The organism is Streptomyces sp. NPDC004788, assembly GCF_053601115.1.
In genome coordinates, this window is record NZ_JBSGBF010000065.1 from 1 (window position 1) to 45,028 (window position 45,028).

The 45,028-nt window shown below is 72.6% G+C and carries 40 protein-coding genes and 1 pseudogene; 12 read left to right on the top strand and 29 right to left on the bottom strand.

Annotated elements, in window-relative coordinates; genetic code table 11:
* Positions 1-38 precede the first annotated feature (38 nt).
* Both ACWEJX_RS25260 and ACWEJX_RS25265 read right to left on the bottom strand, forming a co-directional pair.
* Positions 39-410: a glyoxalase gene (locus ACWEJX_RS25260; protein ID WP_451609686.1), complete on the bottom strand. Its 372-nt coding sequence runs from the start codon at positions 408-410 to the stop codon at positions 39-41.
* Entirely contained in the window at positions 410-1,243 is an 834-nt protein-coding gene (locus tag ACWEJX_RS25265) for a trans-aconitate 2-methyltransferase (protein ID WP_451609687.1), read from the bottom strand. Before ACWEJX_RS25265 ends, ACWEJX_RS25260 begins: the two co-directional genes overlap by 1 nt.
* Before the next feature lie 163 nt (positions 1,244-1,406).
* Between ACWEJX_RS25265 and ACWEJX_RS25270 the strand changes: the two genes are divergently transcribed.
* On the top strand, positions 1,407-1,904 hold the full coding sequence (locus ACWEJX_RS25270; RefSeq protein WP_451609688.1) for a MarR family winged helix-turn-helix transcriptional regulator: 498 nt from the start codon (positions 1,407-1,409) through the stop codon (positions 1,902-1,904).
* Here ACWEJX_RS25270 and ACWEJX_RS25275 read toward each other — a convergent pair.
* The 9 genes and pseudogenes from ACWEJX_RS25275 to ACWEJX_RS25315 form a co-directional block, all read right to left on the bottom strand.
* Positions 1,863-2,585, bottom strand: coding sequence for a LuxR C-terminal-related transcriptional regulator (locus ACWEJX_RS25275; protein WP_451609689.1), 723 nt, complete (start codon positions 2,583-2,585; stop codon positions 1,863-1,865). The genes ACWEJX_RS25270 and ACWEJX_RS25275 overlap by 42 nt on opposite strands.
* A 371-nt stretch (positions 2,586-2,956) precedes the next feature.
* The gene (gene galK / locus ACWEJX_RS25280; RefSeq protein WP_451609690.1) at positions 2,957-4,105 is read right to left on the bottom strand and encodes a galactokinase; all 1,149 of its coding nucleotides are present in this window, start codon (positions 4,103-4,105) and stop codon (positions 2,957-2,959) included.
* Positions 4,102-5,076 carry a UDP-glucose 4-epimerase GalE gene (galE, locus tag ACWEJX_RS25285; RefSeq protein WP_451609691.1) on the bottom strand — a complete coding sequence of 325 codons (975 nt, stop codon included), beginning with the start codon at positions 5,074-5,076 and terminating at the stop codon, positions 4,102-4,104. The genes galK and galE overlap by 4 nt, the downstream gene beginning before the upstream one ends.
* Entirely contained in the window at positions 5,073-6,110 is a 1,038-nt protein-coding gene (gene galT, locus ACWEJX_RS25290; protein ID WP_451609723.1) for a galactose-1-phosphate uridylyltransferase, read from the bottom strand. The genes galE and galT overlap by 4 nt, the downstream gene beginning before the upstream one ends.
* 115 nt (positions 6,111-6,225) lie before the next feature.
* Positions 6,226-6,900: a LuxR C-terminal-related transcriptional regulator gene (locus ACWEJX_RS25295; protein WP_451609692.1), complete on the bottom strand. Its 675-nt coding sequence runs from the start codon at positions 6,898-6,900 to the stop codon at positions 6,226-6,228.
* A gap of 182 nt (positions 6,901-7,082) precedes the next feature.
* The gene (locus ACWEJX_RS25300) at positions 7,083-8,843 is read right to left on the bottom strand and encodes an outer membrane protein assembly factor BamB family protein (protein WP_451609693.1); all 1,761 of its coding nucleotides are present in this window, start codon (positions 8,841-8,843) and stop codon (positions 7,083-7,085) included.
* 46 nt (positions 8,844-8,889) lie between these two features.
* The gene (locus ACWEJX_RS25305; RefSeq protein ID WP_451609694.1) at positions 8,890-10,773 is read right to left on the bottom strand and encodes an outer membrane protein assembly factor BamB family protein; all 1,884 of its coding nucleotides are present in this window, start codon (positions 10,771-10,773) and stop codon (positions 8,890-8,892) included.
* 135 nt (positions 10,774-10,908) lie between these two features.
* The gene (locus ACWEJX_RS25310; protein ID WP_403800555.1) at positions 10,909-12,711 is read right to left on the bottom strand and encodes an ABC-F family ATP-binding cassette domain-containing protein; all 1,803 of its coding nucleotides are present in this window, start codon (positions 12,709-12,711) and stop codon (positions 10,909-10,911) included.
* A gap of 174 nt (positions 12,712-12,885) precedes the next feature.
* A pseudogene (locus tag ACWEJX_RS25315) lies at positions 12,886-13,079 on the bottom strand (acyltransferase family protein); the annotation flags it as partial.
* Between the two features lie 125 nt (positions 13,080-13,204).
* Between ACWEJX_RS25315 and ACWEJX_RS25320 the strand changes: the two are divergent.
* Complete coding sequence (locus tag ACWEJX_RS25320; protein ID WP_451609695.1) at positions 13,205-14,194, top strand: hypothetical protein; 990 nt, start codon at positions 13,205-13,207, stop codon at positions 14,192-14,194.
* 84 nt (positions 14,195-14,278) lie between these two features.
* Here ACWEJX_RS25320 and ACWEJX_RS25325 read toward each other — a convergent pair whose 3' ends face one another.
* The 6 genes from ACWEJX_RS25325 to rsmI form a co-directional block, all read right to left on the bottom strand.
* Positions 14,279-15,181: a 4-(cytidine 5'-diphospho)-2-C-methyl-D-erythritol kinase gene (locus ACWEJX_RS25325; RefSeq protein WP_451609696.1), complete on the bottom strand. Its 903-nt coding sequence runs from the start codon at positions 15,179-15,181 to the stop codon at positions 14,279-14,281.
* Positions 15,178-16,068, bottom strand: a complete 891-nt coding sequence (gene rsmA, locus ACWEJX_RS25330) for a 16S rRNA (adenine(1518)-N(6)/adenine(1519)-N(6))-dimethyltransferase RsmA (RefSeq protein WP_451609697.1) — start codon at positions 16,066-16,068, stop codon at positions 15,178-15,180. The genes ACWEJX_RS25325 and rsmA overlap by 4 nt, the downstream gene beginning before the upstream one ends.
* 57 nt (positions 16,069-16,125) lie before the next feature.
* Positions 16,126-17,280, bottom strand: a complete 1,155-nt coding sequence (locus tag ACWEJX_RS25335; RefSeq protein WP_451609698.1) for a ubiquitin-like domain-containing protein — start codon at positions 17,278-17,280, stop codon at positions 16,126-16,128.
* Between the two features lie 111 nt (positions 17,281-17,391).
* Complete coding sequence (locus ACWEJX_RS25340; protein ID WP_451609699.1) at positions 17,392-18,261, bottom strand: TatD family hydrolase; 870 nt, start codon at positions 18,259-18,261, stop codon at positions 17,392-17,394.
* A 54-nt stretch (positions 18,262-18,315) separates the two neighbouring features.
* Positions 18,316-18,768 (bottom strand): hypothetical protein, encoded by a 453-nt coding sequence (locus tag ACWEJX_RS25345; protein ID WP_451609700.1) that lies wholly within the window; start codon positions 18,766-18,768, stop codon positions 18,316-18,318.
* 139 nt (positions 18,769-18,907) lie between these two features.
* Complete coding sequence (rsmI, locus tag ACWEJX_RS25350; RefSeq protein WP_451609701.1) at positions 18,908-19,795, bottom strand: 16S rRNA (cytidine(1402)-2'-O)-methyltransferase; 888 nt, start codon at positions 19,793-19,795, stop codon at positions 18,908-18,910.
* A gap of 110 nt (positions 19,796-19,905) precedes the next feature.
* Between rsmI and ACWEJX_RS25355 the strand changes: the two genes are divergently transcribed.
* From ACWEJX_RS25355 to ACWEJX_RS25380, 6 genes are all read left to right on the top strand, one after another.
* A complete protein-coding gene (locus ACWEJX_RS25355) occupies positions 19,906-21,660 on the top strand; it encodes a dolichyl-phosphate-mannose--protein mannosyltransferase (protein ID WP_451609702.1) in 1,755 nt (584 codons plus the stop codon).
* 115 nt (positions 21,661-21,775) lie between these two features.
* A complete protein-coding gene (locus tag ACWEJX_RS25360; RefSeq protein ID WP_451609703.1) occupies positions 21,776-23,422 on the top strand; it encodes a penicillin-binding transpeptidase domain-containing protein in 1,647 nt (548 codons plus the stop codon).
* Between the two features lie 54 nt (positions 23,423-23,476).
* Positions 23,477-23,965, top strand: coding sequence for a YbaK/EbsC family protein (locus ACWEJX_RS25365; protein ID WP_451609704.1), 489 nt, complete (start codon positions 23,477-23,479; stop codon positions 23,963-23,965).
* Positions 23,962-24,813: an EamA family transporter gene (locus tag ACWEJX_RS25370; RefSeq protein ID WP_451609705.1), complete on the top strand. Its 852-nt coding sequence runs from the start codon at positions 23,962-23,964 to the stop codon at positions 24,811-24,813. Before ACWEJX_RS25365 ends, ACWEJX_RS25370 begins: the two co-directional genes overlap by 4 nt.
* 226 nt (positions 24,814-25,039) lie before the next feature.
* Entirely contained in the window at positions 25,040-26,458 is a 1,419-nt protein-coding gene (locus ACWEJX_RS25375; RefSeq protein ID WP_451609706.1) for an eCIS core domain-containing protein, read from the top strand.
* A 129-nt stretch (positions 26,459-26,587) separates the two neighbouring features.
* The gene (locus tag ACWEJX_RS25380; protein ID WP_451609707.1) at positions 26,588-27,103 is read left to right on the top strand and encodes an RICIN domain-containing protein; all 516 of its coding nucleotides are present in this window, start codon (positions 26,588-26,590) and stop codon (positions 27,101-27,103) included.
* A gap of 16 nt (positions 27,104-27,119) precedes the next feature.
* Here ACWEJX_RS25380 and ACWEJX_RS25385 read toward each other — a convergent pair whose 3' ends face one another.
* Genes ACWEJX_RS25385 through ACWEJX_RS25400 form a run of 4 tightly spaced genes read right to left on the bottom strand, consistent with a single transcriptional unit; the run spans position 27,120 to position 30,932 of the window.
* Positions 27,120-28,334, bottom strand: a complete 1,215-nt coding sequence (locus tag ACWEJX_RS25385; protein ID WP_451609708.1) for a serine hydrolase domain-containing protein — start codon at positions 28,332-28,334, stop codon at positions 27,120-27,122.
* A 39-nt stretch (positions 28,335-28,373) separates the two neighbouring features.
* Positions 28,374-29,129, bottom strand: coding sequence for an energy-coupling factor ABC transporter ATP-binding protein (locus tag ACWEJX_RS25390; protein ID WP_451609709.1), 756 nt, complete (start codon positions 29,127-29,129; stop codon positions 28,374-28,376).
* The gene (gene cbiQ / locus ACWEJX_RS25395) at positions 29,117-29,878 is read right to left on the bottom strand and encodes a cobalt ECF transporter T component CbiQ (protein WP_451609710.1); all 762 of its coding nucleotides are present in this window, start codon (positions 29,876-29,878) and stop codon (positions 29,117-29,119) included. The genes ACWEJX_RS25390 and cbiQ overlap by 13 nt, the downstream gene beginning before the upstream one ends.
* Position 29,879: 1 nt before the next feature.
* Positions 29,880-30,932 (bottom strand): energy-coupling factor ABC transporter permease, encoded by a 1,053-nt coding sequence (locus ACWEJX_RS25400; protein WP_451609711.1) that lies wholly within the window; start codon positions 30,930-30,932, stop codon positions 29,880-29,882.
* A gap of 150 nt (positions 30,933-31,082) precedes the next feature.
* On the opposite strand from ACWEJX_RS25400, the gene ACWEJX_RS25405 reads away from it, so the two are divergent.
* Complete coding sequence (locus ACWEJX_RS25405; protein ID WP_451609712.1) at positions 31,083-31,478, top strand: SsgA family sporulation/cell division regulator; 396 nt, start codon at positions 31,083-31,085, stop codon at positions 31,476-31,478.
* Positions 31,479-31,574: 96 nt separating this feature from the next.
* Here ACWEJX_RS25405 and ACWEJX_RS25410 read toward each other — a convergent pair whose 3' ends face one another.
* Positions 31,575-33,797, bottom strand: coding sequence for an MMPL family transporter (locus ACWEJX_RS25410; RefSeq protein WP_451609713.1), 2,223 nt, complete (start codon positions 33,795-33,797; stop codon positions 31,575-31,577).
* A 132-nt stretch (positions 33,798-33,929) separates the two neighbouring features.
* Positions 33,930-34,502 (bottom strand): TetR/AcrR family transcriptional regulator, encoded by a 573-nt coding sequence (locus tag ACWEJX_RS25415; RefSeq protein ID WP_451609714.1) that lies wholly within the window; start codon positions 34,500-34,502, stop codon positions 33,930-33,932.
* Between the two features lie 160 nt (positions 34,503-34,662).
* Here ACWEJX_RS25415 and ACWEJX_RS25420 point away from each other — a divergent pair, with 160 nt between their 5' ends.
* On the top strand, positions 34,663-38,190 hold the full coding sequence (locus ACWEJX_RS25420) for a S41 family peptidase (RefSeq protein WP_451609715.1): 3,528 nt from the start codon (positions 34,663-34,665) through the stop codon (positions 38,188-38,190).
* Here ACWEJX_RS25420 and ACWEJX_RS25425 read toward each other — a convergent pair.
* From ACWEJX_RS25425 to ACWEJX_RS25445, 5 genes are all read right to left on the bottom strand, one after another.
* Entirely contained in the window at positions 38,133-38,696 is a 564-nt protein-coding gene (locus tag ACWEJX_RS25425) for a GNAT family N-acetyltransferase (RefSeq protein WP_451609716.1), read from the bottom strand. The genes ACWEJX_RS25420 and ACWEJX_RS25425 overlap by 58 nt on opposite strands.
* Before the next feature lie 196 nt (positions 38,697-38,892).
* Positions 38,893-39,141 carry a hypothetical protein gene (locus tag ACWEJX_RS25430; RefSeq protein ID WP_451609717.1) on the bottom strand — a complete coding sequence of 83 codons (249 nt, stop codon included), beginning with the start codon at positions 39,139-39,141 and terminating at the stop codon, positions 38,893-38,895.
* Positions 39,142-39,253: 112 nt separating this feature from the next.
* The gene (locus ACWEJX_RS25435; protein WP_451609718.1) at positions 39,254-40,135 is read right to left on the bottom strand and encodes an SDR family oxidoreductase; all 882 of its coding nucleotides are present in this window, start codon (positions 40,133-40,135) and stop codon (positions 39,254-39,256) included.
* A complete protein-coding gene (locus tag ACWEJX_RS25440; RefSeq protein WP_451609719.1) occupies positions 40,132-41,040 on the bottom strand; it encodes an alpha/beta fold hydrolase in 909 nt (302 codons plus the stop codon). The genes ACWEJX_RS25435 and ACWEJX_RS25440 overlap by 4 nt, the downstream gene beginning before the upstream one ends.
* On the bottom strand, positions 41,037-42,563 hold the full coding sequence (locus tag ACWEJX_RS25445; protein WP_451609720.1) for a flavin-containing monooxygenase: 1,527 nt from the start codon (positions 42,561-42,563) through the stop codon (positions 41,037-41,039). The genes ACWEJX_RS25440 and ACWEJX_RS25445 overlap by 4 nt, the downstream gene beginning before the upstream one ends.
* Positions 42,564-42,834: 271 nt before the next feature.
* Between ACWEJX_RS25445 and ACWEJX_RS25450 the strand changes: the two genes are divergently transcribed.
* Complete coding sequence (locus ACWEJX_RS25450; protein ID WP_403800610.1) at positions 42,835-43,455, top strand: MerR family transcriptional regulator; 621 nt, start codon at positions 42,835-42,837, stop codon at positions 43,453-43,455.
* A gap of 80 nt (positions 43,456-43,535) precedes the next feature.
* Here the strand turns inward: ACWEJX_RS25450 and ACWEJX_RS25455 are convergent, their stop codons facing one another.
* On the bottom strand, positions 43,536-44,339 hold the full coding sequence (locus tag ACWEJX_RS25455) for an exodeoxyribonuclease III (RefSeq protein ID WP_451609721.1): 804 nt from the start codon (positions 44,337-44,339) through the stop codon (positions 43,536-43,538).
* A 68-nt stretch (positions 44,340-44,407) separates the two neighbouring features.
* On the opposite strand from ACWEJX_RS25455, the gene ACWEJX_RS25460 reads away from it, so the two are divergent.
* Positions 44,408-44,899: a GNAT family N-acetyltransferase gene (locus ACWEJX_RS25460; RefSeq protein WP_451609722.1), complete on the top strand. Its 492-nt coding sequence runs from the start codon at positions 44,408-44,410 to the stop codon at positions 44,897-44,899.
* The last annotated feature ends 129 nt before the right edge of the window (positions 44,900-45,028 follow it).

A 45,028-nucleotide genomic window follows, 5' to 3' on the forward strand; every position in this document is an offset into this window, starting at 1 on the left:
CGGGGGGGGGGGGCTGGTGGGGGCGCCCCGCCCCCGTGTCACTCCAGGGACTCCAGCGGCTCCAGGAACTCCAGGCGGTTGCCGACGGGATCCTCCGAATAGAAGCGCCGGTGCCCCGGCAGGTTGTCGTCCCAGACGACCGCGCCCCCGGCCCGCGCCACACGGTCGGCGAACGCCTCGATCCCGCGCACCCGCAGCCCGGGATGGGCCTTCCTGGCAGGGCGGAAGTCCGCTTCCACCCCCACGTGGAGCTGTACGGCTCCGGCGGCGAACCAGCAGCCGCCTCTGGCGGCGAGCACGGGCGGCTTCGGTATCTCGGTCATGCCCAGGACACCGCCGTAGTAGGAGCGCAGCAGGGGTTCGCTGCCGACGGGCGCGGCGAGCTGGACGTGGTCGACGGCTACTAACATCAGGCGGCCTTCCTGGCGACGGCGAAGATGCGGCGGAACGGGAACACGGTGCCGTGCGGGCCCTCGGGGTAGTACTCGCGCAGCCGCTCGCGGTACTGGGCGAGGAACGCCTCGGTGGCGGCCCGGTCGTCCCTGAGCGCGGTGAGCACGGGCCGCAGGGCGGTGCCCTTCACCCAGTCGAGGACCGGGTCCTCGCCCTGGAGCAGCTGGTGGTACGTGGTCTCCCAGACGTCCGTCTCGCAGCCGAGGTCGGTGAGCCGCTGGAGGTACTCGGCGGGGTCGAGGATGTGGACGAAGCGCCGGCCCTGGTCACCGATGCGGTCGCGCCACTCGGCCGAGGCGCACAGCTCGCCGAGCAGGGCGTGGCTGGGCGAGGTGAAGTTGCCGGGGACCTGGAAGGCGAACGTGCCTCCGGGCCTGAGTCCGCCGATCCAGGAGGCGAAGGACTCGGGGTGGTTGGGCACCCACTGGAGGGCGGCGTTGGAGACGATCAGGTCATAGGCGTCGTCGGGCGTCCAGTGGGCGGCGTCGGCCGGCCGGAAGTCGAGCCAGCCGCCGCCCTTGGTGGTCCCGGCCCAGTCCTTCTCGGCCCGCTCCAGCATCTCGGGCGAGAGGTCGAATCCGGTGATGTGGGCGTCGGGCCAGCGGTCGGCGAGCAGGACGGTGACATTGCCGGGACCGCAGCCGAGGTCGGCGATGCGGGCGGGCCGGTCCTGGGTCGGAAGCTGCGGTATTCGCGCGAGCAGATCGAGGAACGGCCGGGTGCGGTGTTCCGAGTGTCGCAAGTACTGCTGTGGGTCCCACGTGGGTGCGGCGGAGTCCACGGAATGCATGTTCGAAGCCCCCTTGCTGGAACGAGTTGCCGAAGCGGAACGGAGTTCCGGCCCGGTCCCTTCCCCATAGTCAAGAAGACTATATCTTGACATCAAGATTCTTGACAACGAACTTCTTCATACCAAGAGACTTTACGTCAACAGACCCTCTACACTGATCGTCATGGAGGACGAGGTCGACCGACTGGTCGCTGCATGGCGCCGCGAGCGCCCGGACCTCGACGTGGAACCGCTCGAGGTGCTCAGCCGTGTCTCACGCCTGGCCCGGCACCTCGACCGCGCCCGTCGGCTCGCCTTCTCCGAGCACCAGCTGGAGCCGTGGGAGTTCGACGTCCTGACGTCCCTGCGCCGGGCCGGCGCGCCCTACCAGCTCTCCCCCGGCCAGCTGCTCACGCAGACCCTGGTCACCTCGGGCACGATGACCAACCGGATCGACCGGCTCACCAAGAAGGGCCTGGTCGAGCGGCTGCCCGACCCCAGCGACCGGCGCGGCGTGCTCGTCCGGCTCACCCCCGAGGGCCGCGACCGCGCCGACCAGGCGCTGGCCGGCCTCCTGGCGCAGGAGCGGGCCATCCTGTCCCGGCTCTCCCGCACCCAGCGCGGCGAACTGGCCGATCTGCTACGCCAGTTGACCGCCCCGTTCGACAACATCCCCGGCTAGGGCCGGCCCGGGGGCGTCCACCGGCCCCACCCCGGCCCGCCGCGCCAACGCGACGGCGGCCAGGGTCGAATGGACCCCGAGCTTCCCCAGCACGTTCTGCATATGAGTCCGCACGGTGTGCGGGGAGAGGAACAACCTCTCGGCGACGGCCTTCCTGCCCAGCCCCGCCACCATGCAGCGCAGCACCTCGCGCTCCCTGGGCGTCAGCGACTCGACGAGGGCCTCGCTCTCCGTACGGTGCCGCCGCGCCTCCGTGAGCTCCCGCAGCACACCCGTGAGGAGCGCCGGCGGCAGATGCGTCTCGTCCCGCAGCACCCCTCGTACGACCGCGAGGAGCCGCTGCAGCGAGCAGTCCTTGGCGACCCAGCCCCAGGCCCCGGCCTGAAGGGCCAGCGCGGCCCGGTGGGCGTCGTCCTTCTCGGCGACCACCACGACACGCAGCTGCGGCCGCCCCTCCCGCAGCCGGGCCACCAGAGGAACGCCGTCGCCGTCCAGATCACCGTCGAGCAGCACGACGTCGAACCTCCGCCCCTCACCGGCGGCCCGGTCCAGGCAGCGCAGGGCGGCGGGCCCGCTCCCCGCCGCCGCGACCTCGACATCGGGCTCAGCGGCCAGAGCGGCGGCCAGCGACTCGGCGAAGACACGATGGTCGTCCACCACCAGAACCCGGATACGGGCCACGGACACCCCCAACTGGTCGAGGAACGGCCCGGCGCGGGCACGACGCCGGGGACAGGAACCGCCGGTCGCACGGCCGCCGCCGTGGATGACAGTTACCCCGCCCCGGGCGCCGTACCCGGCGGGTCTCGATACCCCTGAGATCAGCACCGGCCCCCACCGGTGCTGCGACCAAAGTACAAGCAGCCCACCACTGCCGAAGGGAAAACGCGGAAAGGCGTGAACCGAACGGGAGCGGGGGCCGTGCAGGGGACCGCGTTCGGGACGTAAAGCGTGATGTGTGGCGCGGAAACAAGGGGCTTCACTTCTCGACGAACGAGCTCCGCGCCGTAAATCATGCAGTCCCGAACGCGGTCACCGGAGCGGCTCCCGCGTCACACCAGCCGCCGCGCCCCCGCCGACGGCACGGCGGCGAAGACGCCGGGCTCGCCGTAGCCGGCCCCACGGAACGCACCCCGCACCGCATCGGCAACGGAATCGGCGGCACCGGCCGGGACCAGCACCACCGCGGACCCCCCGAACCCGCCCCCCGTCATCCGCGCCCCCAGCGCCCCCGCCCCCACCGCCGCCGAGACCGCGAGGTCCAGCTCCGGGCAGGAGACCCGCAGATCGTCGCGCAGGGACGCGTGCCCCTCGACGAGCAGCGCGCCGACCGCCCGCATGTCGCCCCCGGCGTCGAGCAGTGCGATGGTCCGCTCCACCCGGTCGTTGTCCGAAACGACGTGCCGGACATAGCGACGAACCGTTTCGTCGCTCAAACGCCCGAGCGCGTCAGGCAGGTGCGCGGCACTCACCTCGCGCAGCGCGCGCACGCCGAGCGCCCGCGCACCCGCTTCGCACCCGGCGCGCCGCTCCGCGTACGCGCCGTCCCCGAGCGCGTGCTTCACGCGGGTGTCGACGACGAGCAGCCGCAGTCCGGCGGCGGCCAGGTCGAAGGGCACCTGACGGTACGACAGGTCACGGGTGTCGAGGAACAGGGCGTGCCCCTCCTCGGCGCACGCGGAGGCCATCTGGTCCATGACGCCGCACGGCACGCCGACGAAGGCGTTCTCGGCGCGCTGGGCGAGCTGGGCCAGCCGCGGCCGGTCGAGGCCGAGCCCGTACAGGTCGTTCAGGGCGAGCGCCGTGACCACCTCCAGGGCGGCCGACGAGGAGAGCCCGGCGCCCGCCGGCACGGTGGACGCCAGGTGCACGTCGGCGCCGCCCACCGGGTGCCCGGCGTCGCGCAGCGCCCAGACCACGCCGGCGGGGTACGCGGCCCAGCCCTCGACGCCGCCGGGCTTCAGGGCGTCCACGGCGAGCTCGACCACGCCGCCCTCGACGTCGCGGGAGTGCAGCCGCAGGACCCCGTCGTCGCGACGGGACACCGCGGCCACGGCGGTGTGCGGCAGAGCCAGCGGGAGCACGAAGCCCTCGTTGAAGTCGGTGTACTCGCCGATCAGGTTGACCCGCCCGGGAGCGGCCCAGACCCCGTCGGGAGCGTGCCCGTACAGCTCACCGAACTCCGCCGCGACACCACTCATCCTCGCTGGTTCTCCTCTTCCTTCTTCCGGGCGAAGGCCCAGGCGTCCGAGACGATGTCGGCCAGGTCGGGCCGGGACGGCGTCCAGCCGAGCCGCTCGCGGGCGGCGTCGGCGGAGGCGACGAGGACGGCGGGGTCGCCGGCGCGGCGCTCCGCCATGACCTCGGGGACGGGGTGGCCGGTGACCTTGCGGACGGTCTCGACGACCTCGCGGACGGAGAAGCCGTTGCCGTTGCCGAGGTTGCAGATGAGGTGCTCGCCCGGGGTCATGGCGTCGAGGGCGCGCAGGTGGGCCTCGGCGAGGTCGGCGACGTGGATGTAGTCGCGGACGCAGGTGCCGTCGGGGGTCGGGTAGTCGTCGCCGTAGACGTTGATCGCGTCGCGCTTACCGAGGGCCACCTGGAGCACCAGCGGGATGAGGTGGGACTCGGGGTCGTGGCGCTCGCCGCACTCCTTGTAGGCGCCGGCGACGTTGAAGTAGCGCAGCGAGACGGCGGCGAGGCCGTGGGCGGCGCACTCGCCCGTGATCATGTGGTCGACGGCGAGCTTGGTGGCGCCGTAGGGGTTGGTCGGCGCGGTGGGCGCGGACTCGGTGATCGGGACGGTCTCGGGCTCGCCGTAGGTGGCGGCGGTGGACGAGAACACGAGACGGCGGACGCCGGCCTCGCGCATGGCGGCGATGAGCGCCATCGTGCCGGCGACGTTGTTGTCCCAGTACTTCTCGGGCTTGGCGACGGACTCGCCGACCTGGGAGAAGGCGGCGAAGTGGAGGACGCCGTCGTAGGAGGAGTCCAGCCACTTGGCGGCGTCCTGGATGCGGCCCTCGATGAAGGCGGCACCGGCGGGGACGCCCGCGCGGAAACCGGTGGAGAGGTCGTCGAGGACGGTGACCTCGTGCCCCGCCTCCAGGAGGTGGGCGGCGACCGTGCTGCCCACATAGCCGGCCCCGCCCGTCACCAGGTACTTACTCAACTGCTTGCCACCTCTCGGAGTCTGTCGGCCGCGGACTCCGGCGAGACGTCGTTCATGAACGCGCCCATGCCGGATTCGGTGCCCGCGAGGTACTTCAGCTTGCCAGAGGCCCGGCGGACGGTGAAAAGCTCCAGGTGCAGCGCGAACTCGTCGCGGTCCTCGGTGGCCGGCGCCTGGTGCCAGGCGGCGATGTACGGGGTGGGCGGGGCGTCGGTGCCGAAGAGGCGGTCGAAGCGCCGCAGCAGCTCCAGGTAGAGCCGGGGGAGCTCGGCGCGGGCGGCGTCGTCGAGCGCGGTGAGGTCGGCCGCCCGCCGGTGCGGGTAGAGGTGGACCTCGTACGGCCAGCGGGCGGCGTAGGGCACGAAGGCGGTCCAGTGCTCGCCGGCGAGCACGACCCGCTCGTCGTTCCGTTCGCGTTCGACGAGGTCGTCGAAGAGGTTGCGCCGGGTGTGGGCGCGGTGCGCGACGGCGTTGCGGAGCATGGTGGCGGTGCGGGGCGCGGTGAACGGGAAGGCGTAGATCTGCCCGTGGGGGTGGGCGAGGGTGACGCCGATCTCGGCGCCGCGGTTCTCGAAGCAGTAGACCTGTTCGACGCCCGGCCGGGCGGAGAGCTCTGCGGTGCGGTCGGTCCAGGCGGCGAGGACGAGGGCGGCGCGCTCCTCGGTCAGGTCGGCGAAGGACGCGGTGTGGTCGGAGGTGAAGCAGACGACCTCGCAGCGCCCGTGTTCGCCCGACAGCGAGGGGAACCGGTTCTCGAAGACGGCGACCTCGTACTCCGCGGCCGGGATCTCGCTCTGCCACTGCCCGGTGGAGGGGCAGAGCGGGCAGCTGTCGGCCGGTGGGTGGTAGATGCGGCCCTGCCGGTGGGAGGCGATGGCGACGAACTCGTCGAGCAGCGGGTCGTAGCGGATCCCGGACGCGGAGACGACGGGTTCGAGGGGCCGGCGGTCGACGGCCTCGCGGCCGCCGCTGTCGTGTGCGTCGAAGTAGATGAGCTCGCGCCCGTCGGCGAGCCGGGTGACGGTCTTCTTCACGTGCACGGTGGACGGCTCCCTCGGCCTCCAGTGAACAGAACCTCCCATAAAAAACCACAACCAAACATCAGTACGCAACAGGCAGCCACGATCGACCACCCATAGGCAGTACGCGCTACCCGCGCTGCGCCGGCACCCGGTCGAGCAGCCCCGTCCGCGCCGCCAGCGCCGCCGCCTCCAGGCGCGAGCCCACACCCAGCTTCATCAGGACCCGCTGCACATGCGTCCGGGCGGTGCTGGGCGCGATCGCCATGCCCGCCGCGATCACCCGGGTGTCCTCGCCCTCCGCGACCCGGACCAGGACCTCGGCCTCCCGCGGGGTGAGCAGCCGGAGCAGCCGGAGCCCCTCGTCGTCGGGCTGCGCGGCCGGGTCGAGCAGCTCGGCGAAGGCGCTCTGGATGAGCTGCGGCGCCACGGCCGCCTCGCCGGCCCGGGCCTTCACCAGGGCGCGCTCGACGCCCTCGATGCGTTCGTCGTGCCGCACGTAGCCGGACGCCCCGGCGGCGAAGGCGGCGGCGATGCCGCGCGGCGAGGGGACCGGGCCGAGCACGACGACGGCGATCTGCGGGCGCTCGCGCTTGATCCGTACGACGGGGTCGAAGACGCCCGGCTCGGCGGGCGCCGACGTCCCGAGGAGGCAGACCTCCGGTGCCCGGCTCACCACCAGCTCCGCGGCCCCGGCCACCGGCGCGGCCGCGGCGAGCACCCGGTGCCCGCGCAGCTTCAGCGCCGAGGCCAGCGCCTCCGCGTGCAGTCGGTGGTCGTCGACCACCATGAGCCGAACCCCCATCGTCGTCCCCCTCCCGGGCCAGGCCGTCCCCCGGCCTCCGCCCTGCCCCGGCAAGCTACACACTCCCCCGCCCCGCTTTGCCCCAATCGCGCGAAAACACCGAGGGCCCCTCCGTCCCGGAGGGGCCCTCGGTGCGGTCGTGTTGACGACCGGTCGGCGATCGGCAGGTGATCGACAGGCGATCAGCCCGCGGTGGCGAAGCCGAGCGCCAGGTACTGCTTGCCGTACGCGGACGTGGTCTTGCTGACCAGTGTGTCGGCGATGAAGAAGTGGCCGCCGCCGTAGAGGTACTCGGCACCGGTCGAGCTGAAGCTCGTCTCCGCGTCGCGGGTCGTCTTGTCGGCCGGGTTCTCCATCAGGAGCGTCGACTTCATCGTGCCGCCGTTGATGGAGACGATCTGGCCGCCCTTGTCGTACGGCGGGACCTTGTACGCGATGAGGTCGCCGCCGTCCATGCGCAGCGGGATCAGCGTGTACTTGTCGCCGGCGTCGGCCTTCGCGGGCAGCGTCTGGCCGGTGTTCAGGTCGAAGGCGACGATCTCGTTGGTCTCGTCGCCGTACTCGCCGGTGCTGCCCTCGTGCTCCTCGGTGGGCACGTACAGGCGGTTGTTGCCGACCGCCAGCATCGTGCAGCCCTCGACGTGGGTCGAGCGGCAACGGCCCGCGTAGTGGTCCGAGTCCGCCGTGATCTTGGCCTTGAGCTTGCCGGTCTTCTCGTCGATGGAGAAGAAGTCCGAGATGCCGCTGCCGTCACCGGCCGCGTCGTTGACGTCGGCCGCGACGACCAGCGGCTTGGTGGACACGATCGCCGCGTAGTCGACGCCCGTGGGCATCTTGAACTGCGAGATCGGCGCGCCGGTCAACGGGTTGAGGTTCTGGACGGTGACCGTCGGGTCGTCGTACGAGCCGCACTTGCGCACCGCGACGAGGCCCTCGCCGCCGCCGTAACCAAGGTCCTCACACTCCTCCGCGTTGGCCTGCGGCTTCCAGCGCGGGTTGCCGTTGGCCAGGTTGAAGGCGGCGCCGCCGTCGAGGCCGCCGGCCGCGACGGTCTGGCCGGACAGGGTGACCTCGGAGAAGGAGGCCTTCTTGCTGCCGAGGGGGAGCGAGGCGGTCCACACCAGCTTGCCGGTGGTGAGGTCGACCAGGCCGACCTCGGTGCACGGCTGGTAGTAGCGCGGCGCGACCCGCTTGGTGGCCTCGAAGAGGATCGGCACCTTGAAGTCGGTCGTCATGTGGCGCGAGGCGCCGCAGACCTGGCCGGTCAGCGGCAGCGTCCACAGGACCGTGCCCTTGTCGAGGTCGTAGCCGACGACCGAGTTGACGCCCGTCTTCACGTACGCCTTGTCGGTGATCCAGGAGCCGGAGACGTCGGTGACGTCTCCGACCGCGGGCACCGCGACCTGGAGGGTGAGCTTGGACTTCGGGTCGGCCGGGGCCTTCTCCTTGCCGTCCCCGCCGACACCGCCGCCGTCCTTACCGCCGTCCTGACCGCCGTCCTTGCCGCCGCTCGCGGCACCCGACGTGCCCTTGGCGTCGTCGCCCTTCTCACCGCCGCCGGAGTTGGCGTACCAGAGGCCGCCGCCGATCAGCAGCACGACCGCGACGACCGCCGCGATGACGATCTGCATCTGCGCCGACAGCTTCTTCCCGCCGCCGGAGCCACCGGGCACGGGCGGGGGCGGAGCCTGCGGGTACGGCTGCTGGTAGCCGTACTGCGGCGCCTGGGGCTGCGGAACGGTCGGCGGCTGCGGGTACTGCGGCTGCTGGTACGGAGGCTGCGGCGGCTGCTGCGGATAGCCGTACGGCGACTGCTGCGGAGGCTGCGGCGGCTGCTGCGGCATCGGCGCGCCGAACCCGCCCGGCGGGGGGTCCTGCGGCGCACCGAAGCCGCCCGGGGGCGGCCCCGGGGGCTGGTTCGGCGGGGGTGGCGGCTGCGTCATGGCATTCGTACCTCAGGGAGAAGGAAGGAGGGAAGGGCGCGGTGCGTCACTTGCCGTAGGCCATCATCGTCTTCGTCTCCTTCTCCTCCTGGTCGTTGGCGGCGGAGACCCGGCCGGCCGCGATCACGAAGGTGCCGTTGGAGTAGGCGTACCCGGCGTCGTAGAAGGAGCTCTCGATCTCGGCCGTGGCGACCTGGTGCTGGAGCACCACCTTCGGCGCGCCGCCCGTCGGGGCGAGGGTCGCGACCGCGCCGCCCTTGTCGAACTTCGGCTGGACGTAGAGCAGCACGTCCGAGCCCTCCATGCGCAGCGGCGTCATCTGCTGCTCGGCAGGGGCCTTGGAACGCCACTTCTGCTTGCCGGTGTTGAGGTCGAAGGCGACGACCTCGTTGGACGTGCCGTAGGAGGCGTCGGTGGCCATGTAGAAGGTGTTCGCGTCGGCGGCGACACCGGTGCAGCCCTGGAGGTTCTTGCCGAAGATGACGAAGGTGCCGCCGCAGCGCGGGGCGAACTTGTCGTTGGCGCCGCCCTGGATCTGGGAGCGCAGCGAGCCGTTGGCGTTGAGCGCGAAGACGCTCCACTTCTTCTCGTCGCGCTGGGTGGCCGAGATGACCAGCGGGTTGACCGAGTAGACCCGGTCGACCTCCCAGGTCTCCTTCAGCTTGAAGGTCCACTTGGCCTTGCCGGTGACCGGGTCGATTTCGCTGACCGCCTGCTGTTCCTTGTTCACGTCGCCCGAGGGGCACTTCATGGCGGCGATCAGCTTGACGCCACCGGCGAACGCGATGGGCTTGCACTGGTCGGAGGAGCCGGCGGCGTAGCCGAAGAGCTGCTTGCCGTCGGCGAGGGAGAAGCCGTAGGCGCTGCTGGTGCCGGCCGCGGTCACCGTGTTCCCGCTGATGGCGAGGGTGTTGTCGGAGAAGGAGAAGAAGCCGGTGCCCTTGGGGACGGACTTCTTCCAGCCGGCCTTACCGGTGGTGAGGTCCACCTGCTGCAGCTCGGTGCACTTGGCACCGTCCTTGGCGTTCTCCTCGTAGCCGAAGACCATGGCACCGTTCGCGCCCGGCTCCGGCGGCGCGGCGCACAGCTTGAACGGCAGGTCGAGGTGCCACTTGGGGGAGCCGTCGGCCAGGCTGTAGCCGTCGACGCCCTTGAACATGCCCTTGACGACGGTGTCGCCGACGATCCACGGGCCGAAGACGTCGGCGCCGTTGCGCGGCAGGTCGACGTTGTTCTTCAGCAGCCAGTTGACCTTCGCCTCGCCGGGCTTGCGGCCGGCGTTGAGGTCGTCCTCGCCGCCATCGCCGCCGTCGCCCTTGCCGTCGCCCTTGTCGACGGACTCGGTCGGCTTGGGCGTGGCGGTGGTGGAGTTGGTGGGCTTGGCGACCGGGTCCTCGTTGCCGCCGCCGCTGAACGCGAACCAGGCGCCGCCGCCGATGACGAGCAGCGCGGCGGCGGCCGCGGCGATGATGACGCCGGGCTTGCCCTGGAAGGGGTTCTTGCCGCCACCGCCGCCGGGCGCGGGCGCGCCGGGCATCGGGGCGGTCGGGTAACCGCCGTAAGGATTCGGCTGCTGGCCGTAGGGGCCGGGCTGCTGGCCGTACGGGCCCGGCTGCTGCGGATAGCCGTACGGGCCGGACTGCGGCTGCTGCGGGGGCTGCTGCGGGTAGCCGTACGAGCCGGACTGCGGCTGCTGCGGCTGCTGCGGGTAGCCGTACGGTCCGGGCTGGGCCTGCGGGGTCTGGGGCACGGTCGGCGGCATGGGCGGCGCGGCCGGGGCCTGCGGCGGCATCGGCGGCGCGGCCGGCGCCTGCGGCGGCATCGGCGGCGTGGCCGGGGCCTGCGGCGGCACGCCCTGTCCGAGGCGCGGGTCCGGGTCGGGTGCGCCGAATCCCTGCGGCGGCGGCTGGTTGCTCGGCGGCTGGGTCATCAGCGCTTCCCCCTTGAAAGTGAGCGGGTTTTCTTTCTACCACTCACCTGATGGCGCAAAAGAGACCGGTCCGTCCCTTGTACCCAAGGGAGGACCGGCCCGTGATGCCCTCGTTACGCGTCCTCTACGACTTCTCTACGCGTCCTCGGCGAGTTCCAGCCACCGCATCTCCAACTCTTCCCGCTCCCCCGCGAGTTCCCGGAGCTCGGCGTCCAGCTTGGCCACCTTCTCGAAGTCCGTGGCGTTCTCGGCGATTTGGGCGTGCAGTTTGGTCTCCTTCTCGGAGACCTTGTCGAGCTGCCGCTCGACCTTCTGCAGCTCCTTCTTCGCGGCGCGCGCGTCGGCGGCGGACACTCCGGCCTTCGGCGCCGCGGCGGGCGCCGGGGCCGGGGTGGCGGCCTCGATCATCCGCTGGCGCCGCTCCAGGTACTCGTCGATGCCGCGCGGCAGCATCCGCAGCGTCTTGTCGCCGAGCAGCGCGAGGACGCGGTCGGTGGTGCGCTCGATGAAGAAGCGGTCGTGGGAGATGACGATCATCGAGCCGGGCCAGCCGTCGAGGAGGTCCTCCAGCTGGGTGAGGGTCTCGATGTCGAGGTCGTTGGTGGGCTCGTCGAGGAAGAGCACGTTGGGCTCGTCCATGAGGAGCCGGAGCAGCTGGAGCCGGCGCCGCTCGCCGCCGGAGAGGTCGCCGACCGGCGTCCACTGCTTGTCCTTGCCGAAGCCGAACTGCTCGCACAGCTGCCCGGCGCTCAGCTCCCGGCCCTTGCCGAGGTCGACGCGGTCGCGGATCTGCTGCACGGCCTCCAGGACGCGCAGCTCGGCGGGCAGCTCGGTGACGTCCTGGGAGAGGTAGGCGAGCCGCACGGTCTTGCCGACGACGATCTTTCCCTCGGCCGGCTGCTTGTCGCCCTCGGAGACGGCGGCTTCGGCGAGGGCACGGAGGAGCGAGGTCTTGCCGGCGCCGTTGACGCCGACCAGGCCGATGCGGTCGCCGGGGCCGAGCTGCCAGGTGAGGTGCTTGAGCAGCACCTTCGGGCCGGCGGTGACGGCCACGTCCTCCAGGTCGAAGACGGTCTTGCCGAGCCGGGCGTTGGCGAACTTCATCAGCTCGCTGGTGTCGCGGGGCTCCGGCACGTCCGCGATCAGGGCGTTCGCCGCCTCGATCCGGAAGCGCGGCTTCGACGTGCGGGCCGGGGCGCCGCGGCGCAGCCAGGCCAGCTCCTTGCGGACCAGGTTCTGCCGCTTGACCTCCTCGGTCGCGGCGATCCGCTCGCGCTCGGCGCGCGCGAAGACGTAGTCGGAGTAGCCGCCCTCGTACTCGTACACCGTGCCGCGCTGCACGTCCCACATGCGGGTGCAGACCTGGTCGAGGAACCAGCGGTCGTGGGTGACGCAGACCAGCGCCGAGCGCCGGTTGCGCAGGTGCTGGGCGAGCCAGGCGATGCCCTCGACGTCGAGGTGGTTGGTGGGCTCGTCGAGGACGATCAGGTCCTGGTCCTCGATGAGCAGCTTGGCGAGCGCGATCCGGCGCCGCTCGCCACCGGACAGCGGCCCGATGACCGTGTCCAGGCCCTTCTCGAACCCCGGCAGGTCCAGCCCGCCGAACAGCCCGGTCAGCACGTCCCGGATCTTGGCGCTGCCCGCCCACTCGTGGTCGGCCATCACGCCGATCACCTCGTGCCGGATCGTCGCCGCCGGGTCCAGCGAGTCGTGCTGCGTCAGCACCCCGAGCCGCAGCCCGCCGCTGTGCGTGACCCGCCCGCTGTCCGCCTCCTCCAGCTTGGCGAGCATCCGGATCAGCGTGGTCTTCCCGTCGCCGTTCCGCCCGACGACCCCGATCCGGTCCCCTTCGGAGACGCCGAGGGAGACCCCGTCGAGCAGCGCACGGGTGCCGTACACCTTGCTGACGGACTCGACATTGACCAGATTGACGGCCATTTCACTCCTGTACGGGGGGATCGCTCGACATTCCAGGGTAGACGGGCGGGAGGGGTGCGGGAGCGCCCCCTCGGACCCGCCCGGCCCGCTCCACCGGGAACCAGCCCGCCGGCGCCGGCGCGACCGCGGCCGGTGCGGTCACGCGGACCGCCACGAGTGTGGCCGTGTGGCCCGGGCGGGGCGGCGGATCATGCCGTCGGCGCGCAGGAAGCCGAGCTGGTGGATCGCCGGCCGGACGAGGGCGAAGTCGAGGAACTCGGCGTACGGCACGCCGGCCGCGAACCGCAGCACGTCCACCACGACCGCGCCCGCGACGAGCCCGGCGAAGCGCCCCAGCCGTATCGCTCGTGCAGCGCGAGCAGCGGCGGGGGGGTGAGTACGGATGGCGGGCAGCGGTCGGCCGCGCGGGCGACCCCACGGCCCCGGCTGCGCCTTCCGGCACCTGGCGGGCCGCCATCTTCATGAGGTGTCGCACCCCTCCAAGGAGAAGCCCATGCCCCGTCTTCCCCGCCTCGCCGCCCTCGCCGTCGGCACCGCCGCGCTCGGCGTGCTCGCCGCCGGGCCCGCGCCCGCCGCGCCCGCGACGGCCGGTGATCCGACCGTGTCGGATCCGGGCATCCTCGCCCACTTCGACTTCGCCAAGGGCCAGACGCCCGAGAACATCGCCCTGGAGCCCGACGGCTCCGCCGACGTGACCTTCGCCTTCGCCGGGCAGGTCGCCCGCGTCGACCTGTCCGGCCACACGGAGATTCTCGCCCAGCTGCCGCCGGTCGCGAACCCGCAGACGCCGAACATCGGGGCGGCGATCGCCACCGGCATCGCCCGCACGCACGACGGCGTCCTGTACGTCGCCTACGCCACCGGCACGGCCGAGACCGGCATCTGGCGCATCGCACCCGACGGCAGCGCGCCCGAGCAGATCGCCAAGCTCCCCGCCAACTCGCTGCCCAACGGCATCGCGATCGACGAGGAGTGCGGCACCCTCTACGCCGCCGACTCGGTGCTCGGGCGGGTCTGGAGCCTGTCGCTCGACGACCCGAAGCCCAGGGTGTGGGCGTCCGGCACCGAGCTGCTGCCGTCGGCCCCGAACGGCTTCGGCGCCAACGGGCTGAAGCTGCACGACGGCGCGGTGTGGGTGACCAACACCGACCGGGGCACGCTGCTGCGCATCCCGATCGGGCCCGACCCGGACCGGGGCGCCGGACCGGTCCAGACCCGGGCGACCGGCCTGGAGGGCGTGGACGACTTCGCGTTCACCGGGCACGGCGACACCGTGCTCGCCGCCCGGATCCTGCTGAACGAGCTCGACCTCGTACGCGCCGACGGCACCCACAAGGCCGTCCTGACCGCCGCGGACGGGCTGCAGAACCCGACCTCCGTGGCGGTCGACGGCAAGACGGTCTACGTGAACAGCGCCGCCTACTTCACGAAGCCGGACCCGGACCCGAACCTGCTCCTCGCCCGCATCTCCCAGGACAAGTAGCCGCTCGGGACAAGTAGCCGCTCGGGAGAAGCAGCCGCTCAGAGCAGGCAGCCGCTCAGGACGAGCGGCCGCTCAAGCAGTCACTCAGGCCAGTACGGTCGCCCCGGCCGCCGGGGCGGTCGCCACCCGGGCGGTCCGGCAGGTGCCGGAGGCGACCAGGGCCGCGGCGACCGCCTCGGCGGCCTCCGCGTCCTTCACCAGGAACGCCGTCGTCGGCCCCGAGCCGGAGACCAGGCCCGCGAGCGCGCCCGCCTCCGTGCCCGCCGTCAGGGTGGCGGCGAGCGAGGGCCGCAGGGACAGCGCGGAGGGCTGGAGGTCGTTGGCGAGGGCGCCGGCGAGGGAGGTGGCGTCACCGGTGCGCAGCGCTTCGAGCAGCGCGGGCGAGGCGACCGGCTCCGGCACGGCCACGCCCTCGTTCAGGCGGTCGAACTCGCCGTACACCGCCGGCGTCGAAAGACCGCCGTCGGCGACCGCGAACACCCAGTGGAAGGTGCCGCCGACCGGCAGCCCGGTCAGCCGCTCACCGCGCCCGACCCCGAGCGCCGCGCCGCCGACCAGGCTGAACGGCACGTCGGAGCCCAGCTCGGCGCAGATGTCGAGGAGTTCGGCGTGCGGGGTGTTCAGGCCCCACAGCGCGTCGCAGGCGAGCAGCGCGCCCGCGCCGTCGGCGCTGCCGCCGGCCATGCCGCCGGCGACCGGGATGTCCTTGACGATGTGCAGGTGCACGTCGGGCGCGATGCCGTGCCGGGCGGCGAGCAGTTCGGCGGCCCGCGCGGCCAGGTTGGTGCGGTCGAGCGGCACCTTGTCGGCGTCCGGGCCCTCGCAGGTGACCGTCAGCTCGCCGGAGCCGGCCGGGGTCGCCGTGACCTCGTCGTACAGCGACACGGCGAGGAAGACGTTGGCCAGGTCGTGGAAGCCGTCGGGCCGGGCGCCGCCGACCGCCAGCTGGACGTTGACCTTCGCCGGAACCCGTACGGTCACGCTCACTTCTGCTCCCCCTGGACGGGCTTGTTCTCGGCGATCCGGGCGAACTCCTCCACGGTCAGCGCCTCGCCCCGCGCCTGCGGCGAGATCCCGGCCGCCACCAGCGCCTCCTCGGCCGCCGCCGGCGAGCCCGCCCAGGTCGCGAGCGCGGCCCGCAGGGTCTTGCGGCGCTGCGCGAAGGCCGCGTCGACGACCGCGAAGACGTCCTTCTTGGCCGCGGTCGTGGCGATCGGCTCGGTGCGCCGGACCAGCGAGACGAGTCCGGAGTCGACGTTGGGCGCGGGCCAGAAGACGTTGCGGCCGATGGCGCCGGCCCGCTTGACCTCCGCGTACCAGTTCGCCTTCACCGACGGCACGCCGTACACCTTGTTGCCCGGCCGGGCCGCGAGCCGGTCCGCGACCTCCGCCTGCACCATGACGAGGGTCCGCTCGATGGTCGGGAAGCGGTCCAGCATGTGCAGCAGGACCGGGACGGCGACGTTGTACGGCAGGTTCGCGACGAGCGCGGTGGGCGGCGGGCCCGGCAGCTCCTCGACGTGCATGGCGTCGGAGTGGACCAGCGCGAAGCGGTCCTTCTTCTGCGGCATGCGCGCGGCGATCGTCGACGGCAGCGCCGCGGCGAGGACGTCGTCGATCTCGACGGCCGTCACCCGGTCCGCGGCCTCCAGGAGCGCGAGGGTGAGGGAGCCGAGCCCGGGGCCCACCTCCACCACCACGTCGTCCGGGCGCACCTCGGCCGTGCGGACGATCCGCCGCACGGTGTTGGCGTCGATGACGAAGTTCTGGCCCTTCTGCTTCGTGGGGCGGACGCCGAGGGCGGCGGCCAGCTCACGGATGTCGGCGGGGCCGAGGAGGGCGTCGGGGCTGTCGGGGCCGGTGGTGGTGCTCACCGGTACAGCGTACGGGGCGCCCGTGCGCCCGATACACGGCTCACCGCCCCGACGCCGTCACTTGTAGAGCCTGCGCCCGCAGTGCGGCCACGGGCTCGCGCCCCGCGTCACGTACAGCTTCTTCGCCCGGAACGTCTGCTCCGCCGCCGTCGCCTCCTGCGCCACGCCGCTGCCGCCGAGGGCGCGCCAGGTGCCGGGGTCGAACTGGTAGAGCCCCCCGTACGTCCCCGACGGGTCGACGGCGCCGGGCCGGCCGCCCGACTCGCAGGCGGCGAGCGCGGCCCAGTTCAGGCCGTCGGCTCCGGCGACGGAGCCGGGCAGCGGGCGGGTGCCGACCCGCACCTTCTGGGTGACCGGCTCGCGCACGGTCTCCTCGGCGATCCGGCGCGGCCGCTGCCGCACCCCGTTGACCGTCCGCAGGGCGTACGTCACCCGGCGCACGCCCGGCACGCCCGGCTGCTCGACGAGCTCGGTGCCCGCGAACAACTCCGGGTCGGGGGTCTGCTCGACGGCGTACGGGACGGGCTCCTCGCGGATCTCCTGGCCGCCGGTGATCCGCAGCACGGTGATCGTCTGGCCGTCGCGCGGGAAGGAGTCGAGCGGCACGGAGGTGGTGTCCTGGCCCGCGAGGGTGAGCCCGGCCTCCTCGACGGCCTCGCGGACGGTGGCCGCGTTGGTGCGTACGGTCCGCTCGTGGCCGTCGGCGAGGAAGGTGACCGCGCGCTCGGTGCGCACGTCGAGCGCCAGGCCCTGCCGGGAGATCGGCGCGCCGCGGGAGACGGACAGGTACGCCCCCTCGGCCCGCACCCCGAGCTGGCGCAGGGCGCCGTCCACGGTCCTGGCCGTCGTCCACACCTGGCGGCGCTGCCCGTCGAGGGTGAGGGCGACGGGGCGGCCGTAGCGGACGACGACCTCGTCGCCGCTGACGAGGTCGGCGCCCGGGGCGGGGGCGACGATGTCGTGCTCGCCGACCGCCAGGTCCTCGGCGGCGAGCAGCTCGTCGACGTCGTCGGCGAAGGTGTGCAGGGTGCGCGGGACGCCGTCGACGGAGAGCCGGACGGCCTTGTCGTTGGCGACGAAGGCGCTGGTGCCGCCGGCGAGGAAGGCCACGACGAGGGCCTGCGGGACGATCCGGCGCAGACCCTCGGCGGCGGGCGGGGCGGCCTTGCGGCGCCGGGCGCCGCCGGCCCGGTGACCCTGGGGAGTGTTCACGAGGCCGGGACCCTAGCCGCGCGGCCGGTCACTCTCCACGACACTCCGACTACGACACGTAACCGTTATGGATCGGTGACCGACGGCTCGGGTCGCCCGGTGGTCCGGGGCTCAGTAGTCGAACGCGCGGGCCGTGTTCACCGCGATCGCCGCCGCCAGCTCCTCCTCGCCGATCCCGCGGACCGCCGCCATGGCGCGGACGGTGACCGGGATCAGGTACGGGGCGTTGGGGCGGCCCCGGTAGGGCGCCGGGGTGAGGAAGGGGGCGTCCGTCTCGACGAGGACCAGGTCGAGCGGGGCGACGGCGAGGGCGTCGCGCAGCGGCTGGGCGTTCTTGAAGGTGACGTTGCCGGCGAAGGACATGTAGTAGCCCTTGGCGGCGCAGATCTCGGCCATCTCGGCGTCGCCGGAGTAGCAGTGGAAGACCGTCCGCTCGGGCGCGCCCTCCTCGTCGAGGACCCGCAGCACGTCGGCGTGGGCCTCGCGGTCGTGGATGACCAGGGCCTTGCCGTGGCGCTTGGCGATCTCGATGTGGGCGCGGAAGGAACGCTCCTGCGCGGCCATGCCCTCGGGGCCGGTGCGGAAGTGGTCGAGGCCGGTCTCGCCGACGGCGCGCACGTACGGGAGGGCGGCCAGCCGGTCGATCTCGGCGAGCGCGTCGTCGAGCGCCGCGTCCCCGCCGGCCTGGCGGGCGCCCTGCCGGGACCAGCCGTCCGGATCGCCGAGGACGATCCTGGGCGCCTCGTTGGGGTGCAGGGCGACGGCCGCGTGCACGTTCTCGTGCGCGGCGGCGGTCTCCGCGGCCCACTGCGAGCCCTTGATGTCGCAGCCCACCTGGACCACGGTCGTGACGCCGACGGCGGCGGCCTTGACGAGGGCCTCCTCGACGGTGCCGGACTGCATGTCGAGATGGGTGTGCGAGTCCGCGACCGGGACCAGCAGGGGCTCGGGCAGCGGCGGCGGGGCGTCCTTGGAACTCATGGCCCCGATCGTACGAGGGCCATGAGTTCACCCGCGAAGGAATACCGCCGTCGGCTACTTCTTGCGGAAGGGGTGGAGAAGGTCGGAAAGATGCCAGTGGTGGGGTACCGGGGGCTTTTCCTCGTCCGCCGCCGGGCCCTCCGGGACGTCCTCGGTCAGCTCCTGGCCGATGGGCCCTGCGATCGACACCGGTCGCGTCGCCCTGGCCCCGCGGCCGTGGCGCTCGACCGCGGCCATCGTGTCGAGCACGGACGAGACCTGGCCCGCGCGCATGATCCGTACGACATGGCTGCCGCAGTTCATGCAGGTGGGACGGGACAGCGGGGACGGGACGCGGGCGCCGTCGGCCTTGTAGACGACGTACTCGTGGCCGCGGGCGTCGACGTGGTGCTCGATGTCGTACGCCTGCTCCCAGCCGTAACCGCACCTCATGCACGCGAATGCGTACGCCTCGTGCGCGACCTCGTGGGCGACGGGCGGCGTTCCGGTGCCGGTGATCTCACTCATTCCAGCTCCTCTCCACTGATCCAGTGGACGCCTTTTCGGGCCGGAACGCATCAGCTCCGGAAGAACCATGGACGCGCTTTGGCGTTTCCTTGCCCGAAGGCCCTGAGAGCGGGCCCGCCGCCGGGTTCCGCTTTGCCTTTCAGATTAGTCCTTTACCGTTTCCGGGGCCCGGCGCCGCCGCATTCTTTGCCGCGACCACCGCATCGAACACCTCGCGCTTGGGAATACCGGCCTCGGCCGCCACCGCCGCGATGGCCTCCTTGCGCCGCTCGCCCGCCTCCTCGCGCACCCGCACCCGGCGCACCAGTTCCTCGGCGTCGAGCTCGGCCGGCCCGGTCTCCGGGGCGCCCTCGACGACGACCGTGATCTCGCCCCGTACGCCGTCCTTCGCCCACTCCGCGAGCTCGCCGAGCGGGCCGCGCTTCACCTCTTCGTACGTCTTGGTCAGCTCGCGGCAGACGGCGGCCCGCCGGTCCGTGCCGAAGACCTCGGCCATCGCGGCGAGCGTGTCGTCGAGCCGGTGCGGGGCCTCGAAGTAGACGAGGGTCCTGCGCTCGTCCGCGACCTCGCGGAGCCGGCCGAGCCGCTCGCCCGCCTTCCTCGGCAGGAAGCCCTCGAAGCAGAAGCGGTCCACGGGCAGCCCGGACAGCGCGAGCGCGGTGAGAACGGCGGACGGGCCGGGCACGGCGGTGACCTTGATGTCCTGCTCGACGGCGGCGGCGACCAGGCGGTAGCCGGGGTCGGACACGGACGGCATGCCGGCGTCGGTGACGAGCAGCACCCGCGCCCCGCCGGCCAGCGCCTCGACCAGCTCGGGCGTCCGCGCGGTCTCGTTGCCCTCGAAGTAGGAGACGACCCGGCCCTTGGTGTGCACGCCGAGGGCGCGGGTGAGTCCGCGCAGCCTGCGGGTGTCCTCGGCGGCCACGATGTCCGCGTTCTCCAGCTCGGTGGCGAGCCGGGGCGGGGCGTCCGCGATGTCGCCGATGGGGGTACCTGCGAGTACGAGCGTTCCTGTCACGTCTCTCATCCTCCCAGCCCGGTCCGACATCCACTGCCATCGCCCGGTCCGGGCGGAGGGACGGGGCCGTAAGGGCCCGTACAGGCGACGCCCACAGGCGCGTTCCCTACGATGGCGCGGTGACCAGTACCGCACCCGAGGCCCTGGAGGGTCCGCACCCCATGGCGCCGACCGTGGCAGAACCCTCTTCCTGGCAGCGGCGGCTGCGGCGCTTCGGCTACCGGCCGCCGGCCGCCGGCCCGCTGTCGATCGGCCTGCGGGAGCGGCTCGTACCGCCGTACACCCGCCCCTCGCCGCGGCTCTGGTCGCTGTTCGGGATCCCGCCGGCGGCCGCCGAACGGGTGTGGCGGTTCGCCGCCTGGGGCGGCCCGCTGCTGGTGGCGCTGGTCGCGGGCCTGCTGCGGTTCTGGCACCTGGGCAAGCCGCACGCGGTGATATTCGACGAGACCTACTACGCCAAGGACTCCTGGGCGCTGATCAACCAGGGCTACGAGGGCGCCTGGCCGAAGGACATCGACAAGACGATCCTGTCCGATCCGGGCTCGGTGCTCGTGCCGACGGATCCGGGATACGTGGTCCATCCGCCGGTCGGCAAGTGGGTGATCGGCCTCGGCGAGGAGCTGATCGGCTTCGAGCCGCTGGGCTGGCGGTTCATGGTGGCGCTGCTCGGCACGCTGTCGGTGCTGATGCTGTGCCGGATCGGGCGGCGGCTGTTCCGCTCGACGTTCCTGGGGTGCGTCGCGGGTCTGCTGCTGACGGTGGACGGCCTGCACTTCGTGATGAGCCGGACCGCGCTGCTCGACCAGGTGCTGATGTTCTTCGTCCTGGCCGCGTTCGGCTGTCTGCTGATCGACCGGGACCGGGCGCGGGCCCGGCTCGCGGCCGCGCTGCCGGAGGACGAGGAGGGGGTGCTGCGGCCGGACTCCTCCGTCGCGGAGACCCTGCGGCTCGGCTGGCGGCCGTGGCGGCTGACGGCGGGCGTGATGCTGGGCCTGGCGGCCGGCACCAAGTGGAACGGCCTCTACATCATGGCCGCGTTCGGCCTGATGACGGTCCTGTGGGACCTGGGCGCCCGCCGCACGGCCGGCGCGTTCCGCCCGTACGCGGCGGTGGCCCGGCGCGACCTCCTGCCCGCCTTCGTCTCGGTCGTCCCGGTCGCGATCCTCACGTACATCGCCTCCTGGACCGGCTGGATCGTCACCGACAAGGGCTACTTCCGGAACTGGGCGGCGGAGCAGGACAAGATCGGCGGGGGCGGCACCTGGGGCTGGCTGCCGGAGTGGCTGCGCAGCCTGTGGCACTACGAGACCGAGGTCTACAAGTTCCACGTGGGCCTGACCTCGCCGCACACCTACCAGTCCAACCCGTGGAGCTGGATCGTCCTCGGCCGCCCGGTCTCCTACTTCTACGAGTCCCCCGCGCCCGGCACCGCCGGCTGCCCGGCGAACGCCACCGAGAAGTGCGCCCAGGAGGTCCTCGCCCTCGGCACGCCGCTGCTGTGGTGGGCGGCCTGCTTCGCGATCCTCTACGTCCTGTGGCGCTGGGCCTTCCGGCGCGACTGGCGCGCGGGCGCGATCGCGTGCGGGATCGCGGCGGGCTGGGTGCCCTGGTTCCTCTATCAGGAACGCACCATTTTCTTTTTCTACGCGGTGGTGTTCGTGCCGTTCCTGTGTCTCGCGGTGACGATGATGGTCGGGGCCATCGTGGGACCGCCGGGTTCCTCGGAAAGGCGGCGGACTTTCGGGGCGGTGGGCGCGGGAGTGCTCGTTCTCCTCATCGTCTGGAATTTCATTTACTTCTGGCCGCTGTACACCGGAACGCCCATTCCGATGGACGCGTGGCGGAACCGGATGTGGCTCGACACCTGGGTGTAGCGGATCGCGCAACGGAAACCGGCGACTTGGTCGCTTTCCGGTAACGACCGTCGCGGTCGTCACTCCTCCCTCGTAGGGTTCCGGTGGGGCCATACCTGGGGGAGGAGGCGCAGTCATGCGCAGTGGTGCCAAGGTCGCGATCGTCGGCGGGGTGTTCGTCGTCGTCGCGAGCGGGGTGGGGTACGGGGGTTACAACCTCTGGAACGGGATTACGGGCGGCTCGGGTCCGGACACACGCTCGGCGTCCGGGACCGACGGGAAGCGGTCCGGGCCGGTCACGCCCGAGGAGGTCACGTCCACCGCGAAGGACTTCCTCGCGGCCTGGGCGACGGGCGAGTCGGAGACGGCGGCGCAGCTGACGAACAATCCGGTCGCCGCGGGCCCGGCCCTGCTCGGCTTCCGCGAGGACGCGAAGGTCTCCGCCGCGTCGATCACGCCGGGGCCGGCGAGCGGGGCGACGGTGCCGTTCACGGTGAAGGCGACCGTCACGTACGAAGGGGTGTCCAAGCCCTGGACGTACTCCTCGCGGCTCACCGTGGTGCGCGGGCAGACGACGGGCCGGCCGCTGGTCGACTGGAAGCCCGGCGTGCTGCACCCGAAGCTGACGACGGCGACGGCGACGCTCCGCACGGGCGGCGCGAAGACGGGCGAGATCAAGGCCGTCGACTACAAGGGGCGGGAACTGACGGCGGAGAAGTACCCGTCGCTCGGCCCGGTCCTGGACCAGCTGCGCGAGCGGTACGGCTCCACGTCCGGCGGCAAGCCGGGCATCGAGGTGTACGTCGACTCGGGCCAGGAGAGCGTGCCCGACACCACGCTGCTGACCCTCGCGAAGGGCGAGGCGGGCAGGCTGGAGACGACGATCGACGCGGATGTGCAGGCGGCGGCCGAGAAGGCGGTGAAGCGGTACGGCACGGCGTCGGTGGTCGCGATCAAGCCGTCGACGGGCGCGGTGCGGGCGGTGGCGAACAGCCCGGCGAACGGGTTCAACGCGGCGTTCGAGGGCAAGAAGATGCCGGGTTCGACGCTGAAGATCGTCACGGCGGCGCTGCTCCTTGAGAAGGGCCTGGTGAAGGCGGACGAGGTGACGGAGTGTCCGCGGGAGGCGATGTACAACGGCCGGACCTTCCACAACCTCGACTACTTCTCGCTGGACGGCGCGCCGTTCGGGAAGAGCTTCGCCAAGTCCTGCAACACCGCCTTCATCAAGAAGATCGACGACGTCCACGACGACGCCGCCCTGGGCAAGGAGGCGAAGGAGGTCTTCGGCATCGGGCTCGACTGGAAGACCGGCATCCTTTCGGTCGACGGCTCGATCCCGGAGGAGACCGGCGGCGAGGCCGCGGCCCAGTACATCGGCCAGGGCACGGTCCAGATGAACCCGCTGAACATCGCGTCGATCACCGCGACCGCGAAGGACGGCACGTTCCGCCAGCCGTACCTCGTCGCCAAGAGCGTGGACGACCGCGAGTTCGCGCAGGCCGAGCGGCGGCTGCCGTTGTCGGTGGCGCGGCAACTGCGGGACGTGATGCGGCTCGCGGCGACCGCGCCGTACGGCACCGCGACCAGGGTGATGTCCTCCGTCTCCGCCGGCGACAAGGGCGCGAAGACGGGCTCGGCGGAGGTCGACAACCAGGCCGTGTCGGACTCCTGGTTCACGGGCTTCGCGGACGACCTCGCGGCGGCGGCCTTCGTGTCGGAGGGCGGGCACGGCGGTACGGCGGCGGGCCCGGTCGTGGCGCAGGTCCTGAACGCGGGCTAGCGGCACCGTAACCCGGTCGCGTGCGTCATACACGTACCGCTAGCCTGCGGGCCCATGACGACGTCACACGCAGATGCCCATCCGCAGTTCGCCGCCGCTCTCCGGGAGTTGGGCCTCGACGTGGAGGTGCGCCGCTTCCCGGACGAGACCCGCACCGCGCAGCAGGCCGCCGATGCCATCGGCTGCGCGGTGTCGGAGATCGTGAAGTCGCTGGTCTTCGCGGCGGACGGGGTGCCGGTGCTGGTCCTGATGGACGGCTCGTCGCGGGTGGACGTGGAGCGGGTACGGGCGGAGCTGGGCGCGGCGGCGGTGACGCGCCCCGACGCGAAGGTGGTCCGGGAGACGACCGGGTACGCGATCGGCGGCGTCCCGCCCTTCGGGCACCGCACCCGCACCCGGGTCCTGGCCGACCGCGGGCTGCTCGACCACGAGGTGGTGTGGGCGGCGGCCGGCACCCCGCACAGCGTGTTCGCGCTCGATCCGAAGTCGCTGATCACGCGGGCGGGCGGCCGGCTCGTCGACGTCCGCGAGCGCACGGCGTGACGCCGCTGGTGGCCGTGGCGGTGCTGATCGCGGCCGTCACGCACGCCTCGTGGAACGCGATCGCCCACCACATCAAGGACCAGCTGGTCTCCTTCACCCTGATCTCCGGCGGCGGCGCCCTCCTCGGCGCCGCCGCCGCCTGTTTCACGCCGATGCCGGCGGCCGGGGCCTGGCCCTGGCTGGTGACCTCGGCCCTGCTGCACGTCGGCTACATGGCCCTGCTGATGCGGTCGTTCACGCTCGGCGACTTCGGCCAGATGTACCCGATCGCCCGCGGCACGGCCCCGCTGGCCGTGACCGTCCTGGCCGCCGTCCTCGTCCACGAGATCCCCGACCCCGCCCAGCTCGCGGGCGTCGCCGTCGCCTGCGCGGGCCTCACCGGCCTCGCCCTCTGGGGCATCCGCGGCAAGGGCGCCCGCCCCGACTGGCCCGCCCTCCTCGCGGCGGGCGCCACGGGCCTCGCCATCGCCGCCTACACCGTCGTCGACGGCGTCGGCGTCCGCGCCTCCGGCACCCCACTCGGCTACATCGCCTGGCTGATGGTCCTGGAGGGCCTCGCCGTCCCGGCCTACGCCCTCGCCACCCGTCGCCGCGCCCTCCTCCCCCAACTCCGCCCCCACGCCCTCAGCGGCCTCCTCGGCGCGGCCCTCTCCGTCTCCGCCTACGCCCTCGTCCTCTGGGCCCAGACCAAGGCCGCCCTCGCGCCGGTCGCCGCCCTCCGCGAATCCTCGATCATCGTCGGCGCGGCCATCGGCACGGTCCTCTTCAAGGAGCGCTTCGGGGGCCCGAGGGTGGCGGCGGCGGGTCTGATGGTCGTGGGCATCGGGCTGATGCTGTACACGAGTTGAGCCTCATGCGCCTTGCCGGTCGGGATCACGAGTCGGCCGGCGGGGGGACGGCGGCGGGCCGGTGGGGGGACGGTGGGGGGTCGGCGGGGGGGACGGCGGCGGGCCGGCGGGGGGGCCGGCGGCTGCCCGATCGCTCCCCTGCTTCTGCCCGTCCGTACCTCGAAGCGGCCGGCCGCGTCCCTGTATCCAGGAGGTCCAGGACGCCGACGAGGAGGACGAGGCACCCGTGCGAACCCCGAGCAGTGGCAGGACCGGCGACGAGCGGAAGCCGGCGGGAACGAGCCCGGCCGGCAGGACGGCGGCCGCGCGGCCGGGCTTGCAGGGCAGCGCGGGCAACGCGGCTGTCGTGCAGATGCTGCGCGAGGCCGGGCATCCGTGGGCGCAGGAGGAGCACCGGCACGGCGCGGGGTGCGGGCACCGGCAGGAGCAGGGGCCCGAGGTGCCGGAGGTGCAGCGCTCGGCCGTGCACGACGTGCTGCGCACGCCGGGACGTCCGCTGGACGACGTGACGCGCGCCGACATGGAGCAGCGGCTGGGCGCGGACTTCTCCGACGTACGGATCCATGACGACACCGCCGCGAGGACCTCCGCCGCCGAGGTCGGCGCCCGCGCCTACACCTCCGGCAGCCATGTCGTCATCGGTGACGGCGGCGCCGACCGGCACACGCTGGCCCATGAGTTGACCCATGTCGTCCAGCAGCGCCAGGGCCCCGTCGCGGGGGCCGACAACGGTGCCGGGCTGAAGGTGTCGGACCCGTCCGACCGTTTCGAGCGGGAGGCGGAGGCGACGGCGCGCGAGGTCATGGCGGGGCGGCCGGTGCAGCGGCGCGCGGACACGTCGTACCGGCCGTCGGGCGCACCGGCCGTCCAGCGCATCACGTATCCCGAGAACCCGGGCGACATGCTCAAGCAGTCGTACTGGGAGGAGCAGGCCGGCGGAAAGAAGCAGCTGGTCAACGCCAAGAAGGACCTGAAGGGCCTGAAGAAGGGAAACCAGCGCACCCTCGGCGACGTCGTGGGCGGCGTCGCCAACAGGCTCCTCGTCCAGTTGGACAGCATGCCAGCGACATCCGGAGTCCTGCGGCTGTACCGGGGGATGAGCAGCGGCGAGGCGGACGCGGTCCTGGCCTGGGCGCAGGCGGCGGACGGCGTCGAGAGCCCGCGGGTCCGCAGCGAGAACTGGATCAGGCAGAACCCCAGGGGGACCGCCGCCGGGTGGCGCGAAGCGGGCGGGCAGGTCATCCCGGTCGGCACCCACCTCGGCGACCAGAAACAGGCCGACAACTACATGGAGGACGGCTCCCGGATGCTCGAGTTCACGCTCAAGCCCGGAGCCCACAGGCTCCTCTTCGACCCGGAGTACACCGCGCTGGCCCCCGAGGGAGACGCGACGGCCTTCATCAACAAGGCGATACCGAGCGCCAACCGCGTGGCGGCCAACAAGAACGAGGGCACCTTCGGCGGTTACATCGGGATCAAAGCCGAGCGGCACGGCTACTTCAGCGTGAACCCCGGAAAGTCCACGCAGGTCGGCGACGGCTGGAAGCAGACCCCGGGGCATCTCCTCTTCCAGATGTTCGTGCAGAGCGTGCGGGACGTGACCGGGGAGTACGCGGCGAACGATCTGCCGAGCACGCGCGGCTGACCTCGCGCAGCCGACTCCGCGCCGACCGGAACGCCCCCTACCTATCGACAAATCGACCAGAAGTGCACACCTCGGCCTCTATCGTCCTGAGCGACACGATCGATCGCGCACACCTACGAGGGAGATCACATGATCAGGTCGCGCACCATCGGCACCGTCCTGGCCGCCGCCGCGCTCGCCGCGGGCACGCTCGTCGCCGGGGCCGGATCCGCGTCCGCCCACTACGTGGAGCCGGAGCCGGCGTTCCACCTCAAGAACGCGTACGGCGGCAAGTGCCTGGCCGCGCGGGGCTACGACGACGGGGCGAAGCCGTTCAGTTTCGACTGCATGGACTACGCGGACCAGTACTGGATCTTCGACGAGACGGACGCGCCGACTCCCGGGGTGTTCCGGCTGAAGAACGCGAACAACGGGAAGTGCCTCGCGGTGCAGGGGTTCGACAACGGGACGGACCCGTTCCAGTTCGACTGCTGGAACTACGCCGACCAGTACTGGCAGAAGGTCCCCACGGAAGACCCGGACCGCTTCAAGCTGAAGAACTTCAACAGCGGGAAGTGCCTGGCGATGCAGGGCACCGACAACGGGCGTATCCCGTTCCAGTTCGACTGCGAGGCCTACCTCGACCAGGAGTGGTACATCCGCTGACGGCGGGGCCGAGGCGTCACAGCGCCGCGCGCACCGCCCGGATCAGCGCCTGGGCGCGCGGGTCGGCGGTGACCGTCTTGCGCATGCCGTTGGTGACGTAGCCGAAGCCGATGCCGGAGTCCGGATCGGCGAAGCCGAGCGAACCGCCGCGGCCGGGGTGGCCGAAGGAGCCGGGGCCGAGGAGCGGCGAGGCCGGGCCGTGGAGCATGTGCCCGAGGCCGAAGCGGGTGCCCACGACGAGGACGCGGTCGGGGCCGGCCGACTCCTCGGTGCGGGCCAGGGTGAGCGTCGCCGGCGCGAAGAGGCGCGGGCCGCCGTCGACCGGGCCGAGCGTCGCGGCGTAGAAGCGGGCGAGGGCGCGGGCGGTGGCGACACCGGCCGAGCCGGGGAGCTCTGCGGCCCGGTACACCGGGTCGTTCTCGTCGGGACGCGGATCGATCACGCCGAAGGCGCGCCGGGTCAGCGACTCGGGGTCCTGGTAGGCGGCGGCGACCGAGGGCTTGGGGCGCAGCCTCAGCATCGGGCTGTCGGCCGGCTCGATCTCCTCCACCGGGCCGAGGCGGCCGACCCGGTGGGCCTCCTCCCCGGGCAGCCCGATCCACAGGTCGAGGCCCAGCGGGCGGGCGATCTCCTCGGCCACCCAGCGGCCTATCGTGCGGCCGGTGACCCGCTGGACCAGGCCGGAGAGCAGCCAGCTGAAGGTGTGGGCGTGGTAGCCGTGCGCGGTGCCGGGCTCCCAGACGGGGGCCTGCGCGGCTATCGCGTGCATGGCGGTGTCCAGGTCGACGGCCTCGGCGAGGGTGAGCGGGCGGTCGAGCACCGGCACTCCCGCGCGGTGCGCGAGCAGCTGCCGTACGGTCACCCGGTCCTTGCCGGCCGCCTTGAACTCCGGCCAGTACGTGCCGACCGGCGCGTCCAGGTCGAGCTGGCCGCGCTGGTGGAGCAGGAGCGGCACCGCCGCGGCGACACCCTTCGTGGCCGAGCGGACGACCTGCGCGGTGTCCACCGCCCACGGCGCCTCGCCGGCCCCTTCCGCGCTGGGGGCGTCCCGCGTGCCCGCCCACAGGTCGACGACCTTCACGCCGTCGCGGTAGACCGCGACCGCCGCGCCCTGCTCCCCCCGCTGCTCGAAGTTGCGCAGGAACGCGTCCCTGACCGTCTCGAAACCCGCCGCCACCGTGCCCCGGACGTCCACCTGACCCCACGCTTCCTCTCGTACGAACGACCCCATGGTGCAACGCGGTCCTCCGCGAAGGGATTCCGGGGTCCGTCAGGCCACCGAGCTCGGCACGAAGCCGTACGGCAGCTCCAGGCGGTGCCGCGCCATCAGTTCCTCGTCCGACAGGATGTCCGCGGTCCGTCCGTCGGCCGCGATGACGCCCTCGCTGAGGATGACGGACCGCGGGCAGAGCTCCAGGGCGTACGGCAGGTCGTGCGTGACCATGAGGACGGTGACGTCCAGGGAGCGCAGGATGTCGGCGAGCTCGCGGCGCGAGGCCGGGTCCAGGTTGGAGGACGGCTCGTCGAGGACGAGGATCTCGGGCTCCATGGCGAGGACGGTCGCGACGGCGACCCGGCGCCGCTGCCCGAAGGACAGGTGGTGCGGCGGCCGGTCCGCGAACTCCTCCATGCCGACCCGGGCGAGGGCCCGCCGCACGACCGCGTCGAGTTCCGCGCCGCGCACGCCGGCCGCCGCCGGGCCGAAGGCCACGTCCTCGCGGACGGTCGGCATGAACAACTGGTCGTCGGGGTCCTGGAAGACGATGCCGACCCGGCGCCGGATCTCGGCCAGGTTCTTCTTCGCGACCGGCAGCCCGGCGACCGTCACCCCGCCCGCGCCGCCGGTCAGGATGCCGTTGAGGTGCAGGACCAGGGTGGTCTTGCCGGCGCCGTTGGGGCCGAGCAGGGCGACCCGCTCACCGCGCCCGACGGTCAGGTCCACGCCGAAAAGGGCCTGGTGGCCGTCCGGGTACGCGTACGCGAGGCCGCGCACGTCCAGAGAAGGGGGAACGGTCATGTCGTCCATCCGAGGAGGCAGATCAGGAGGGCGGTGAGCGGGAGCGCGGCGGCCTGGCGCCACTGGGCGGCGGTGGCGGTGACCTCGTCGATGACCGGGATCGAACCCGTGTAACCGCGGCTGACCATGGCGAGGTGGACCCGCTCCCCGCGCTCGTAGGAGCGGATGAAGAGCGCGCCGGCGGACTTCGCGAGGACGCCCCAGTGCCGCAGCCCCTTCGCCTCGAAGCCGCGCGAGCGGCGCGCGACGGACATCCGGCGCATCTCGTCGGTGATCACGTCCCCGTAGCGGATCATGAAGGAGGCGATCTGCACCAGCAGCGGGGGCAGCCTGAGCCGCTGGAGGCCGAGGAGCAGGGCGCGCAGCTCGGTGGTGGCGGCGAGCAGGACGGAGGCGGCGACGCCGAGGGTGCCCTTGGCGAGGACGTTCCAGGCGCCCCACAGGCCGGGGACGCTCAGCGGGACGCCGAGGACCTCCGTCTGCGCGCCGGGCACCACGAAGGGCATGAGCACGGCGAAGGCGACGAACGGGATCTCGACGAGCAGCCGCTTCAGCAGGAAGCCGGCCGGGACCCGGGCCCGCGCGGCGACGGCGCCGAGCAGCACGGCGTACAGCGCGAAGGCCCAGACCGCCTCGCGGGGCGTGGCGACGACCACGACGACGAAGCCGAGGACGGCGGCGAGCTTGGTGTGCGGGGGCAGGGCGTGGACCGGCGAGTGCCCCTGCCGGTAGAGCCTGTGGGCGTGGCCCGCGCCCATGTCAGGCCCCCACGGATCGGTTCGTACGGCGGCGGCGGACGGCCCAGAAGGCGCCGGTGCCGACGGCGAGGGTCGCGCCGACGCCGATCACCCCGGCCAGGCCGCCGGACAGGCGCGCGTCCGAGACGTCCTTGACGCCGTAGTCGGCGAGCGGGGAGTCGGCGGCGGCGTGCGGCTTGGCCTGGGCGGCGATGCCCTGGTCGGCGGCGACCTTCTCCAGGCCGTCGGGGCTGGCGGAGGCGTAGAAGGAGACGAAGCCGGCGAGGACGAGGGCGGTGACGACACCGCCGATCCACACCTTCTTCGGCGACCGGACGGGGCCGGCGGCGGGCGTGGCGTCGACGAGCTCGCCGTTGACGCGCAGCTTCAGCGGGGTGGTCAGCCCGCGCGCGCCGTACACGAGGTCGGGGCGGACGGCGATGACCGCGCCGACGGTGAGCATGGTGATGACGGCCTCGCCGATGCCGATGAGGACGTGCACGCCGACCATCGCGGTGAGGACCTTGCCGAGGGGCACGTCGGTGGTGCCGCCGATCGCGTAGACCGCGGTGAAGGCGAGGGCCGCGGCCGGCACGGAGACGAGCGCGGCGAGGAAGGAGGCGACGGTCACCGAGCGGCGGGTGCGGGGCAGCACGAGGACCAGGCCGCGGAAGAGCCCGTACGCGACGACGACGGTGACGACGGCCATGTCGATGATGTTCACGCCGAGCGCGGTGAGGCCGCCGTCCGCGAAGAGCACGCCCTGCATGAGCAGCACGACGGCGACGCACAGGACGCCGGTGCAGGGCCCGACGAGGATCGCCGCGAGCGCGCCGCCGAGGAGGTGTCCGCTGGTGCCGGCGGCGACGGGGAAGTTGAGCATCTGGACGGCGAAGATGAAGGCGGCGACGAGACCGGCCAGCGGGGCCGCTTTCTCTCCCCCGTGGCCTCCGGCACGGGAGGTGCCCCCGAGCTCCTTGCGGGCCCCGCGCAGGCTGACGGCGACGGCGCCGGCGGCGACGACACCGGCGGCGGCCGATACGGGGGCGTTGATGAATCCGTCGGGTACATGCACGTCCCGAATGATAGAGCGCTCCTGCGAATGGTTTGCAAGAGCGCCCTGAGGTCAGGAGTGAGGTGTGCCCCTCGGGCGCACGCCCCCGAAAAGTGGGACATTAGGGACTAACGACGCGCATATGCGCGTACGAGTGTGAGGAGCCGTCCGATGGCCCGCGCCGCCGATGACCGAGAAGCCGCAAGCGAAGCCGCGACCGACGTCCTCGAAGTCGTGGACCACGCCAGAGGCCGGATCATCAGCGACGCCCCGCTCTCGCGCCCCGTCCCGGTCGCCCTGCGCTACGACCCCGCCCACGAGCCCCCGACCGTGCGTTTCGTCTTCCCCGGGAACGTCGAGTGGTCCTTCCCGCGCGCCCTCCTGGAGAAGGGCCTGCGCGCCCCGGCGCGGCGCGGGGACGTCGGGGTGTGGCCGTGCGGGCGGGTGCAGACGGTGGTCGAGTTCCACACGGAGGACGGGGTCGCGGTGGTGCAGTTCGACACGACCGCGCTGCTGCGCTTCCTCCGGCACACGTACGCCGCCCGCGCGCCGTTGTCGGCACGCTGACGGCGTACGCGTCGCGTCGGCTCCCCGTCCCCACAGGTTCCGACGCGGTCCGGGGCGCGCCGCCCGCTCATGCGGCGGCCCCGGAGATCTCGGTGCTCAGGCCTTCACGAGCTCCTTCTCGGCCGGGCCCGCGGGGCCGGCCGGCCCGGCCGCACCGGCGGCCGCCAGGCCCTCGCCCTCCACGTCGACGTTGGGCAGCACGCGGGCGAGCCACTTCGGCAGCCACCACGCCTTGTGGCCCAGCAGCGCGAGCACGGCCGGGACGATCGCCATGCGGACCACGAAGGCGTCGAAGAGGACGGCGACGGCGAGGCCGAAGCCGATCATCTTCACCATCTGCTCGCTGGAGCCGATGAAGCCGGAGAAGACCGCGATCATGATCACCGCGGCGGCCGTGACCACCCGGGCGCCGTGTTGGAAGCCGGTCACGATCGCCTGCCCGGGGCGGGCGCCGTGCACGTACGCCTCGCGCATCCGCGTGACCAGGAAGACCTCGTAGTCCATCGCCAGGCCGAAGACGACGCCCACCATGAAGATCGGCATCATCGACATGATCGGGCCGGTCTGCTCGACCCCGAACAGGCTGCCCAGCCAGCCCCACTGGAAGACCGCGACGACGGCGCCGAGGGCGGCGACCACGGAGAGCAGGAAGCCGAGGGCCGCCTTCAGGGGCACCAGGACCGAGCGGAAGACCACCATCAGGAGCAGGAAGGCGAGGCCGACGACGAGCGCCAGGTAGGGCAGCAGGGCGTCGTTCATCTTCTGCGAGAAGTCGATGTTCATCGCGGTCTGGCCGGTGACCAGGACGTCGTCGCCGGTCGCGCCGCGGATGTCGTGGACCAGCTCCTCGGTGGCCGCGGAGGACGGGCGGTCCTTGGGGATGACCGTGATCATCGCGGTGTCGCCGGCCTTGTTCGGGGTCGGCGGGGTGACGGCCGCGACGCCGTCCAGGCCCTTGATGGCCGACACGGCCTGGTCGGCGGCGGCCTTCGGGCCGTCGACGACCACGAGCAGCGGGCCGTTGAAACCGGGGCCGAAGCCCTCGGAGAGCAGGTCGTAGGCGCGGCGCTCGCTCGTGGAGGTGGGCTTCACGCCGTCGTCCGGCAGGCCCATCTCCAGGGAGGTGGCCGGCACGGCGATGGCGCCGAGGCCGAGGACGCCGACGAGCAGCACCATCAGCGGGCGGCGGATGACGAAGCGGGCCCAGCGGGTGCCGGCGTTCGGCTTGTCGTCCTTCGGGAGGCCCGTGCGCGGGTTCGTCGTGTCGGCCTCGCGCTGCTCACGCTGCTCGCGCTGCTTGCGCGCCTTGCGGCCGACGATCCTGTCGCCGGCGAAGCCGAGCAGCGCCGGGATGAGGGTGAGCGCGATCAGTACGGCGATCACGACCGTGCCGGCCGCGGCGAAGCCCATCTTCGTGAGCATCGGGATGTTGACGACGGCCAGGCCCACGAGGGCGATGACCACGGTCAGACCGGCGAACACCACGGCGGAGCCGGCGGTACCGGCCGCGCGCCCGGCGGCCTCCTCCTTCTCCCGGCCCTCGGCGAGCTCCGCGCGGTAGCGGGAGACGATGAAGAGGGCGTAGTCGATGCCGACCGCGAGGCCGATCATCATCGCGAGGGTGGAGGTGGTGGAGCCGAGGTCGAGGACGTTGGCGAGCGCGGTGATCGTGGAGACGCCGATGCCGACGCCGATGATCGCGGTGAGCAGCGGCAGTCCGGCCGCGACCAGCGAGCCGAAGGTGATGACGAGCACGATGCCGGCGATGACCACGCCGACGATCTCGCCCGCGCCGGTCTCCGGAATGCTCTGGAGCGCGTCGCCGCCGATCTCGACGGTCAGCCCCTGGCCCTGCGCCTTGGCACCGGTGTCCTTGAGCGCGTCACGCGTCGCGTCGGTCAGCTCCATGGCGTTGACCTTGTACGCGACCGAGACATAGGCGACCCGGCCGTCGCGGGAGATCGCCTGCGCCGTGTACGGGTCGGTGACCCGCGCGATCTGGTCCGAGCCGGACTTGAGCGCGGCGACGGTCTTCTCGACCTTGGCCTTGTTCGCCGGGTCCTTCATGGTCTGGCCGGCCGGGGCCTGGAAGACCACGCGGGCGGTGGCGCCGTCGGCGTTGGAACCGGGGAAGCGCTGTTCGAGCAGGTCGAAGGCGCGCTGGGCCTCGGTGCCGGGGATCGAGAAGGAACTGGAGGTCGCGGTGGACGCGGTGGCGGCGCCGACGCCGGCGAGGGCGAGGAGCGCCACCCAGATCAGGGCGACGAGCCGCCGGCGCCGGAAGGCGGAGCGGCCGAGCTTGTAGAGGAACGTGGCCACGGGGGCGTACTCCCAATTTCGAGTGGGACAGGGCATGGGGAGCCGGCCCGACGGCGTGAGCGGTGCGACGTCAGGTGGTGCGGGTGATGGTGCGGGGGTGGTTCGGGTGGTGCGGAGAGGGCTGAGTGGGGGTCAGGCGCCGAGTGAGGGGAGCACGACGGCGTCGATGTAGGCGCTGAGGAAGGCGTGGTCCACCGGCTGGTCCTCGATCAGCGGGCGGGCGATGAACGCCCCGATCAGCATGTGGGGGACGAGCTTGAGCGCCGGGTTCGCGGCGTCGATCTCGCCCCTCCGGACGGCTCGGTTCAGGACGTCGTCGAGGCCGGTCATCTCGGGTTCGATGAGCAGCTCGCGCAGTGCCTGGAGCAGTTCGGGGTTGTTGTGGACGGCATGGGCCAGGCCCCGCATCAGCGCGGAGTCCCGCTCCATCTGGCAGTCGTCGGTCCGCTCCAGCATCGCCCGGAAGTCGCCGCGCAGGCTGCCCGTGTCGATCTCGGCGAGCGAGACCGGCTTGTTGTGGCGCAGGGCCCTGGCGACGAGTTCCGGCTTGCTCCCCCACTGGCGGTAGAGGGTGGCCTTGCTGGACCGGGTGCGGGCGGCGATGGCGTCCATGGTGAGGGCGTCGTAGCCGACCTCGCGCAGCAGCTCGAGCACGGCTTCGTACAGCTCGGCCTCCCGCTCGGGGGTGAGCCTGCTGCGTGCCATGTCCGACCTCCGGTCGACGTGAACGAACGAAACGGTTTCGTACACCACGACGATACCCACCCGCCATGCGAAACGAAACCGTTTCGTACGTGTCCTCGCCCACACGTCCTGGACACACGTACGAGTTGCCGCGACCCCTTTCCGCGGAAAGCATGAGGAGGTGACGGACGACCTCGCGTATCTCCGCTTCCCGCACCTCCACGGCAACCTGCTGTGCTTCGCGGCCGAGGACGACCTCTGGGTCTCCCCCCTCGTGCCCGGGGGCCATCTGCCCGGCCGCGCGTGGCGGATCACCGCCGACCGGACCCGGGTCGGCCACCCGCGCTTCTCGCCGGACGGGCGCCACATCGCCTATACGAGCTGGCGCAGCCTCGACCCGGAGATCCATCTCGCACCGGTCGACGGCGGCCCCTCCCGGCGGCTGACCTACTGGGGCTCCACCGACACCCGGGTCTGCGGCTGGTCACCGCCGGACGAGGACGGCAACGCGGAGATCCTCGCCGTCTCCTCGCACGGCCAGCCCTTCTCGTACTTCTCCTGGGCGTACACCGTCTCCACCGACGGCTCCCCCGGCCGCCGGATGCCCTGGGGCCCGGTCTCCGACATCGCCGTCGCCGATCTGGACGGGCAGCGCCGCACCCTGCTCCTCACCGGCACCCCGCCGCACGAGCCGGCCTCCTGGAAGCGCTACCGGGGCGGCGCCATGGGCCGGCTGTGGCTGCACGGCGAACAGCTGCTGCCCGCCATCGGCGGCCATCTCTCCGCGCCCATGTTCGTCGCCGCGCCGGCCGCGGAGGGCGGCGACGCGGGCGCGATGCGGATCGCGTTCCTCTCCGACCACGAGGGCATCGGCAACCTCTACTCCTGTCTCCCCGACGGCACCGATCTGCGCCGCCACACCGACCACGACGACTTCTACGCCCGCAACGCCTCCAGCGACGGGCGCCGGGTGGTCTACCAGTGCGCCGGCGAACTGTGGATCGTCGACGAACTGACCGCCGGCTCCCGGCCCCGCCGCATCGACGTCCGGCTCGGCGGCCCGCGCACCGGCCGCCGCCCCTACCAGGTGCCGGCCGCCCACCACGTCGACGCCCTGTCCGTCGACGAGACCGGCCGCGCCTCCGCCGTCATCGTCCGCGGCAGCCTCTACTGGCTCACCCACCGCGACGGACCCGCCCGCACCATCGCCGACACCCCCGGCGTCCGGGTCAGACTGCCCGAGATGCTGGGCAGCGGCGGCCAGGTCGCCTACGTCACCGATGCCGAGGGCGAGGACGCCATCGAGATCGCCTACCTGCCCCGGGCCAGCGGCGACCGCCCACCGCGCCGCCTCGCCTCCGGCGAACTCGGCCGCGTCGAGGAGATGGTCTCCGACCCCGACGGCGAACGGCTCGCCATCGCCTCCAGCGACGGACGGCTGCTCCTCATCGACACCACCGAGGAGGAGGCCGGCGTGGAGGCCGCGGTGGAGGCCGAGGAGGAACCCGCCGCGGAGCCCGGCGAGACCTCCGCAACCGGCACCACGGAGCCCGGCGAGACCTCGGGAACCGGCACCTCGGAGCCCGGCACCCCCGCGGCCGAGGGCTCCGAGGCCGAGGGCTCCGCGGCCGAGGGCCCCGCGGCCGAGGGCCCCGAAGGCGACGCGGTGACGGAGGAGGGAACCGTGGTGACGGAGCTGATCCGCTCGGTCAACGGGCCCGTCCGCGACCTCGCCTTCTCCCCCGACGGCTGCTGGCTCACCTGGTCCCACCCGGGCATCGGCCGCTCGCTGCGCTCCATCAAGATGGCCCGCATCGCCGGGCCGGGCGCCCGGGTGATCGTGGACGTCACCAACGGGCGCTTCGAGGACGAGAACCCGGTCTTCACCCGCGACGGCCGCTATCTCGCGTTCCTCTCCTGGCGGGGCTTCGACCCGGTGTACGACGTGCACACCGGCGACCTGTCCTTCCCGCTGGGCTGCCGCCCCTATCTCGTACCGCTCTCCTCGGCCACCCCCTCTCCCTTCGCGCTGCTTCCCGACGGACGGCCCGCCGCCGGCGGCATGGACCCGGCCGACGAGGAGGCGGGCGCCGGCGACGGCACCGTCACGGTCGAGATCGAGGGCCTGCCCGACCGGGTCACGCCCTTCCCCGTGACCGCCTCCAAGTACTCCGCGCTCGAGCCGGTCGCCGGCGGCGGCCTGGTGTGGCTGCGCTGGCCGATCTCCGGCGCCCTCGGCGAGACCTTCGCCAACCCGTCGGACCCCTCCCCCCGCCCCACCCTGGAGCACTACAGCATCGCCAGGGCCCGCAAGACCGAACTCGTCGGCCACCTCGACTCGTTCGCGGTCAGCGGCGACGGCAGCCGGCTCGTCGTGAACGACGAGGGCGACCTGCGGGCCGTCCCCGCCAACGAACCCGGCGACGGCGACTCCACCGTCTACCTCGACCTGCGGCGGATCGTGCACGAGGTGGAACCGGCGGCCGAGTGGCGGCAGGCCTTCGACGAGGCCGGCCGGATCGTCCGCGCCTACTTCTGGGAGCCGGACATGGGCGGCGTCGACTGGCCGGCGGTGCTCGACCAGTACCGGCCGCTCGTCGAACGGGTCGCCTCCCCCGACGAGTTCGCCGACCTGCTGCGCGAGGTCCTCGGCGAGCTGGGCACCTCCCACGCGTACGTCAGCCCGGCCCGGCGCAACGAGGGACCGCCGCACTACCAGCGCCCGCAGGGCCTGCTCGGCGCCAACCTGGTGCACCGCGAGGGCGGTTGGGTCGTCAAGCGGATCCTGCCCGGCGACTCCTCCGACTCCAAGGCCCGCTCGCCGCTCGCGGGCATGGGAATCCGCGAGGGCGCGGTCCTCACCCATGTCGACGGCCGCCCGGTCGACCCCGTGGCCGGCCCCTATCCCCTCCTCTCCGGCACCGGCGGCACCACCGTCGAACTCACCTTCACCTCCGCCGAGGGCGAGGGCCGCCCCCGCCGGGTCGCCGTCGTCCCGCTCGTCGACGAACGCCCGCTGCGCTACCAGGACTGGGTGGCCAAGCGGCGCGCGGTGGTCCGCGAGGTCAGCGGCGGGCGCTGCGGCTACCTCCACATCCCCGACATGGGCGGCTCCGGCTGGGCCCAGTTCAACCGCGACCTGCGGATGGAGGTCTCCCGGCCGGCCCTCATCGTGGACGTCCGCGGCAACGCCGGCGGCCACATCAGCGAGCTGGTGATAGAGAAACTCACCCGCAAGATCCTGGGCTGGGACCTCACCCGCAACGCCCAGCCCGTCTCGTACACCTCCAACGCCCCGCGCGGCCCGATCGTCGCCCTCGCCGACGAGGCCACCTCCTCCGACGGCGACATGATCACCGCCGCCTTCAAACTGCTGCGGCTCGGCCCGGTGGTCGGCCAGCGCACCTGGGGCGGCGTCGTCGGCATGACGGGCCGGCACCGGCTCGGCGACGGCACCCAGATCACCGTCCCGATGAACGCGGCCTGGTTCCCCGAGTACGGCTGGTCCGTCGAGAACCACGGCGTGGCACCGGACCTCGCCATCCTGCGCACCCCGCTCGACTGGGCCGAGGGCCGGCACGCCCAGCTGGACGACGCCGTGCACATCGCCGTCGCCCTGCTGGACGAGAACCCGCCCGCGAGCCCGCCCGGCTACGAGGCCGTGCCGGACCGCTCGCGGCCCAAGCTCCCGCCCAGGTCCAGCTCGTAGGCCGTGCCCGGCTTCCCGTCGCCGTCCCCGCCGCCGAGCACGACCCCGCCGACCGCGCCGAAGCCGACCCGGGTGAGCACCGCCCGGGAGGCCGCGTTGTCGAGGGTCGTGGCGGCGGTGAGCCGGCGCAGCCCGTACTCCTCGCGGGCCCGTGCGCACAGCTCCCGTATCGCCCCGGTCGCCACGCCCCGCCCGGTCACCTTCTCGGCGACCCGGTAGCCGAGTTCGGCGCTTCCGTCGGCCACGTCGACCAGGTTGAAGCGCCCCACTATCTCCCCGTCGCCCGCCACCAGCACATGGAAGAGGATCGTGCCGGTCGCCTGCTCCGCCAGCCGGTCCCGGAGCAGCTGCTCGAACTCGTCGAAGTACGCGTCGCCGCGGTCCGGCACGGACGCGGCGAAGAAGGCCCGGTTCTCCCGCTCGAAGGCGAGCAGGGCGGGCGCGTGGTCGGGTCGCAGTCGCTCAAGTACGAACGTCGTTACGTCGGTTGCCTCAGTCTCGGACATGAGGATCACGGTACGTAACTTCGCGATTCCGTGCAGGAAGTTATCCACAGGCAGGGGACCGCGGGCGGCTGCCCGCGAAGTCGTCCACAACACCCGAGTCGTCCACACCACGCGAGTCGTCCACTTACGCGCAGTCGTCCCACAACACGCGAAGGCGCACCCGGCGTCCCGGGTGCGCCTTCCTCACAGGACGGCGTCAGGCGTCGTAGTCCGTGCCGAGGCGCTCCTCGGCCTCGTCCATACGGCCCCTGGTCTGCTGCTGCGCACGGCTCTTGGCCTGCGAGGCACGCTCGGACGCCCGGTCCTTCGCGCCGCCCATGCCCGGTCGCGCCTCGTGCGGCTGCTGCGGCTGCTGCGGCTGCCGTGCCGGCTGCGACTGGCGCGTCTGCTGCGCCTTGCCCTTGGCCTGTCGCGCCTTGTCCTGCATCTCGTCCTTGATGCCCATGAAGATTCACTCCTAGAGGGGTGAGAGGGGAACGGGGCGGGAATCCGCCCCTTGGGCCTCGACCAGACTGACACGGCAGGACAACGCGTGCATTTCGATCAAACACGGACAGTTACGAGGACCGCGTGCGCGCCTGTTCGTCGGCCGCCCCGCCCGCGCCCACGAGCCCCTTCGACACCGAGGCGAGCCGCGGCTCGAAGCGCTTCATCTCGCGCTGTCCGACGGCGGCGATGACGCCCGGCAGATAGCCGCGGGTGGACTGCATCCCGCGCAGCCACCACTGCGCGTACACGTGGGCCGATCGGCGCTCGATGCCCGCGACGATCCGGTCGACGGCGGGGCCGAGCGGGTAGGTGCGGTTGGACGGCCAGGGCAGCCGGGAGCGCAGCTCGCGCATGACGTCGTCCTGGTCGGCGCCGCGCACCATGTCGGTGTCGGTCCAGGAGAGGTAGCCGACGCCGACCCTGACGCCCTTGTAGGCGACCTCGGCGCGCAGGCTGTGCGCGAAGGCCTCGACGCCGGACTTGGAGGCGCAGTACGCCGTCATCATCGGCGCCGGCGTCATCGCGGCCAGCGAGGCGATCTGCAGGAAGTAGCCGCGGGACTCCATGAGGACGGGCAGGAAGGCCCGGGCCGTCACGGCGCCGCCGATCAGGTTCACCTCGATGACCCGCCGCCAGGCGGCCGGGTCGGAGTCGACGAACGGACCGCCCGCCGCGACACCGGCGTTGGCGACGACGATGTCGACCTTGCCGAACCGCTCCTTCACCTCCTCGGCCACCCGCGCCATCGCCACGTGGTCGGTGACGTCGGCGTGCCACCAGTCGGCCTCGGTGTGCAGCCGCCCGGCGACCTCCTTCAGGAGCTCGGGCTCCAGGCCGACCAGCGCGATCTTCGCGCCGCGCGCGGAGAGCTTGCGGGCGAGGAGTTCGCCGACGCCGCGGGCTCCTCCGGTGACGACCGCCACCTGTCCTTCCAGGCTCACTTTGCTCATGCCTGTGCCTCCTTCACGGTCTGCTCCGTCACACCCAGATAGGTGAGCGTCAGTTCGCGGATCTGCGCGGTGACGGCCTCGGGGGCCTCCACCGGCGTCATGTGGCCCATGCCGGCCAGTTCGGTCAGGCCCGTGCAGTGCGGCAGGTCGGCGACCATGCGGCGGGAGTGCACGGGCGGCGTGAGCCGGTCGGCGGTGCCGACGACGACGGCCACGGGCAGCCGCAGCTCCCGCACCTCCGCCGCCAGATCGAGCCCGGCCAGGACCTGCGACCAGCCGTGCCGGGCTCCGCGCGGGCAGGCGTGCACGATCCGGGCACAGGCGTCGACCCGCTCGGGCGCCGAAACCGGTCCCATCGTCGCGTACTTCAGCACCTTCTTCGACACCGCCGTGACCGGCCCGAGCGGCGCCTTCGAGCCGAGTACGGAGCGGGTGAGCCGGGTGCGCAGCCGGCCGGGCCCGAGCGGCACGACGAGCGCCTCCTCGGTCAGCAGGGCCGGCCCGGTCGAGCAGAGCAGCGCGGCGGCGGCGTGCTGCCGGAAGAGCGGGCGCCGGGCGGCGGCCATCAGCGTCATGCCGCCCATCGAGTGGCCGGCCAGGACGGCCCGCTCGCCGGGGCCGAGGGTGGCCGCGAGGACGGCCTCCAGGTCGTCGGCGAGCGCCTCGGTGGAGTAGCCCCTGCCGCCGGAGTGCCCGAGGGTGTCGGCGGCCGGGGAGCCGCCGTGGCCGCGCTGGTCGTAGGCGATGACCCGGTGGTCGGCCGCCAGGTCCCGTATCTGCGCGTCCCAGAAACGGGTCGAGCAGGTCCAGCCGTGGGCGAGGACGACGGCGGGGGCACCGGCCCGGCCGTGCACCTCGACGTGGACGCGGGACCCGTCGGCGGAGGTCGCCGTCAGCGTTTTCACTGGACGGCCTCCTTCTTGCGGGCGGCGGCACGACGGCCCGTCGACGGCTTCGCGGGCGCGCGCAGCACCTCGTACTCGGACAGGTCGACGGTCCGCGTCTCGCGCCGGAACTCGTACGTCGTGCCCGGCCACAGCGTGGTGTTGCGGCCGTTGGCGTCGAGGTACCAGCTGTCGCAGCCGCCCGCCTTCCACACCGTCGCCTCCATCCGCTTCTGCACCCTGCGGTTCCAGGCGTTGACGGCGGAGGGGCGGACGGCGAGGGCGGCCCGGCCTCCCAGGACGTCGAGCTGGCGGAGGTAGTCGGCCATGTAGTTCAGCTGGGACTCGATCATGAGGATCATCGAGGAGTTCCCGAGGCCGGTGTTGGGGCCGATGATCGTCATCCAGTTGGGGAAGCCGGCGGCGGTGGCGCCGCGCAGCGCCTCCATGCCGTTCTTCCACCGGTCGGCGAGCGAGCGGCCCTCGGCGCCGATGACGCGCGGGGCGATCGGCATGTCGGTGACGTGGAAGCCGGTGCCGAAGATGATCGCGTCGACCTCGGTCTCGGTCCCGTCGGCGCCGACCACGACGTTCCCGCGGACCTCCTTGAGGCCGGAGGCGACGACGTCGACGTTGGGCTGGGCGAGGGCCGGGTAGTACGCGTTGGAGAGCAGGATCCGCTTGCAGCCGAGGCGGTACGAGGGGGTCAGCCTGGCCCGCAGCGCCGGGTCCTTGATGGACCGGGCGATGTTGGCCTTGGCGAGCCGCTCGACCAGGCCCAGCTCGTTGGGCCGCTTGGTGAAGGCGCTGACCTGGAGCTCGCGGATGCCCCAGAGGATGCCGCGGCGGGCGGTCGCGGTGAACGGCAGCTGCCGGTGCAGCCAGCGCTCGGGGCCGCTGATGGCGCGGTCCACGCGGGGCATGACCCACGGGGGCGTGCGCTGGAAGAGGGTGAGCTTCCCGACCTTCGGCTGGATGGACGGGACGATCTGGATGGCGGAGGCGCCGGTGCCGACCATGGCCACCCGATTGCCGGTGAGGTCGTAGTCGTGGTCCCACTGGGCGGAGTGGAAGACCTTGCCGGTGAAGTCGGCGAGCCCCGGGATGTCGGGGATCTTCGGGTCCGAGAGCGGGCCGGTGGCGGAGACGACGACGTCGGCGGAGAAGTCGCCGCGGCTGGTCTCGATGTCCCAGCGCAGTTCGTCCTCGTCCCAGGTCATCCTCATGACCTCGTGGTTCAGGCGCAGGTGCGGCCGGATCCCGAAGGTGTCGGTGACATGCTCCAGGTACGCGCGGATGTGGCGCTGCCCGGAGAAGGTGCGCGGCCAGTCGGGGTTGGGCGCGAAGGAGAAGGAGTAGAGGTGGGAGGGGACGTCACAGGCGCAGCCGGGGTAGCTGTTGTCGCGCCAGGTGCCGCCCACGGAGTCGGCCCGCTCCAGGACGACGAAGTCGGTGATCCCCTCACGGCGCAGCCGGACGGCGGCGCCGAGGCCGCCGAATCCCGATCCGATCACCGCCACCCGTACGTGCTCGTGCTTCGCCATGCCGCCTCCCGTGCGCCCGGCCAAGATTCCGCCAGCAATCACTGGCACAGTCGGGACTGTAGAGCAGCGGCATACCGAGCGGTAGGGGTACGGCGAGGGAAAGTTACCGGCGGTACAACATAGGCTGGCGGGCGTGGCGAAACGATCAGGAGAAGCAGCGGTACGGGGCTCGGGGCACGACGCTGTACGGCCCGGCGACACCGACAGCACCGACGTCCCCGGCGTCTCCGGCGCCTCCGGCAGTGACGCGCGGGCCCCGCGCGAGTACCGCATGGCCGACCTGGCCGCCGCGGCCGGCATCACCGTACGCACCCTCCGCTTCTACCGCGAGCGCGGGCTGATCCCGCCGCCCCGCCGCGAGGGCCGGATCGCCTGGTACGACGACCGCCACCTGGCCCGCCTGCGCACCATCGCCGGACTGCTCGAACGCGGCCACACCCTCAACGGCATCGCCGACCTCACCGCAGCCTTCGAGTCCGGCCGCAACGTCCGCGAGGTCCTCGAACTCGGTCCGCCGACCGAGGAGGAACCCGTCCGCCTCACCCCCGAGGAGCTCGCCGACCACTTCGCCGGCGAGGTCACCCCGGAGAACTTCACCGCCGCTCTCGACCTCGGTTACCTCGCCACCGACGGCGAGGACATCGTCCACATCAGCCGCCGGCTCCTCGACGTCTCCGCCGCACTGGTCCGCGAGGGCGTGCCGCTGGCCGCCGTCCTGGAGGCGGGCGGCCGGGTGCGCGAGCACGCGGAGGCGCTGGCGGAGCTGTTCACCGAGATCCTCGGCAAGTACACCGCCGCCGGCGACGCGCAGCGGCTGCGCCCGCTGGCCAAGAGCGTGGTGGAGGCGGAGCTGTCGCTGGCCCTCGACCGGCGGCTGCGCGAGCCCTCGTAGCCCTCCTGGACCGACCTCACGACCTTCCCCCACCCCGTCCGGATCCGAACCGTGGGACTCCACGAACGGGGGAAACGGTGTCACATGCCGTACACCGCGGTCACGGGCGCGTGATCGCTCCACCGCTCGGCGTGCGTCGCGGCCCTCTCGACGTACGCCTTGACCGCCTTCGCGGCGAGTCCGGGCGTGGCGACCTGGTAGTCGATGCGCCAGCCGCTGTCGTTGTCGAAGGCCCGGCCGCGGTAGGACCACCAGGAGTACGGGCCGTCCTGCTCGGGGTGGAGGACGCGGACGACGTCCACGTAGCCGGCGTCGGTCTCGTCGAGGACGCGACCCAGCCACGCCCGCTCCTCGGGCAGGAAGCCGGCGTTCTTCTGGTTGGCCTTCCAGTTCTTGAGGTCGGCCTCGCGATGGGCGATGTTCCAGTCGCCGCAGACGACGACCTCGCGGCCGTCGGCGGCGGCGCGCTCCTTGAGGCCCTTCAGATAGGGCAGGAACTCGTCCATGAAGCGGATCTTCTCGTCCTGCCGCTCGGTGCCCACCTCGCCGGAGGGCAGGTAGAGGCTGGCGACGGTGACGCCGGGCAGGTCGGCCTCGATGTAGCGGCCGCTGCCGTCGAACTCGGCCGAGCCGAAGCCGACGCGCACGGCGTCCGGCTCGCGCCGCATGTAGAGCGAGACCCCGGCGCGGCCCTTGGCGGCGGCGGGCGCGTGGGCGGTGAACCAGCCCTCGGGCGCCCGCACCTCGGCCGGCAGCTGCGCCTCCTCGGCCCGCACCTCCTGGAGGCAGACCACATCGGCGGAGGTCGCGGCCAGCCACTCGACGAAGCCCTTCTTGGCGGCGGCTCGGAGACCATTGACATTCACGCTGGTGATGGTGAGCATCCCGGGAGAATACCGACACCACGGCCGGCGAACCGTCGCCAGTCCCGCATAGACGTACAGTGGAACGCATGAACATACGCCCGACGCCCTTCGACCACCCCGACGCGGTCAAGCTCAACGACGCCGTCCAGCTGGAGTACGCCGAGCGCTACGCGGACGACGACGGCGAGGGCGAGGGCGACCTCACCCCGCTCGCCCCGGCGATGTTCACCCCGCCGCAGGGTCTCTACCTGCTCGCGTACGACACCCAGGGCCGCCCGGTCGCCACCGGCGGCTGGCGCACCCAGCACGCCAACGACGAGGGCTACGCGGACGGCGACGCCGAACTGAAGCGCATGTACGTGGTCCCCGAGGCCCGCGGCCTCGGCCTGGCCCGCCGCATCCTCGCCCTCCTGGAAGCCGACGCCCGCGCCGCAGGCCGCACCCGGATGGTCCTGGAGACGGGCACGGCCCAGCCGGAGGCCATCGCCCTCTACACGTCGAGCGGCTACGAGCCCTGCGCGAAGTTCGGCTACTACCGCGACTACCCGAACAGCCGCTGCTTCGCGAAGGCGCTCTGAGCCGGAAACCCGCCGCCACGGAATCCCGCTGAGCCGGAAACCCGCCGACCCGGAAACGCGGTGGGCGGGGGTCCCGCTACGGCAAACGACGAAGGTCCCGTCCGATCGCAAGATCGGACAGATCGGAAG

What these genes read in the sequence shown, in the direction of transcription:
- ACWEJX_RS25460 (WP_451609722.1), top strand. Translation starts at nt 44,408, where the DNA reads ATGAACATACGCCCGACGCCCTTCGACCACCCCGACGCGGTCAAGCTC.
- ACWEJX_RS25270 (WP_451609688.1), top strand. Translation starts at nt 1,407, where the DNA reads ATGGAGGACGAGGTCGACCGACTGGTCGCTGCATGGCGCCGCGAGCGC.
- ACWEJX_RS25430 (WP_451609717.1), bottom strand. Translation starts at nt 39,141, where the DNA reads ATGGGCATCAAGGACGAGATGCAGGACAAGGCGCGACAGGCCAAGGGC.
- ACWEJX_RS25390 (WP_451609709.1), bottom strand. Translation starts at nt 29,129, where the DNA reads ATGGACGACATGACCGTTCCCCCTTCTCTGGACGTGCGCGGCCTCGCG.
- ACWEJX_RS25425 (WP_451609716.1), bottom strand. Translation starts at nt 38,696, where the DNA reads ATGTCCGAGACTGAGGCAACCGACGTAACGACGTTCGTACTTGAGCGA.
- ACWEJX_RS25435 (WP_451609718.1), bottom strand. Translation starts at nt 40,135, where the DNA reads ATGAGCAAAGTGAGCCTGGAAGGACAGGTGGCGGTCGTCACCGGAGGA.
- ACWEJX_RS25260 (WP_451609686.1), bottom strand. Translation starts at nt 410, where the DNA reads ATGTTAGTAGCCGTCGACCACGTCCAGCTCGCCGCGCCCGTCGGCAGC.
- ACWEJX_RS25365 (WP_451609704.1), top strand. Translation starts at nt 23,477, where the DNA reads ATGACGACGTCACACGCAGATGCCCATCCGCAGTTCGCCGCCGCTCTC.
- galK (WP_451609690.1), bottom strand. Translation starts at nt 4,105, where the DNA reads ATGAGTGGTGTCGCGGCGGAGTTCGGTGAGCTGTACGGGCACGCTCCC.
- rsmI (WP_451609701.1), bottom strand. Translation starts at nt 19,795, where the DNA reads ATGAGAGACGTGACAGGAACGCTCGTACTCGCAGGTACCCCCATCGGC.
- ACWEJX_RS25405 (WP_451609712.1), top strand. Translation starts at nt 31,083, where the DNA reads ATGGCCCGCGCCGCCGATGACCGAGAAGCCGCAAGCGAAGCCGCGACC.
- ACWEJX_RS25305 (WP_451609694.1), bottom strand. Translation starts at nt 10,773, where the DNA reads ATGACCCAGCCGCCGAGCAACCAGCCGCCGCCGCAGGGATTCGGCGCA.
- ACWEJX_RS25385 (WP_451609708.1), bottom strand. Translation starts at nt 28,334, where the DNA reads ATGGGGTCGTTCGTACGAGAGGAAGCGTGGGGTCAGGTGGACGTCCGG.
- ACWEJX_RS25455 (WP_451609721.1), bottom strand. Translation starts at nt 44,339, where the DNA reads ATGCTCACCATCACCAGCGTGAATGTCAATGGTCTCCGAGCCGCCGCC.
- ACWEJX_RS25310 (WP_403800555.1), bottom strand. Translation starts at nt 12,711, where the DNA reads ATGGCCGTCAATCTGGTCAATGTCGAGTCCGTCAGCAAGGTGTACGGC.
- ACWEJX_RS25300 (WP_451609693.1), bottom strand. Translation starts at nt 8,843, where the DNA reads ATGACGCAGCCGCCACCCCCGCCGAACCAGCCCCCGGGGCCGCCCCCG.
- ACWEJX_RS25295 (WP_451609692.1), bottom strand. Translation starts at nt 6,900, where the DNA reads ATGGGGGTTCGGCTCATGGTGGTCGACGACCACCGACTGCACGCGGAG.
- cbiQ (WP_451609710.1), bottom strand. Translation starts at nt 29,878, where the DNA reads ATGGGCGCGGGCCACGCCCACAGGCTCTACCGGCAGGGGCACTCGCCG.
- ACWEJX_RS25320 (WP_451609695.1), top strand. Translation starts at nt 13,205, where the DNA reads ATGCCCCGTCTTCCCCGCCTCGCCGCCCTCGCCGTCGGCACCGCCGCG.
- ACWEJX_RS25415 (WP_451609714.1), bottom strand. Translation starts at nt 34,502, where the DNA reads ATGGCACGCAGCAGGCTCACCCCCGAGCGGGAGGCCGAGCTGTACGAA.
- ACWEJX_RS25265 (WP_451609687.1), bottom strand. Translation starts at nt 1,243, where the DNA reads ATGCATTCCGTGGACTCCGCCGCACCCACGTGGGACCCACAGCAGTAC.
- ACWEJX_RS25340 (WP_451609699.1), bottom strand. Translation starts at nt 18,261, where the DNA reads ATGAGTTCCAAGGACGCCCCGCCGCCGCTGCCCGAGCCCCTGCTGGTC.
- ACWEJX_RS25450 (WP_403800610.1), top strand. Translation starts at nt 42,835, where the DNA reads ATGGCCGACCTGGCCGCCGCGGCCGGCATCACCGTACGCACCCTCCGC.
- ACWEJX_RS25380 (WP_451609707.1), top strand. Translation starts at nt 26,588, where the DNA reads ATGATCAGGTCGCGCACCATCGGCACCGTCCTGGCCGCCGCCGCGCTC.
- ACWEJX_RS25345 (WP_451609700.1), bottom strand. Translation starts at nt 18,768, where the DNA reads ATGAGTGAGATCACCGGCACCGGAACGCCGCCCGTCGCCCACGAGGTC.
- ACWEJX_RS25360 (WP_451609703.1), top strand. Translation starts at nt 21,776, where the DNA reads ATGCGCAGTGGTGCCAAGGTCGCGATCGTCGGCGGGGTGTTCGTCGTC.
- ACWEJX_RS25445 (WP_451609720.1), bottom strand. Translation starts at nt 42,563, where the DNA reads ATGGCGAAGCACGAGCACGTACGGGTGGCGGTGATCGGATCGGGATTC.